This window comes from Streptococcus mitis subsp. hohhotensis (genome assembly GCF_000722775.1).
GTDB lineage: Bacteria > Bacillota > Bacilli > Lactobacillales > Streptococcaceae > Streptococcus > Streptococcus carlssonii.
Genome location: NZ_JPFZ01000009.1, coordinates 1 through 57,186 on the forward strand (window position 1 = coordinate 1; position 57,186 = coordinate 57,186).

At 40.2% G+C, this 57,186-nt stretch carries 52 protein-coding genes, 13 tRNA genes, 5 pseudogenes, 1 riboswitch and 2 other annotated features (1 of these 73 only partly in view); of the genes and pseudogenes, 47 read left to right on the forward strand and 23 right to left on the reverse strand.

Going from position 1 to position 57,186, the window contains the following annotated elements; all coding sequences use genetic code 11:
- Positions 1-31 precede the first annotated feature (31 nt).
- The 11 genes from SK608_RS02635 to SK608_RS02685 all read left to right on the forward strand — a co-directional run bounded on the left by SK608_RS02635 (position 32) and on the right by SK608_RS02685 (position 1,010).
- Positions 32-117: transfer RNA gene (locus tag SK608_RS02635), tRNA-Leu, on the forward strand.
- A gap of 9 nt (positions 118-126) precedes the next feature.
- Positions 127-200, forward strand: a tRNA-Arg gene (locus tag SK608_RS02640).
- Between the two features lie 15 nt (positions 201-215).
- A tRNA-Pro gene (locus SK608_RS02645) sits at positions 216-289 on the forward strand.
- Between the two features lie 5 nt (positions 290-294).
- Positions 295-368, forward strand: a tRNA-Met gene (locus tag SK608_RS02650).
- Positions 369-381: 13 nt separating this feature from the next.
- Positions 382-455: transfer RNA gene (locus SK608_RS02655), tRNA-Ile, on the forward strand.
- Positions 456-467: 12 nt separating this feature from the next.
- Positions 468-557: transfer RNA gene (locus tag SK608_RS02660), tRNA-Ser, on the forward strand.
- Positions 558-567: 10 nt separating this feature from the next.
- Positions 568-641: transfer RNA gene (locus SK608_RS02665), tRNA-Met, on the forward strand.
- A 3-nt stretch (positions 642-644) separates the two neighbouring features.
- Positions 645-717, forward strand: a tRNA-Phe gene (locus SK608_RS02670).
- Positions 718-737: 20 nt separating this feature from the next.
- Positions 738-808 (forward strand) — tRNA-Gly (locus tag SK608_RS02675).
- A gap of 34 nt (positions 809-842) precedes the next feature.
- Positions 843-916: transfer RNA gene (locus tag SK608_RS02680), tRNA-Ile, on the forward strand.
- A 6-nt stretch (positions 917-922) separates the two neighbouring features.
- Positions 923-1,010 (forward strand) — tRNA-Ser (locus SK608_RS02685).
- 187 nt (positions 1,011-1,197) lie between these two features.
- Here SK608_RS02685 and birA read toward each other — a convergent pair.
- Together birA and SK608_RS02695 are read right to left on the reverse strand one after the other, a co-directional pair.
- Entirely contained in the window at positions 1,198-2,133 is a 936-nt protein-coding gene (gene birA / locus SK608_RS02690) for a bifunctional biotin--[acetyl-CoA-carboxylase] ligase/biotin operon repressor BirA (RefSeq protein ID WP_033676392.1), read from the reverse strand.
- Complete coding sequence (locus SK608_RS02695) at positions 2,130-2,990, reverse strand: AraC family transcriptional regulator (RefSeq protein ID WP_033676396.1); 861 nt, start codon at positions 2,988-2,990, stop codon at positions 2,130-2,132. The genes birA and SK608_RS02695 overlap by 4 nt, the downstream gene beginning before the upstream one ends.
- Positions 2,991-3,097: 107 nt before the next feature.
- On the opposite strand from SK608_RS02695, the gene SK608_RS02700 reads away from it, so the two are divergent.
- The 10 genes and pseudogenes from SK608_RS02700 (at position 3,098) to SK608_RS02740 (ending at position 14,376) form a co-directional block, all read left to right on the forward strand.
- On the forward strand, positions 3,098-5,260 hold the full coding sequence (locus SK608_RS02700; RefSeq protein ID WP_033676398.1) for an alpha-galactosidase: 2,163 nt from the start codon (positions 3,098-3,100) through the stop codon (positions 5,258-5,260).
- Positions 5,261-5,294: 34 nt separating this feature from the next.
- Positions 5,295-6,545 (forward strand): extracellular solute-binding protein, encoded by a 1,251-nt coding sequence (locus tag SK608_RS02705; RefSeq protein WP_033676401.1) that lies wholly within the window; start codon positions 5,295-5,297, stop codon positions 6,543-6,545.
- Positions 6,546-6,563: 18 nt separating this feature from the next.
- Entirely contained in the window at positions 6,564-7,436 is an 873-nt protein-coding gene (locus tag SK608_RS02710; protein ID WP_001007715.1) for a carbohydrate ABC transporter permease, read from the forward strand.
- 16 nt (positions 7,437-7,452) lie between these two features.
- Positions 7,453-8,286 carry a carbohydrate ABC transporter permease gene (locus SK608_RS02715; RefSeq protein ID WP_033676402.1) on the forward strand — a complete coding sequence of 278 codons (834 nt, stop codon included), beginning with the start codon at positions 7,453-7,455 and terminating at the stop codon, positions 8,284-8,286.
- 248 nt (positions 8,287-8,534) lie between these two features.
- Entirely contained in the window at positions 8,535-9,977 is a 1,443-nt protein-coding gene (gene gtfA / locus SK608_RS02720) for a sucrose phosphorylase (RefSeq protein WP_033676404.1), read from the forward strand.
- Positions 9,978-10,114: 137 nt separating this feature from the next.
- On the forward strand, positions 10,115-11,308 hold the full coding sequence (locus tag SK608_RS02725; RefSeq protein WP_033676406.1) for an O-antigen ligase family protein: 1,194 nt from the start codon (positions 10,115-10,117) through the stop codon (positions 11,306-11,308).
- Positions 11,309-11,451: 143 nt separating this feature from the next.
- On the forward strand, positions 11,452-11,895 hold the full coding sequence (locus SK608_RS02730) for a MarR family winged helix-turn-helix transcriptional regulator (RefSeq protein WP_033676408.1): 444 nt from the start codon (positions 11,452-11,454) through the stop codon (positions 11,893-11,895).
- A 34-nt stretch (positions 11,896-11,929) separates the two neighbouring features.
- Positions 11,930-12,121: pseudogene (locus tag SK608_RS11415) on the forward strand (nuclear transport factor 2 family protein); the annotation flags it as partial.
- Positions 12,122-12,134: 13 nt separating this feature from the next.
- Positions 12,135-12,863 (forward strand): ATP-binding cassette domain-containing protein, encoded by a 729-nt coding sequence (locus tag SK608_RS02735; RefSeq protein WP_033676410.1) that lies wholly within the window; start codon positions 12,135-12,137, stop codon positions 12,861-12,863.
- Entirely contained in the window at positions 12,856-14,376 is a 1,521-nt protein-coding gene (locus SK608_RS02740; protein ID WP_033676412.1) for an ABC transporter permease/substrate-binding protein, read from the forward strand. The genes SK608_RS02735 and SK608_RS02740 overlap by 8 nt, the downstream gene beginning before the upstream one ends.
- 137 nt (positions 14,377-14,513) lie before the next feature.
- Here SK608_RS02740 and SK608_RS02745 read toward each other — a convergent pair whose 3' ends face one another.
- Complete coding sequence (locus SK608_RS02745; protein WP_033676414.1) at positions 14,514-15,050, reverse strand: TetR/AcrR family transcriptional regulator; 537 nt, start codon at positions 15,048-15,050, stop codon at positions 14,514-14,516.
- Positions 15,051-15,182: 132 nt separating this feature from the next.
- Here SK608_RS02745 and SK608_RS02750 point away from each other — a divergent pair, with 132 nt between their 5' ends.
- A complete protein-coding gene (locus SK608_RS02750) occupies positions 15,183-16,040 on the forward strand; it encodes a cation diffusion facilitator family transporter (RefSeq protein ID WP_033676416.1) in 858 nt (285 codons plus the stop codon).
- Positions 16,041-16,101: 61 nt separating this feature from the next.
- On the opposite strand, the gene galR is transcribed toward SK608_RS02750, so the two are convergent.
- Complete coding sequence (galR, locus tag SK608_RS02755) at positions 16,102-17,106, reverse strand: DNA-binding transcriptional regulator GalR (RefSeq protein WP_033676418.1); 1,005 nt, start codon at positions 17,104-17,106, stop codon at positions 16,102-16,104.
- A gap of 163 nt (positions 17,107-17,269) precedes the next feature.
- On the opposite strand from galR, the gene SK608_RS02760 reads away from it, so the two are divergent.
- From SK608_RS02760 to SK608_RS02770, 3 genes are all read left to right on the forward strand, one after another.
- Positions 17,270-18,448 (forward strand): galactokinase, encoded by a 1,179-nt coding sequence (locus SK608_RS02760; protein WP_033676420.1) that lies wholly within the window; start codon positions 17,270-17,272, stop codon positions 18,446-18,448.
- Positions 18,449-18,466: 18 nt separating this feature from the next.
- On the forward strand, positions 18,467-19,948 hold the full coding sequence (locus SK608_RS02765) for a UDP-glucose--hexose-1-phosphate uridylyltransferase (protein ID WP_033676421.1): 1,482 nt from the start codon (positions 18,467-18,469) through the stop codon (positions 19,946-19,948).
- Between the two features lie 69 nt (positions 19,949-20,017).
- Entirely contained in the window at positions 20,018-20,422 is a 405-nt protein-coding gene (locus tag SK608_RS02770) for a PaaI family thioesterase (RefSeq protein ID WP_000651198.1), read from the forward strand.
- Between the two features lie 32 nt (positions 20,423-20,454).
- Here SK608_RS02770 and SK608_RS02775 read toward each other — a convergent pair whose 3' ends face one another.
- From SK608_RS02775 to SK608_RS02790, 4 genes are all read right to left on the reverse strand, one after another.
- Positions 20,455-21,717: a nucleobase:cation symporter-2 family protein gene (locus SK608_RS02775; protein ID WP_033676423.1), complete on the reverse strand. Its 1,263-nt coding sequence runs from the start codon at positions 21,715-21,717 to the stop codon at positions 20,455-20,457.
- Complete coding sequence (locus tag SK608_RS02780; protein ID WP_033676426.1) at positions 21,717-22,298, reverse strand: xanthine phosphoribosyltransferase; 582 nt, start codon at positions 22,296-22,298, stop codon at positions 21,717-21,719. The genes SK608_RS02775 and SK608_RS02780 overlap by 1 nt, the downstream gene beginning before the upstream one ends.
- 131 nt (positions 22,299-22,429) lie before the next feature.
- A riboswitch (purine riboswitch) is annotated at positions 22,430-22,525 on the reverse strand.
- 321 nt (positions 22,526-22,846) lie between these two features.
- Complete coding sequence (locus SK608_RS02785; protein ID WP_033676428.1) at positions 22,847-23,233, reverse strand: bleomycin resistance protein; 387 nt, start codon at positions 23,231-23,233, stop codon at positions 22,847-22,849.
- 11 nt (positions 23,234-23,244) lie between these two features.
- Positions 23,245-24,072, reverse strand: a complete 828-nt coding sequence (locus SK608_RS02790; RefSeq protein WP_033676430.1) for an exodeoxyribonuclease III — start codon at positions 24,070-24,072, stop codon at positions 23,245-23,247.
- Positions 24,073-24,291: 219 nt separating this feature from the next.
- On the opposite strand from SK608_RS02790, the gene SK608_RS02795 reads away from it, so the two are divergent.
- From SK608_RS02795 to trpA, 17 genes are all read left to right on the forward strand, one after another.
- Complete coding sequence (locus SK608_RS02795; protein WP_033676432.1) at positions 24,292-25,191, forward strand: CPBP family intramembrane glutamic endopeptidase; 900 nt, start codon at positions 24,292-24,294, stop codon at positions 25,189-25,191.
- The gene (locus SK608_RS02800) at positions 25,175-25,462 is read left to right on the forward strand and encodes an autorepressor SdpR family transcription factor (RefSeq protein WP_000006509.1); all 288 of its coding nucleotides are present in this window, start codon (positions 25,175-25,177) and stop codon (positions 25,460-25,462) included. The genes SK608_RS02795 and SK608_RS02800 overlap by 17 nt, the downstream gene beginning before the upstream one ends.
- On the forward strand, positions 25,443-26,084 hold the full coding sequence (locus SK608_RS02805; protein ID WP_082242398.1) for an SdpI family protein: 642 nt from the start codon (positions 25,443-25,445) through the stop codon (positions 26,082-26,084). The genes SK608_RS02800 and SK608_RS02805 overlap by 20 nt, the downstream gene beginning before the upstream one ends.
- Before the next feature lie 126 nt (positions 26,085-26,210).
- Positions 26,211-26,666, forward strand: coding sequence for a DUF3290 family protein (locus SK608_RS02810; RefSeq protein WP_000675343.1), 456 nt, complete (start codon positions 26,211-26,213; stop codon positions 26,664-26,666).
- The gene (locus SK608_RS02815; protein WP_000174458.1) at positions 26,663-27,298 is read left to right on the forward strand and encodes a DUF421 domain-containing protein; all 636 of its coding nucleotides are present in this window, start codon (positions 26,663-26,665) and stop codon (positions 27,296-27,298) included. Before SK608_RS02810 ends, SK608_RS02815 begins: the two co-directional genes overlap by 4 nt.
- Positions 27,299-27,352: 54 nt before the next feature.
- On the forward strand, positions 27,353-29,098 hold the full coding sequence (locus tag SK608_RS02820; protein WP_033676434.1) for an ABC transporter ATP-binding protein: 1,746 nt from the start codon (positions 27,353-27,355) through the stop codon (positions 29,096-29,098).
- Positions 29,088-30,830: an ABC transporter ATP-binding protein gene (locus SK608_RS02825; RefSeq protein ID WP_033676437.1), complete on the forward strand. Its 1,743-nt coding sequence runs from the start codon at positions 29,088-29,090 to the stop codon at positions 30,828-30,830. Before SK608_RS02820 ends, SK608_RS02825 begins: the two co-directional genes overlap by 11 nt.
- 119 nt (positions 30,831-30,949) lie before the next feature.
- A complete protein-coding gene (locus SK608_RS02830) occupies positions 30,950-31,642 on the forward strand; it encodes a sugar transferase (RefSeq protein WP_033676439.1) in 693 nt (230 codons plus the stop codon).
- Positions 31,643-31,684: 42 nt separating this feature from the next.
- Positions 31,685-32,914 (forward strand): DegT/DnrJ/EryC1/StrS family aminotransferase, encoded by a 1,230-nt coding sequence (locus tag SK608_RS02835; protein ID WP_033676440.1) that lies wholly within the window; start codon positions 31,685-31,687, stop codon positions 32,912-32,914.
- Positions 32,915-32,954: 40 nt separating this feature from the next.
- Positions 32,955-33,180 (forward strand) — a binding site (T-box leader).
- A gap of 66 nt (positions 33,181-33,246) precedes the next feature.
- A complete protein-coding gene (gene trpB, locus SK608_RS02840) occupies positions 33,247-34,425 on the forward strand; it encodes a tryptophan synthase subunit beta (protein WP_033676443.1) in 1,179 nt (392 codons plus the stop codon).
- Positions 34,421-34,647: a binding site (T-box leader), on the forward strand. (Overlaps the previous gene by 5 nt.)
- Before the next feature lie 371 nt (positions 34,648-35,018).
- Complete coding sequence (gene trpE, locus SK608_RS02850; protein ID WP_033676445.1) at positions 35,019-36,380, forward strand: anthranilate synthase component I; 1,362 nt, start codon at positions 35,019-35,021, stop codon at positions 36,378-36,380.
- Positions 36,377-36,943: an aminodeoxychorismate/anthranilate synthase component II gene (locus SK608_RS02855; RefSeq protein ID WP_033676448.1), complete on the forward strand. Its 567-nt coding sequence runs from the start codon at positions 36,377-36,379 to the stop codon at positions 36,941-36,943. Before trpE ends, SK608_RS02855 begins: the two co-directional genes overlap by 4 nt.
- Positions 36,944-36,953: 10 nt before the next feature.
- Positions 36,954-37,958: an anthranilate phosphoribosyltransferase gene (gene trpD, locus SK608_RS02860; RefSeq protein ID WP_033676450.1), complete on the forward strand. Its 1,005-nt coding sequence runs from the start codon at positions 36,954-36,956 to the stop codon at positions 37,956-37,958.
- The gene (gene trpC, locus SK608_RS02865) at positions 37,955-38,722 is read left to right on the forward strand and encodes an indole-3-glycerol phosphate synthase TrpC (protein WP_033676452.1); all 768 of its coding nucleotides are present in this window, start codon (positions 37,955-37,957) and stop codon (positions 38,720-38,722) included. Before trpD ends, trpC begins: the two co-directional genes overlap by 4 nt.
- Positions 38,709-39,308, forward strand: coding sequence for a phosphoribosylanthranilate isomerase (locus SK608_RS02870; RefSeq protein WP_033676454.1), 600 nt, complete (start codon positions 38,709-38,711; stop codon positions 39,306-39,308). The genes trpC and SK608_RS02870 overlap by 14 nt, the downstream gene beginning before the upstream one ends.
- Positions 39,286-40,509 (forward strand): tryptophan synthase subunit beta, encoded by a 1,224-nt coding sequence (gene trpB, locus SK608_RS02875; protein WP_033676456.1) that lies wholly within the window; start codon positions 39,286-39,288, stop codon positions 40,507-40,509. The genes SK608_RS02870 and trpB (SK608_RS02875) overlap by 23 nt, the downstream gene beginning before the upstream one ends.
- A complete protein-coding gene (gene trpA, locus SK608_RS02880) occupies positions 40,502-41,278 on the forward strand; it encodes a tryptophan synthase subunit alpha (protein WP_033676459.1) in 777 nt (258 codons plus the stop codon). The genes trpB (SK608_RS02875) and trpA overlap by 8 nt, the downstream gene beginning before the upstream one ends.
- Here trpA and SK608_RS02885 read toward each other — a convergent pair.
- Positions 41,250-41,855, reverse strand: a complete 606-nt coding sequence (locus SK608_RS02885) for a prepilin peptidase (protein ID WP_050489911.1) — start codon at positions 41,853-41,855, stop codon at positions 41,250-41,252. The genes trpA and SK608_RS02885 overlap by 29 nt on opposite strands.
- 122 nt (positions 41,856-41,977) lie before the next feature.
- On the opposite strand from SK608_RS02885, the gene SK608_RS02890 reads away from it, so the two are divergent.
- Positions 41,978-42,433, forward strand: a complete 456-nt coding sequence (locus tag SK608_RS02890) for a GNAT family N-acetyltransferase (RefSeq protein ID WP_033676464.1) — start codon at positions 41,978-41,980, stop codon at positions 42,431-42,433.
- 15 nt (positions 42,434-42,448) lie between these two features.
- A pseudogene (locus tag SK608_RS02895) lies at positions 42,449-42,745 on the forward strand (transposase); the annotation flags it as partial.
- Positions 42,746-42,854: 109 nt separating this feature from the next.
- Here the strand turns inward: SK608_RS02895 and SK608_RS02900 are convergent.
- The 5 genes and pseudogenes from SK608_RS02900 to SK608_RS02920 all read right to left on the reverse strand — a co-directional run bounded on the left by SK608_RS02900 (position 42,855) and on the right by SK608_RS02920 (position 44,801).
- Positions 42,855-43,058 carry a CsbD family protein gene (locus SK608_RS02900; protein ID WP_033676468.1) on the reverse strand — a complete coding sequence of 68 codons (204 nt, stop codon included), beginning with the start codon at positions 43,056-43,058 and terminating at the stop codon, positions 42,855-42,857.
- Between the two features lie 30 nt (positions 43,059-43,088).
- On the reverse strand, positions 43,089-43,697 hold the full coding sequence (locus SK608_RS02905) for an Asp23/Gls24 family envelope stress response protein (RefSeq protein WP_033676470.1): 609 nt from the start codon (positions 43,695-43,697) through the stop codon (positions 43,089-43,091).
- A gap of 30 nt (positions 43,698-43,727) precedes the next feature.
- Positions 43,728-43,898 (reverse strand): DUF2273 domain-containing protein, encoded by a 171-nt coding sequence (locus SK608_RS02910; protein ID WP_000455064.1) that lies wholly within the window; start codon positions 43,896-43,898, stop codon positions 43,728-43,730.
- An 11-nt stretch (positions 43,899-43,909) separates the two neighbouring features.
- Positions 43,910-44,482 (reverse strand): alkaline shock response membrane anchor protein AmaP, encoded by a 573-nt coding sequence (gene amaP / locus SK608_RS02915; RefSeq protein WP_033676473.1) that lies wholly within the window; start codon positions 44,480-44,482, stop codon positions 43,910-43,912.
- Between the two features lie 83 nt (positions 44,483-44,565).
- Positions 44,566-44,801 (reverse strand): annotated as a pseudogene (locus SK608_RS02920) (GlsB/YeaQ/YmgE family stress response membrane protein).
- Between the two features lie 375 nt (positions 44,802-45,176).
- Here SK608_RS02920 and mgaSpn point away from each other — a divergent pair.
- Positions 45,177-46,655 (forward strand): annotated as a pseudogene (gene mgaSpn / locus SK608_RS02925) (virulence factor transcriptional regulator MgaSpn).
- A gap of 136 nt (positions 46,656-46,791) precedes the next feature.
- Here the strand turns inward: mgaSpn and SK608_RS02930 are convergent.
- The 5 genes from SK608_RS02930 to SK608_RS02950 form a co-directional block, all read right to left on the reverse strand.
- Entirely contained in the window at positions 46,792-47,667 is an 876-nt protein-coding gene (locus SK608_RS02930; protein ID WP_033676475.1) for an SDR family NAD(P)-dependent oxidoreductase, read from the reverse strand.
- 1 nt (position 47,668) lies between these two features.
- Positions 47,669-48,505: an alpha/beta fold hydrolase gene (locus SK608_RS02935; RefSeq protein ID WP_033676476.1), complete on the reverse strand. Its 837-nt coding sequence runs from the start codon at positions 48,503-48,505 to the stop codon at positions 47,669-47,671.
- Positions 48,506-48,518: 13 nt separating this feature from the next.
- Positions 48,519-49,523 (reverse strand): NADP-dependent oxidoreductase, encoded by a 1,005-nt coding sequence (locus SK608_RS02940; RefSeq protein ID WP_033676478.1) that lies wholly within the window; start codon positions 49,521-49,523, stop codon positions 48,519-48,521.
- Positions 49,524-49,614: 91 nt separating this feature from the next.
- Positions 49,615-50,046 (reverse strand): Rrf2 family transcriptional regulator, encoded by a 432-nt coding sequence (locus tag SK608_RS02945; RefSeq protein ID WP_033676481.1) that lies wholly within the window; start codon positions 50,044-50,046, stop codon positions 49,615-49,617.
- Positions 50,047-50,576: 530 nt separating this feature from the next.
- Positions 50,577-51,722 (reverse strand): low temperature requirement protein A, encoded by a 1,146-nt coding sequence (locus SK608_RS02950; RefSeq protein ID WP_033676483.1) that lies wholly within the window; start codon positions 51,720-51,722, stop codon positions 50,577-50,579.
- 802 nt (positions 51,723-52,524) lie between these two features.
- On the opposite strand from SK608_RS02950, the pseudogene SK608_RS02960 reads away from it, so the two are divergent.
- Positions 52,525-53,813: pseudogene (locus tag SK608_RS02960) on the forward strand (DUF308 domain-containing protein).
- Positions 53,814-53,822: 9 nt separating this feature from the next.
- Positions 53,823-54,911, forward strand: coding sequence for an AI-2E family transporter (locus SK608_RS02965; protein ID WP_033676486.1), 1,089 nt, complete (start codon positions 53,823-53,825; stop codon positions 54,909-54,911).
- 140 nt (positions 54,912-55,051) lie between these two features.
- On the opposite strand, the gene SK608_RS02970 is transcribed toward SK608_RS02965, so the two are convergent.
- From SK608_RS02970 to SK608_RS02985, 4 genes are all read right to left on the reverse strand, one after another.
- Positions 55,052-55,124: transfer RNA gene (locus tag SK608_RS02970), tRNA-Lys, on the reverse strand.
- Between the two features lie 62 nt (positions 55,125-55,186).
- Positions 55,187-55,702 carry a DUF308 domain-containing protein gene (locus SK608_RS02975; RefSeq protein WP_000672738.1) on the reverse strand — a complete coding sequence of 172 codons (516 nt, stop codon included), beginning with the start codon at positions 55,700-55,702 and terminating at the stop codon, positions 55,187-55,189.
- A 344-nt stretch (positions 55,703-56,046) separates the two neighbouring features.
- Positions 56,047-56,119 (reverse strand) — tRNA-Lys (locus SK608_RS02980).
- Between the two features lie 263 nt (positions 56,120-56,382).
- On the reverse strand, positions 56,383-57,186 hold the 3' portion of the coding sequence (locus tag SK608_RS02985) for a replication-associated recombination protein A (protein WP_033676488.1). The gene runs 468 nt beyond the window's last position; only the last 804 of its 1,272 coding nucleotides appear in the window; the start codon falls outside the window, past its right edge; its stop codon occupies positions 56,383-56,385.

The window sequence follows — 57,186 nt, forward strand, 5'->3', positions numbered from 1 at the left end:
CGGGTTCGAATCCCGTCGTTCGCTTAGAGAGGCCGGGGTGGCGGAACTGGCAGACGCACAGGACTTAAAATCCTGCGATTGGTAACGATCGTACCGGTTCGATTCCGGTCCTCGGCATAATATAGAGCACCCTTAGCTCAACTGGATAGAGTACCTGACTACGAATCAGGCGGTTAGAGGTTCGACTCCTCTAGGGTGCATTTTTCTATTTAACTCGGGAAGTAGCTCAGCTTGGTAGAGTACTTGGTTTGGGACCAAGGTGTCGCAGGTTCGAATCCTGTCTTCCCGATATATGGCGGTGTAGCTCAGCTGGCTAGAGCGTCCGGTTCATACCCGGGAGGTCGGGGGTTCGATCCCCTTCGCCGCTATAATGATCTTGTTGGACCTTTAGCTCAGCTGGTTAGAGCTCTCGGCTCATAACCGAGTGGTCGTAGGTTCAAGTCCTACAAGGTCCATTTGAATATTATGGAGGATTACCCAAGTCCGGCTGAAGGGAACGGTCTTGAAAACCGTCAGGCGTGTAAAAGCGTGCGTGGGTTCGAATCCCACATCCTCCTTTTGTATTAACGCGGGATGGAGCAGCTCGGTAGCTCGTCGGGCTCATAACCCGAAGGTCGTAGGTTCAAATCCTGCTCCCGCAATAAGGCTCGGTAGCTCAGTTGGTAGAGCAATGGATTGAAGCTCCATGTGTCGGCGGTTCGATTCCGTCTCGCGCCATTTTTACTTATAGTATGTATGCGGGTGTAGTTTAGTGGTAAAACTACAGCCTTCCAAGCTGTTGTCGCGAGTTCGATTCTCGTCACCCGCTTTGAACTTTGTTCAAATTACCAAGTTTTTAACTTGGGCGCGTAGCTCAGGTGGTTAGAGCGCACGCCTGATAAGCGTGAGGTCGGTGGTTCGAGTCCACTCGTGCCCATTAATTGGAGAATTACTCAAGAGGCTGAAGAGGACGGTTTGCTAAATCGTTAGGTCGGGTAACTGGCGCAAGGGTTCGAATCCCTTATTCTCCGTTTTAATGAGGGTTTATAACTCTCTTTTTTTGTATTTTTAAGAATAGTAGAATAAAAACTTCAGATTTGTAAAACTTAATTGGATTACTTATCTGAAGTTTTTTTGCGCTCTTTGTCAACTGTAGTGGGCTGCAGAAAAGCTAAAATCTTTATATATTGTCGTTTTTATGGTTGTGCTTATTTATTACTACTTCCAACTCTTGAGTGAAATTTCTCCGCTATTGAGCCAGATTTCTTTTCCGTTATCACATTGTACTAAAAGTTTTCCATTTTCAGAGATATCTTTAGCAAGTCCCTTGTAGTCTTTTTTGTCCAGTGTGAAAGCAACTTCTTTTCCAAGCACGAATGACTGTTTTTTATATAGGTATAATAACTCATCTGCTGGTGTTTCGAAGAAAGCACGCCAGATTTCTATGATTAATTCATTCCTTGTTATTGGAGCTGTAGTTTTAAATAAGCTAGCAGCTTTTTCTTTTAATTCTTGTGGGAAATCATTAATAGTAAAGTTGATTCCTACTCCAATAATGATATCTGTGACTAAGCCTGTTTCTACAGAGGTCATTGCTTCAGTGAGAATTCCTCCAATTTTATGATTTTTGAGGTAGATATCATTGACCCATTTTATGTCGACATCTATTAAAGTTAGGTTCTTAATGGCTTTGTAGATAGCTCCTGCTACAAGTAGTGTGTAGGATGGTAATTTGTCATAGGGAAGATTTGGTTTGAGATGGAGTGTCATATAAATGCCACCTTGTGGGGAGTAGAAAGAACGTTGAAAACGGCCACGGCCAGCTGTTTGATAGGAAGCTAGATAGAGGGTGTTTGCTTCATTTCCTAAATCAATTGCTTCTTTTGCATCGAGTTGTGTTGATCTTGTTTCGGGTTTAAAACTGATTTTAATTGGAAGATTTTGTTCTAGAAGTTCTGGAAGAATAAGGTCTCCATTCACCAGTTTATAGCCTTTGTTTTTGATACTATCAATTTCAATGCCTTCTTGTTCTAAACGCTTGATGGCTTTCCAAATTGATGTTCTAGTCAGTGATAGTTCTTCTGCAATCTTTTCTCCGCTGATATAATCGGTTTCTTTAGCTAGAATTTGGTAGACGGCTTGGTAGGATTTCATAGTGTTTCCTTTCTCACTAGTTGGTGTTGGGAATATTCTTTTCTTGTATGACTTGGAGTCTGATTAAAGTATTGTTTATAAGCTTTTGAAAAATGGAGTGGATCTGAAAAACCTACTGAATATGCAATTACTTTGATAGACTCTTGGGTATTTTCGAGAAGTTGTTTAGCTCGGTGCATTCGAACGTAGAGTAGGTATTCTTTGGGTGATAAGGTATTAAATTCTTTGAATACGCTTGATAAGTAGCTTCTGTGAACGGATAGTTCTTTCGCTAAATCTTGAATTGTAAGTGATTGAGGATAGTGGCTATCAATTAATCTTTTGCATTCAAGATAGAGTTGGTGGGTTGATGAAATATTCTTTTTTTTCTGATTGGGAGCAATAGTTCCCAGATGAAACATCAGTTCATGGAGCTGTCCCATGATATGGAGTTGAGCTAATTCATTTGATTTTGTAATCTGAGCGAAGCGGACAATATCTGAGATGAGTTTTGAAGTTGTTTGTGTTTGACAAGTTTCAGATTGGATGAGATAGGATTGATCAGAAATTTGAGAAAGAGCAAAATAGTCAGGAGCTTTCCCTCCAGTGATTCCTAACCAGTAGTAGGCCCAAGGTTCTTCACTATCTGCTTGATAAAAGGTTAGTTCATCTGGTTTTAATAGAAAGAAATCTCCTTCTTTTAAATCAACAATTTTACCCTTGTAATGAAATTTTCCTTGTCCTTTAGTAATGTAATGTAGAACGTATGTATCTCGAATTGCTGGACCAAAAGAGTAATTAGGTGTGCATTCCTCATATCCATAAAAGCTTAAGGAAAGGTCAATTGTTCCAGTCTGGTATTCTGAAAAAACTAGCATGTGCTACCTCCTACCTAACATTTTACCATATTCTTGAGACATTTTTCCATTTTAGAAAGCGATTTCAGATGATAAAATATAGTCAATAAAGTGATGAGGTGAAGTAAATGGGTGTTAGGATAGAGAATAATCTATTTTATGTTGAGAGTAAAAATCTAAGTTTGATCATTGAAAATCGAAATGGCTACTTACTATTGAAACATTTAGGAAAGACTATTAAGAACTATAAAGGTTCCAATAGTGTTTATGAACGAGATCATGCCTTTTCAGGAAATCCAACAGCTACTAATCGAACCTTTAGCTTAGATACACAACGTCAAATTTTTGGACAACATGGTTTGGGTGACTTTAGAAAACCAACTTTACAGGTTCAGCATGATGCAACTGAAGTAACAGACTTTCGATTTGTAGAAGCAAAGATTTTAAAAGGTCAGAATGGTCCACAGGGCTTACCTTCTCCACACAGCGTGGATGATACAGAGACTCTTGTCTTAATGTTAGAAGATTCTAAGGCTCAACTTAGTCTGACTTTGTATTATACTGCTTTTGATAATGATGCGACAATTGCTAGTTACAGCAAATTGGAGAATAATAGTAATCAGGAAGTTATCATCCATAAGGACTTTTCTTTTATGGCTGATTTCCCTGCTGCAGCTTACGAAATCGTAACTCTTCAGGGAGCTTATGCTCGTGAAAAGACTGTCAGACGTCAACAGGTAGAACAAGGAATCTTTTCGATTAGTTCGAACCGTGGAGCTTCTGGGCATGCTCAAACACCAGCTCTTCTCTTATGTGATCAAGGAGTCACAGAGGATGCTGGAAATGTGTTTGCTATTCAACTAATGTATAGTGGAAACTTTGAAGCTTTTGCTCAAAAGAATCAATTGAATGAAGTTCGGGTGGCTATTGGCATAAATCCGGAAAATTTTTCTTGGAAGTTAGACCCTGAGGAATACTTTGAAACACCGGTAGCTTTAGTGACTTATTCAGATAAGGGATTAACTGGTGTTAGTCATGAAAGTCATAATTTTGTACTGAAGCACATTATGCCAAGTAAATTTTCTAAAAAAGAGCGTCCAATCCTAATCAATAACTGGGAAGCTACCTACTTTGACTTTCAGAGAGAAAAGCTGTTAGAGCTAGCTGATGAAGCTAAGAAAGTTGGCATTGAACTTTTTGTATTAGATGATGGTTGGTTTGGCAATCGATTTGATGATAATCGTGCTTTAGGTGATTGGGTTGTTAATGAGAAAAAACTGGGTGGAAGTCTAGAAAGTCTGATTTCAGTTATCCATGAAAGAGGTTTGCAGTTTGGGCTTTGGTTAGAACCCGAGATGATTTCTGTAGATAGTGATTTGTATCGTAAACATCCTGACTGGGCTATTCAGGTTCCTGGCTATGAGCATACTTATTCTCGGAATCAATTAGTACTTAATCTTGCCAATCCTCAGGTAGTAGAATACTTGAAAAATGTATTAGATCAACTCCTATCTTATCATGAGATTGATTACATTAAATGGGATATGAATCGTAATATGACTAACCTAGGAAATGGCTTTACTTATCTAGAGACACAGATGCAATCTCATCAGTACATGTTGGGGCTTTACGAACTCGTTTCTTATCTGACAGAGAAGCACAGCCATATTCTCTTTGAGTCCTGCTCTGGTGGTGGTGGACGAAATGATCTGGGTATGGTGCGCTATTTCCCACAAGTCTGGGCTAGTGATAATACTGATGCTATTGCACGTTTACCAATTCAATACGGTTCATCCTATCTCTATCCAACCATTTCTATGGGGGCTCATGTTTCAGCAGTACCGAATCATCAGATGGGACGAATGACACCATTAGAAACACGTGGCCATGTAGCAATGATGGGAAATTTGGGATATGAGCTTGATTTGACAAGTTTATCAGATGAAGAGAAAACTGAGATTGCTAATCAGGTGAACTTGTATAAAGAATTACGACCAGTAGTTCAGTTAGGACAACAGTATAGGTTAATCAATCCCGAGTCTGCATCCAATGAAGCAGCTGTACAATTTAATTACAAAAATCAAACGATTGTAACCTACGTTCGCGTTTTGTCAGTTGTAGAGACCATGGAAACAACTTTAAAATTAAAAGATTTGGATGAAGAGGGACTGTATGAATTACGGGAAAATGGAGAAGTTTACTCAGGTGCAGAACTCATGTATGCAGGTTTAACTGTTATCTTATCCCAGGGAGATTTTTTGAGTAAACAGTATATTTTTAGAAGACTATAATAAAGGTGTATAATTTTATAAAGGAGGCTTTCCAATGAAATGGTATAAGAAAGCAGGTTTTCTTTTAGTAGCTGGGGTTAGTTTACTAGGCCTAGCAGCTTGTGGTCAGAATAGTCAATCGACTGATGGAAAGGTAACGATTGAATTTTTTAACCAGAAGACCGAAATGGCGGATACTTTGCAAAAAATTGTAGATCATTTTGAAAAGGATCATCCTACTATTGATGTAAAACTGACGACTGTTCCGGCAGCTGGAATTGTTCTAAAGACTCGGATTTTATCAGGAGATGTTCCAGATATTGTTAATATCTATCCTCAAAATATGGATTTTCAGGAGTGGGCAAAAGCAGGTTATTTTGCAGATATGACAGGGAAATCTTATCTTGAGAACATTAAGAATGACTATGCAGAAAAGTATGCAATCAATAACAAGATTTATAATGTGCCTTTAACTGCTAACCTTTATGGAATTTATTACAATAAAACAAAGTTTAAAGAATTAGGACTTGAGGAACCGAAGACTTTTAAAGAGTTTCAAGAGATTGTTAAAAAGATAAAAGATAGTGGGAATTCTCCGTTTGCAGTTGCAGGCAATGAGGGATGGACATTAAACGGTTATCACCAACTTTCTCTCATTACTATTACAGGCAGTGGAGACGCAGCTAATAACTATCTTCGCTTTTCAAAACCAAATGCTATTTCTGTAGATGATACTATTTTAAAATCAGATGCAGAACGACTAGATTTGTTGGCAGACAATGCTCAAGATGGATGGCGTGGTGCTTCTTATAATGATGCGGTGGTAGCATTCTCGAATGAAAAAGCCTTGATGATGCCACAAGGATCATGGGCATTAGCGGCAATTAATCAACAGGATCCAAAATTTGATGTGGGGATGTTTGCCTTCCCAGGAGAAGAAGTAGGAAAAGAAGTCACTGTTGGTGCAGGGGACATGGCATTATCAACTTCAGCTACTACCAAACATCCTAAAGAAACCGAAGAATTTATCAGCTATATGACTAGTCCAAAAGCTATGCAGGCATATTATGATGTGGATGGATCACCAGTTGCTGTAAAAGGTGTACAGGAAAAAGAAGATTCAGCACTTGCAGAGATTTCTAAACTAGCATTTACGGATAAACATTATGTTTGGTTGGGCCAACACTGGAATTCTGAAGAAGATTTTTTCAATCTAAGTGCAGGTTACTTGATGGATAAAAATCTGAAAAATATGGCAAACAATCTCAATGCTTTCTTTAATCCAATGAAGGCAGATTTGGACTAGAATAGGAGTTAAGATGATATGGCTATTCGAAAAATTTTAAATAAATACTGGGGTTGGACTTTTTTGCTCATCCCGCTTGCATTACAAGCTATCTTCTTTTACTTTCCGATGGTACAAGGTGCTTTCTATAGTTTGACTAACTGGACTGGATTGACCTATAATTATAAATTTGTTGGTCTGAATAACTACAAATTGCTGATGATTGATGGGAAGTTCTTCACAGCCATTGCTTTTACTTTGATTTTAACCCTGGCATTGATTATTGGAGAGATTACAATTGGGATGGTTGTGGCTCGAGCCTTAAATTCTAAGATGAAAGGGCAGACTTTCTTTAGGGCTTGGTTCTTTTTCCCCGCTGTTTTGTCTGGTTTGACAGTTTCCTTGATTTTTAAACAATTCTTCAACTATGGTCTTCCAACGATTGGAAAAATTTTAGGGATTAGTTTTTTACAAGAAAGTCTATTAGGAACACCAATTGGAGCGGTAGTGGCAACTATTTTTGTTCTTCTATGGCAAGGAGTAGCAATGCCAATTATTCTCTTTCTTGCTGGTCTTCAGAGTATTCCAAGTGATATTTTGGAGGCGGCATCAATTGATGGTGCAACAAGCAAACAAACTTTTTGGAAGATTGAATTACCATATTTGCTACCAACGATTTCTATGGTTTTTATCCTAGCTCTTAAGTCTGGTTTGACTGCCTTTGACCAAATTTTTGCCTTGACGAGTGGTGGTCCAAATAATGCTACAACGTCTCTTGGTCTTTTAGTCTACAACTATGCCTTCAAGAGTAATCAATATGGATATGCGAATGCAATTGCCTTGATTTTATTCTTAATTATTGGAATTGTTTCTCTGATCCAAATCAAACTATCAAAGAAATTTGAAATCTAATAGGGGAGTCTTACACATGAAAAAAGAAGAAAAATTGAATCAGTTTTGGAAGTATGTCCTCTTGATAGTAGGTGGTATTCTCATACTTGTTCCTTTGTTGGTAACGGTTTTTAGTTCCTTCAAGATAACCAAGGATATCATGAATCATTTCTTTGGTTTGCCCAATCCTTTTACATTAAGCAATTATGAACGATTGATTTCGGATGGGATTGGAGGCTATTTCTGGAATTCAGCTGTTATTACGGTGTTATCATTGATTGTAGTAGCCTTCTTTATACCAGCTGCAGCCTATTCCATTGCTCGAAATATGTCCAAGAAAAAAGCCTTTGCAATTATGTATTCGCTCTTGATTTTAGGGATATTTGTTCCATTTCAGGTGATTATGATTCCTATCACAGTTATGATGAGCAAACTCGGCCTGGCAAATATGTGGGGGTTGGTACTACTTTATCTAACTTATGCAATTCCACAGACTCTCTTCTTGTATGTTGGTTATATTAAAATCAGTGTACCAGATAGTTTAGATGAAGCTGCAGAAATTGATGGGGCTGATCGATTTACAACTTACCGTCGAATTATCTTTCCAATGCTGAAGCCCATGCATGCTACAACCTTGATTATCAATGCATTATGGTTCTGGAATGACTTTATGTTGCCATTGTTGATTTTGAATAAGGATTCCAAGCTGTGGACTTTGCCTCTCTTCCAGTACAACTACCAAGGTCAGTATTTTAATGACTATGGGCCAAGTTTTGCATCCTATATTGTGGGAATTGTAACAATTACTGTCGTCTACCTCATCTTCCAAAAACATATTATTTCAGGAATGAGCAACGGCGCGGTGAAATAAGATACAAAGGGACGATTCAGCTTGCTGAAAATTTCTGTAGAAAAATAGGAAATTGACGTAGTGTGCTTGCACACAAGAAGATTTATCTTTTTTCCTAAGAAATTAGTCCCGTGTTCAATTCCGTATACGAAGGGACGATTCAGCTTGTTGATTTCAATCGTACCCTATGAAGCAATTCTTAAAATACATAAACTCATAAAAGCCAAGTCATATGAGACTTGGCTTCAATTAGAAAAAGGAGAGTAATGATGCCAATTCAGAATAAAACTATGTTGATTACCTATTCAGATAGTCTTGGAAATAATCTTAAAGACTTATATGAGAATTTGGAAGAGCATTTTGGATATGCTATTGGGGGAGTTCACCTTCTACCATTTTTCCCATCAACAGGCGATCGTGGATTTGCGCCAGTTGACTATGACGAAGTGGATTCAGCTTTTGGTGATTGGGAGGACGTTAAGCGTTTAGGTGAGAAATATTATCTTATGTTTGACTTTATGATTAATCATATTTCTCGTCAATCCAAGTACTATAAGGACTATCAAGAAAAACATGAAGTCAGTGAATTTAAAGATCTCTTTTTAAACTGGGATAAGTTTTGGCCAGAAAACCGTCCGACACAGTCTGATGTAGATTTAATTTACAAGCGTAAGGATCGTGCACCAAAGCAAGAGATTGTGTTTGAAGATGGTTCAGTGGAACATTTGTGGAATACCTTTGGTGAGGAGCAGATTGATCTTGATGTGACCAAAGAAGTAACGATGGAATTTATCCGTAAGACCATTCAGCACTTGGCAAGTAATGGGTGTGATTTGATTCGTCTAGATGCCTTTGCTTATGCAGTGAAGAAATTGGATACTAATGATTTCTTTGTAGAACCAGATATTTGGGATTTATTGGACAAAGTTCGAGATATCGCTGCTGAGTATGGGACAGAGCTTTTACCTGAGATTCATGAACACTATTCGATTCAGTTTAAAATAGCAGACCATGATTACTATGTTTATGATTTTGCTCTTCCAATGGTGACACTTTATACTCTTTACAGTTCCAGAACAGAGCGTTTGGCTAAGTGGTTAAAGATGAGCCCGATGAAGCAATTTACGACGCTGGACACCCATGATGGGATTGGAGTGGTGGATGTCAAGGATATCCTGACTGATGAGGAAATCGACTATGCTTCAAATGAGCTCTATAAGGTTGGAGCTAATGTCAAACGTAAGTACTCCAGTGCCGAGTATAACAATTTAGATATCTACCAAATTAATTCAACCTACTATTCTGCGCTTGGAGACGATGATGTCAAGTATTTCCTTGCACGCTTAATTCAAGCTTTTGCCCCAGGTATTCCTCAGGTTTACTATGTAGGTTTATTAGCAGGCAAGAATGATTTGAAATTATTAGAAGAAACTAAAGAAGGTCGAAATATTAATCGTCATTACTATAGCAATGAGGAAATAGCAGAAGAAGTCCAACGTCCTGTAGTGAAGGCCCTTCTCAATCTATTTTCTTTCCGTAATCGTTCAGAAGCATTTGATTTAGAAGGAACTATTGACGTTGAAACACCAACATCCCACAGCATTGTAATCAAACGTCAAAATAAAGATAAGTCCGTAACAGCAGTAGCAGAAATTGATTTGCAAAATCAGACTTATCGGGTAATTGAGAACGGAATTGAAGTAACATTTTGAAGCCTTGATATGGTTGATAAAATAGGGTTTTTATTTTAGAAAACGTTTCCTTTGTTTTCAAATTGCTAAAAAAGTGGTACAATAAAGGGTAGCTTACTATTATCTGAATCAATTGATTTGGAGAGAAAGGATTCATTTTGAAATCAATAGGCTTTATTGAAAAGCTGAAAGGGTTGTCTAGTAAAGAGCTGATTTTATTGGGAATTATCCTGAGTATCTTTTTACCCTTTTATCTTTTTGTAGTTGTATTCTGTTTATATATTATTAGTTTGATTTTTACAGGAGACATGAAAAGTATTCTTCAGAAAATGGGGGAGCATCCGATGCTGCTTCTTTTTCTTGGCTATAGTACTGTTATATCCGTTTTTGCACAAAATTGGATGGGAGTTGTGGCTTCGGTAGGAATTTTTCTATTTACTGTTTTCTTTTTGCATTATCAGTCGATTTTATCACATAAATTCTTTCGATTGATTTTGCAGCTCGTCTTGTTTGGTAGCGTCTTGTCAGCTGCTTTTGCGAGTTTAGAACATTTCCAAATTGTGAAGAAATTCAACTATGCTTTTCTTTCACCCAATATGCAGGTGTGGCATCAGAATCGTGCAGAAGTGACCTTCTTTAATCCTAATTATTATGGAATTATTTGTTGTTTCTGTATCATGATTGCCTTCTATCTGTTTACAACGACCAAGTTGAATTGGTTGAAAGTATTCTGTGTGATTGCAGGCTTTGTGAATCTCTTTGGATTGAACTTTACTCAAAATCGAACTGCCTTTCCTGCTATTATCGCTGGAGCAATCATCTATCTCTTTACGACCATTAAAAACTGGAAGGCCTTTTGGCTTAGTATTGGGGTCTTTGCGATTGGCTTGAGCTTCCTCTTTTCCAGTGATTTGGGAGTTCGGATGGGGACTTTAGATTCTTCTATGGAAGAACGCATTTCTATCTGGGATGCTGGGATGGCCTTGTTTAAGCAAAATCCTTTTTGGGGTGAGGGGCCATTGACCTATATGCACTCGTATCCTCGGATAAATGCTCCTTATCATGAACATGCTCACAGCCTTTATATTGATACGATTCTGAGTTACGGAATTGTAGGGACTATTTTATTAGTTTTGTCTTCTGTTGCTCCTGTTCGCTTGATGATGGATATGAGTCAGGAGTCGGGGAAACGCCCGATTATCGGTCTTTATCTGTCTTTCCTTACAGTGGTTGCTGTACACGGAATCTTTGACTTGGCCCTCTTCTGGATTCAGTCAGGTTTCATTTTCTTGCTAGTTATGTGCAGTGTTCCATTGGAGCATCGAACGTTGGTATCGGACATAACGGATTAAGTTTATAAGATTAGAATCTTCTACCTTGGGTGGGAGATTTTTTACTTGGAAAAATTATTTCTAAATCGAAATAGTTGACAGTTAGAATAATGAGTGTTACAATTGCTTTATTCGTTTCGATATCGAAATAAATTGGAGGTGTCATGAAAGATAGTCATTTGGTAGCTCATCATATTCGTTTGTTGAATGGGCGGATTTTTCAAAAGTTACTGAGCCAAGATCCTGAAGCTCTTTATCGAAGTGAACAGGGGAAGATTTTAGCAGTTTTATGGAATAGTGAAACTGGCTGCGCAACTGCGACAGATATTGCGCTTGCGACTGGGCTTGCTAATAATACTCTGACAACGATGATTAAAAAACTAGAGGAACAAAATCTTGTAACTGTTAGTCCATGCGGAGAAGACAAGCGTAAGAAGTATTTAGTTTTAACAGATTTGGGGCAGTCCCAGAAAGAAGTGGGGCATCGTGTCAGTCAGAAATTGGATACGATCTTTTACAAAGGGTTTTCAGAGGAAGAAATTCGTCAGTTTGAAGCCTTTCAAGAAAGAATTTTGGCTAATCTGAAAGAGGAGGAAAATGAGGCTTAAAATGGAGCAAATTAGCTGTTTATAAGTAAAGGCCACTTTTGACTTTGTTTTCCAGCTCTTAGGACAAGGAAACTATGTGGTTAGCTATGGTCAGAATCGGATTGGTTGAGTTGCCTATGCCCAGTACGATATCTTCCGTCTAGAAAACGGGAAAATTGTGGAGCATTGGGACAATAAGGAAGTCATGCCTAAGGTAGAAGACTTGACCAATCGAGGGAAGTTTTAAATGAGGACAAAGAATGATTGAATACAAAAATGTAGCTTTACGTTACACAGAAAAAGATGTCTTGAGAGATGTTAATTTACGGATTGAGAATGGGGAATTTATGGTTTTAGTTGGGCCATCTGGGTCCGGTAAGACGACCATGATCAAGATGATTAACCGTCTTTTGGAACCAACTGATGGAAATATTTACATGGATGGCAAGCGCATAAAAGACTATGACGAGCGTGAGCTTCGTCTCTCTACTGGTTATGTTTTACAGGCCATTGCTCTCTTTCCAAATCTAACGGTTGCGGAAAATATTGCCCTGATTCCTGAGATGAAAGGATGGACTAAGGAAGAAATTGCTCAGAAAACAGAAGAGCTTTTGGCAAAGGTTGGTTTACCAGTAGCTGAGTATGGGCATCGTTTGCCTAGTGAATTATCTGGTGGGGAGCAACAGCGTGTTGGAATTGTACGGGCTATGATTGGTCAGCCTAAGATTCTCCTCATGGATGAGCCTTTTTCGGCTCTTGATGCTATTTCGAGAAAACAGTTGCAGGTTCTGACTAAAGAATTGCATAAAGAGTTTGGGATGACAACGATTTTTGTGACCCATGATACGGATGAGGCCTTGAAGTTGGCGGACCGTATTGCTGTTTTACAGGATGGAGAAATTCGCCAGGTGGCGAATCCTGAGACTATTTTAAAAGCTCCTGCCACAGAATTTGTAGCAGACTTGTTTGGAGGTAGTGTTCATGACTAATTTAATTGCAACTTTTCAGGATCGTTTTAGTGATTGGTTGACAGCTCTATCTCAACATTTGCAGTTGTCACTTTTAACCTTGTTACTAGCTATTTTTATCGCGATTCCTTTGGCTGTTTATCTTCGCTATCATGAGAAATTGGCCGACTGGGTCTTGCAGATTGCAGGGATTTTCCAGACTATCCCGTCTCTTGCCTTATTGGGACTCTTTATTCCTTTGATGGGAATTGGGACTTTACCGGCATTGACAGCTTTAGTGATTTATGCGATTTTTCCGATTTTGCAAAATACCATTACTGGGCTGAAAGGAATTGATCCGAGTCTGCAAGAGGCTGGGATTGCCTTTGGGATGACTAGGTGGGAGCGTCTCAAGAAGTTTGAAATTCCACTTGCCATGCCTGTTATGATGTCTGGAATTCGGACGGCGGCTGTCTTGATTATCGGTACGGCAACCTTGGCTGCCTTGATTGGGGCGGGAGGACTGGGGTCCTTCATCCTTTTGGGAATTGACCGTAATAATGCCAGTCTGATTTTGATTGGAGCCCTTTCTTCTGCAGTGCTTGCCATTGCCTTTAACTTCCTACTAAAAGTGATGGAAAAAGCAAAATTGCGGACGATTTTTTCTGGTTTTGCCTTGGTGACAATATTGCTTGGTTTGTCTTATAGTCCAGCCCTCTTGGCTCAAAATGAGAAAGAAAACTTGGTTATTGCTGGGAAATTGGGACCGGAACCAGAAATTTTGGCCAATATGTATAAACTCCTTATTGAAGAAAATACCAGCATGACTGCGACTGTTAAACCAAATTTTGGGAAAACAAGCTTTCTTTATGAAGCTCTGAAAAAAGGCGATATTGACATCTATCCTGAATTTACAGGAACGGTGACTGAAAGTTTGCTGCAACCATCACCGAAAGTGAGTCATGAGCCAGATCAGGTTTATCAGGTGGCGCGTGATGGTATTGCCAAACAGGATCATCTAGCTTATCTCAAACCAATGTCTTATCAAAATACCTATGCTGTAGCTGTTCCGAAAAAGATTGCTCAAGAATATGGCTTGAAGACCATTTCGGACTTGAAAAAAGTGGAAGGGCAGTTGAAGGCAGGCTTTACACTTGAGTTTAATGACCGTGAAGATGGAAATAAGGGCTTGCAATCAATGTATGGTCTCAATCTCAATGTGGCGACCATGGAGCCAGCTCTTCGCTATCAGGCAATTCAGTCAGGTGATATTCAAATCACGGACGCCTATTCAACCGATGCAGAGTTGGCGCGTTATGATTTGCAGGTCTTGGAAGATGATAAGCAACTCTTCCCACCTTATCAAGGGGCTCCACTGATGAAAGAAGCTCTTCTCAAGAAACATCCAGAGTTGGAAACAGTTCTCAATAAATTGGCTGGTAAAATTACTGAAAGCCAGATGAGCCAGCTCAACTACCAAGTCGGTGTTGAAGGCAAGTCAGCAGAACAAGTAGCCAAGGAGTTTCTACAAGAACAAGGTTTGTTGAAGAAATAGTTTGAAAATGTCAAACTCAACTTTGTTAAACGACCATATAGAAGAACGCTCAGACAATGTTGTCTGGGCTTTTTTGATTGTTGAAAAGATAAAAACTCAGTAGCCTAGAAATAAGGCAACTGAGCTCTACTCTGTATTCAATTTTTAGGAATGAGAAGGTCTAGATAAAACTGGACAACTTCCTGGTATGTAAAGTCTTGTCCTTTTTTGAGCCACCAGGTCAATGTCTCGATAAAGTTGGACACGACCAAGTGTTGGAGGTAAGAAGTAGGCAGATTAGTGTGGGCTTCTTTTAACTCATCAGCCAACATGGGATAGACATGGTGTTCTAGCTCTTTATGGAGTTGACGGAGGAAGTAGTCATTTTTGGAAAATAGCAGACTGGTGATATGGTCTTGGTTTTTCTGAAAATGAAGAAAGAGGTGGGCGAGGTAGTCCTCAGTTGAAATGGGTTGCTCTCTTTCAAAGAGATGATGAAAGAGGTAGCGGCAAAGCTCGTCCAGAAGTAGTTCCTTGCTCTCATAGTGACAGTAAAAGGTGGAACGTCCAACATCTGCGAGTTCAATGATATCCTGAACTGTAGTGGATTCGTAGCCCTTATCGTTCAAAAGTTGTAGAAAAGCTTGAAAGATGGCTTTTTTTGTTTTGCTGATACGGCGGTCAATCTTAGTCATATAGACACTTGAGGCAAATTGTTCAGAACTGAATAAAGCTGACCTTTTGCTTCTATCCTTTCTTTGAGTTTTAGTGGATAATGATAATGAACAAGGTGTTCATAAATCTATTATAACAAAGGAATGAGAAAGATGAAGGCAAAATATACTGTTTGGATAGCTTTTTTCTTAAATTTAAGCTATGCTATTGTTGAGTTTATCGCAGGAGGAATATTTGGTTCGAGTGCCGTTCTCGCTGATTCTGTTCATGACTTGGGGGATGCTATAGCCATTGGCATATCAGCCCTTCTAGAAACAATCTCCAATCGTGAAGAAGATAGGCATTATACCTTGGGTTACAAGCGATTTAGTCTTTTAGGGGCCCTGGTGACTGCTGTGATTCTTATCACAGGATCCATCCTAGTGATTTTGGAAAATATAGCGAAAATCTTTCATCCACAATCGGTCAATGATGAGGGGATTTTCTGGTTAGGAATTATTGCGATTACTATCAATGTGCTAGCGAGTCTCGTCATTCGCAAAGGACAAACCAAGAACGAATCCATTCTCAGCCTGCACTTTCTGGAAGATACCTTGGGTTGGGTGGCTGTCATCCTGATGGCCATTGTTCTTCGATTTACCGATTGGTATATCTTGGATCCGCTCTTGTCTATTGCTATTTCCTTCTTTGTTCTGTCAAAAGCCCTTCCACGTTTTTGGAGCACGCTCAAGATATTCCTCGATGCAGTGCCAGAAGGAGTAGATATCCAGAAGATCAAGACGGATTTAGCAGAATTGGATCATGTCGCTAGTATCAATCAGCTTAATCTCTGGACTATGGATGGTTTGGAAAAAAATGCCATTGTCCATGTTTGTTTAAAAGAGATGGAGCATATGGAAACTTGTAAAGAATCTATTCGAATTTTCCTCAAAGATTGTGGCTTTCAAAATATTACCATTGAAGTTGATGTTGATCTAGAAAGTCACCAAGCACATAAGCGAAAGGTGTGAGTTGGAGCGGAATCATAGAGATTATTAGAGAAACAGCCTTGCTAGCGGTCGTTTTGTAATTCTAATCATTCTTTGTACTCTCTCTCAGAGTCAGTCTGGTTCCCAGCATGGTTAGACTAGGGATTTTCCGACCGTGGAGTACTTCCTTGTTAAGAATATCCATACCTGCTCGGCCCATTTCTTCGGTATAGACGGTGATGCTGGAGAGGGGAGGATAGACTTGCTTTGTCAGGCTGGTGTCGTTAAAGGAAATAAGACTGACGCGGTCTGGCAGGGTGATTCCAGCTTCTTGGAGGGCACGGAGGGCACCGATAGCTAAACTATCGCTAGCTGCAAAAAAGGCAGGTGGCAGTTGGTCTCCCAAACTCTGAATAGCCTCTTTCATTAAGTCATAGCCAGACTGGGCAGTAAAGCTTCCTTGAAAGACTAATTCATCATGATAGATTCCCTTCGCTTGACTGTAGTTTCTGAAATTTTCCAGCCGCTTGTCCTCAATGATTTCTTCTTGGTCGGTTGTTTCTTCAAGACCTGTTAGAATCCCAATGCGATTCACCCCTTGGCTGAGAAAATAATCGACAACCTGTTTCATAGCAGTGTAAAAGTCCGTGATAATGCAGGTATGTCCTAGCGAAAGAGTATCACTGTCTAGAAAGACAAGAGGCTTTTGGTATTCTTCAAAGGCAGAAATCTGAGCTCGACTAAACTTTCCGATGCAGAGAATCCCGATGACTTCCTCGCTTAGGGTAAAAGGATGGTCATTAAAATAGCGCAAGATATCGTAGTCCAACTCTTGGGCTCTTTTTTCTATGCCTAGGCGAATCTGGTAGTAGTAGAGGTCGTCCAGCTCCCCTTGTTCACTGACCCATTGGATAATGGCAATCTTTTGCTTGGGCTTGTGGGACTCGCCTGTCTTGAGGTGCTTAGTATAGCCCAACTCTTCAGCAACAGTTAAAATACGGTGTCTGGTTTCTTCTGTAACAGATAGGCTCTGGTCGCGGTTGAGGACACGGGATACGGTCGCGATAGAGACAGAGGCTAGCTGTGCAATGTCTTTTAAGGTAGCCATAAATCCTCCTTGATTAGGTTAGTATATCATATTTTTCTGCTTTTTACCGATAGTTTAGTAAAAGTTTAGTAAAAAGGATTGACCTTGGAAAATCCCTTGGATACAATAGAAGAAAACGATTACACGTTAAGGCGGCTTAACGGACAGTAAAAGGAGAAATCATATGACACAACATCTTACTGCTGAAGCTCTTCGCAAAGACTTTCTTGCCGTTTTTGGTCAAGAAGCAGACCAAACTTTTTTTTCACCAGGTCGTATTAATTTGATTGGTGAACACACAGATTACAACGGTGGGCACGTTTTTCCAGCTGCTATTTCCTTGGGAACTTATGGGGCTGCTCGCAAACGTGATGACCAAGTCTTGCGTTTCTACTCAGCTAACTTTGAGGACAAGGGTATTATCGAAGTGCCTCTCGCTGACCTCAAGTTTGAAAAAGAGCATAACTGGACCAATTATCCAAAAGGAGTTCTTCATTTCTTGCAAGAAGCTGGGCATGTGATTGACAAAGGGTTTGATTTTTATGTTTATGGGAATATCCCAAATGGTGCTGGTTTGTCTTCTTCAGCATCTTTGGAACTTTTGACAGGGGTTGTGGCAGAGCATCTCTTTGATTTAAAATTAGAGCGTCTCGATTTGGTTAAAATCGGAAAACAAACAGAAAATAGCTTTATCGGAGTAAATTCTGGCATTATGGACCAGTTTGCTATCGGTATGGGGGCTGACCAACGTGCTATTTACCTAGATACTAACACTTTAGAGTATGATTTGGTGCCACTTGATTTGAAGGACAATGTTGTTGTTATCATGAACACTAATAAACGCCGTGAATTGGCGGACTCTAAATACAATGAACGTCGTGCTGAGTGTGAAAAAGCAGTGGAAGAATTGCAAGCAGCTTTAGATATTCAGACCTTGGGTGAATTGGATGAGTGGGCCTTTGACCAATACAGCTATCTGATTAAAGATGAAAATCGTTTGAAACGTGCTCGCCATGCTGTGCTTGAAAACCAACGTACCCTTAAAGCGCAAGCAGCCCTTCAAGCAGGAGATTTGGAAACATTTGGTTGTTTGATGAATGCGTCACACGTTTCCCTAGAGCATGACTATGAAGTAACTGGTTTGGAATTGGATACTCTTGTTCATACAGCTTGGGCACAAGAAGGAGTTCTCGGTGCTCGTATGACAGGGGCAGGTTTTGGCGGATGTGCCATTGCTTTGGTGCAAAAAGATGCTGTTGATGCCTTTAAGGAAGCTGTTGGCAAACACTACGAGGAAGTAGTTGGATACGCTCCAAGCTTCTATATCGCTGAAGTTGCAGGTGGCACTCGCGTCCTTGACTAGTCAAAAGGAGGCTCTATAGTGACCTTAGTAGATAAATTTGTAACACATGTCATTTCTGAAAGTTCATTTGAGGAAATGGATCGAATCTACCTGACTAATCGTGTCTTGGCACGAGTGGGAGATGGTGTTTTGGAAGTTGAGACCAATCTGGATAAATTGATTGACCTCAAGGACCAGCTGGTTGAGGAAGCTGTTCGATTAGAGAAAATTGAGGATAGTCAGACTGCGCGTGAAATCCTTGGTGCTGAACTGATGGACTTGGTGACTCCTTGTCCGAGTCAGGTCAATCGTGACTTCTGGGAAACCTATGTCCACTCTCCTGAGCAATCGATAGAGGATTTTTACCAACTCAGTCAGAAGAATGACTACATCAAACTCAAGGCCATTGCTAAAAATATTGCTTATCGTGTTCCATCTGATTACGGTGAACTTGAAATTACCATCAACCTCTCTAAGCCTGAAAAGGATCCGAAAGAGATTGCGGCAGCCAAGTTGGTGCAAGCTAGTAATTATCCTCAGTGTCAGCTTTGTCTAGAGAATGAGGGCTTCCATGGTCGAGTTAACCACCCAGCTCGCAGCAACCACCGGATTATCCGTTTTGAAATGGCTGGTCAGGAATGGGGCTTCCAGTATTCGCCCTATGCTTACTTTAATGAGCACTGTATTTTCTTAGACGGTCAGCATCGCCCCATGGCCATTAGTCGTCAGAGTTTTGAGCGTCTGCTAGCTATCGTAGAGCAGTTTCCAGGCTATTTTGCTGGCTCTAATGCCGACTTGCCGATTGTGGGGGGCTCTATTCTAACTCATGATCACTATCAGGGAGGCCGTCATGTATTTCCTATGGAATTGGCTCCCTTGCAAAAGACTTTCTCTTTTACTGGTTTTGAGCAGGTCAAGGCTGGAATTGTCAAGTGGCCCATGTCAGTGTTGCGTTTGACTTCGGATTCCAAAGAAGATTTGATCAACTTAGCTGACAAGATTTTGCAGGAATGGCGCCAGTATTCAGATCCTGCAGTGCAGATTTTGGCTGAGACTGATGGGACACCGCATCATACCATCACACCCATTGCCCGTAAACGCGATGGCCAGTTTGAGTTGGACTTAGTCTTGCGGGACAATCAGACTTCTGCAGAACATCCTGATGGCATCTATCATCCCCACAAGGATGTCCAACATATCAAGAAGGAAAATATCGGCTTGATTGAGGTCATGGGCTTGGCAATCTTGCCACCACGTCTGAAAGAAGAAGTGGAGCAAGTCGCTAGCTATCTCGTGGGAGAAGCTGTTACAGTTTCCGATTATCATCAGGAATGGGCAGACCAACTTAGAGCCCAATATCCAGCTCTAACAGATAAAGAAAAAGCCCTTGAAATCGTCAAGGACTCTGTGGGTAAAATTTTTGCACGTGTTTTGGAGGATGCAGGAGTTTACAAGCAAACGGAACAAGGACAGGCAGCCTTTATGAGCTTTGTAGAACAGGTCGGAATTTTGCCAGACTAGGAGCTTTCTCCTTGCACAGTCCTATAAAAAGTAGTATCATAGTGTCGTTTGAAATATCAGGAGGAAACGATGAAAGATTTTCATTTTGACGCTATATCTGCCTTTGAAAATTACGAAATTGAAAAAATGAGAGATGGTCACGTTGTGGTGACGACGAAAGTGGTGGACTCGTCGCTCAACTATTATGGCAATGCCCATGGTGGCTATCTCTTTACCCTTTGTGACCAGATTAGTGGTTTGGTGGTTATCTCGCTGGGGCTTGATGGGGTGACACTCCAATCCTCTATCAACTACCTCAAGGCTGGAAAACTCGACGATGTGTTGACCATTAAAGGAGAATGCGTCCATCAAGGTCGTACAACCTGTGTAGTGGATGTCGATATCACCAATCAAGAAGGCAGAAACGTCTGCAAAGCAACCTTTACCATGTTTGTCACAGGCCAGCGGTCAGAAGACAGACAGGTAAGGATATAGAGAAACAAAAAAGAGGTTCACACCTCTTTTTCTCATTTCTTTTTATGATTTAATACTGCATTGAGGACAATGGCGAGTAGGCTGGCTACGACGATTCCGTTTGAGAAGAACATTTGGAAGGCTGTTGGCATGTTGACAAAGAGATTACTGTTGTTGAGTCCGACACCTGCAGCGATTGATACAGCTGCTATAAGGAAGTTGTGTTCATTGTTAGCAAAGTCAACACGGGAGAGGATTTGCATCCCTTGAATCGATACAAAACCAAACATCACCAGCATGGCACCACCGAGGACAGGGCTCGGAATGATTTGGGCAAGGGCGCCAAACTTAGGAAGGAGTCCAAGGAGAACCAGGAAACCAGCCGCGTAGTAGATTGGAAGACGAGTCTTGATACCTGATAATTTAACCAAACCAACGTTTTGTGAAAATCCTGTGTAAGGGAAGGTGTTAAAGATTCCTCCGAGAAGTACGGCCAAACCTTCTGCGCGGTAACCGTTGCGCAGGCGTGTGCTGTCGATCGGATCTTTTGTGATATCAGACAAGGCTAGGTAAACACCGGTTGACTCAACCATAGATACCGTTGCGATGATACACATCATGACAATCGATGAGATTTCAAAGGTTGGCATCCCAAAGTAGAGGGGAGTTGGGACATGGACAAGTGGTGCTGCCGCAACAGGAGAGAAATCAACCAAGCCCATGCTAGCAGCAATGGCAGTTCCAACAACCAGACCAATCAAAATAGAGATAGACTTGATAAATCCTTTGGTAAAGATGTTAATCAAGAGGATAATCACAACGGTAATAGCTGCAAGCAGAAGACTTTGACCAGTTGGCTCTGGAACGTTATTTCCCATATTTCCAATAGCTACAGGAATCAAGGTTAAACCAATCGTGGTAATAACAGATCCTGTTACGATAGATGGGAAGAGATTGGCCACTTTTGAGAAGATGCCTGAAACAAGAACCACGTAAATACCTGATGCGATGAGGGCACCAAACATAGCACCACTACCATGGCTTTGTCCAATCATAATCAAGGGAGCTACCGACTGGAAGGCAACTCCAAGAACGACTGGGAGTCCAATCCCAAAGTATTTGTTGAGTTGGAGTTGGAGGAAGGTTGCCACCCCACACATGAAGATATCTGTGGAAATCAGGTAGGTCAACTGCTCAACTGAATAGCCAAGGGCTGTCGCAATCATGATGGGAACCAGGATGGATCCTGAGTACATAGCTAGTAAGTGTTGCAAGCCAAGAACGGCTGCTTGCGAATGTTTTTCTTGAGTTTGCATTAGAGATCTGCCTCCTTAAAAATAACTTGACCATTTTCAAAACGGTCCAAACGAGCGAGTGATAAGACAGGATAGCCTGCTTTTTCAAGCAAATCACGGCCATCTTGGAAAGATTTTTCAATCACAATACCGATAGCTTCGACTGTGGCACCAGCTTGTTCGATGATTTGAATCAAGCCTTTGGCAGCTTGGCCGTTAGCAAGGAAATCGTCGATAATCAAAACCTTGTCCTCTGGTGAGAGGAATTTTCCAGCGATAGAAACGGTGCTGGTTACCTGCTTGGTAAAGGAGTAAACTTCGGCAGTTAAGATTCCTTCGTTCATAGTGATGTTTTTAGCTTTTTTAGCGAAAATCATGGGAACGTTTAAGGCTTCAGCTGTAAAAACGGCTGGGGCAATACCAGACGCTTCAATGGTTACGACCTTGGTAATACCAGTAGAAGCAAATTTTTCCGCAAAAACCTTACCAATCTCTCGCATCAAGCTAAAGTCAACTTGGTGGGTTAAAAAGGAATCCACCTTGAGGATGTTATCACCCAAGATACGCCCATCCTTGAGGATGCGCTCTTCTAATAATTTCATAAGACCTCCTAAAGTCTAAAAGCCAATCCATTTGCTTGTTTCTGATCCTTAACTAGAAAAAACTAATAGAAAAAAGGACCTACTTAATCTCTAAGCAAGTCCCCAAAATAGGCATGGCAAAAAAGACCATCCCCTCAAGCTAACTTACTTATTGTTAGGTGTTCCGGCACCTTGTAGAAACGTCGTGCCAATTCACGACATAAACAAGTAAAATGATATTTAATTTTAAATAGGCTTGAGCCAATGTTTTTATTTTACACTAAATAACTTTAGAAATCAAATGTTTTATTAGTGTTTTGGTTTTAAAAACGAACAAAATGAAGAAAAATAGACAAATTTTCAATTGTAAGCTAACATTTGTACTCAATGAAAATCAAAGAGCAAAGTAGGAAGCTAGCCGCAGGCTGTACTTGAGTACGGTAAGGCGACGCTGACGTGGTTTGAATTTGATTTTCGAAGAGTATTAGAAGATTTTTTCATCATAAAAGACATATTATCAAGTTTCTTCAAGACCTGACAATATGCCTTTTTCTTCAGTCTTTATGTTTCTATTCGCTAAATCTTAAAAAATAGCCATCTGGATCCAAAACTGCAAATTCATGAGGATATATAAAGCTATCTCCTACTCGAAATTCTCTTTTTGTCAGGGGACGATGGATAGGATAGTCAGCTTCCAGCAGTTTTTGGTGGAGCTGAGGAACATCTGCAATGCCAAAGGAAATATTGACACCGCACCCGAAAGGATAGGTCAGCTGAGCTAATTCTTCTGCGCTGCCTTCTTCTAGCATAAGTTGGCAGTCTTCAAGCGAGAGGAAGAGAAATTTCTCCTCTGGACGCTCGTATTCGACAGAGAATCCTAGCAGGTCGCAGTAGAAGTGGCGTGATTTTTCGATGTCAGATACTACAAATTCAGGAATGACAGCTTGATAGTCCATTCGCTTTCTCCTTAGAGTTCAATCTCCATGACAATGGGTGTGTGGTCTTGGCGAGCACCTGAGTCAATCATATCAGATTTAGTGACCTTGTCAGCCACGCGGTTGCTTGTCAGCCAGTAGTCGATTCTCCAGCCTGTATTGTTGATTTTAGAAGTCTTGCTGCGCTGTGCCCACCAAGTGTAGCGTTCTGGAACATCGCCGTGAACATGACGGAAAGTATCGGTAAATCCAGTTGCCAAGAGGTTGGTAAATCCAGCACGTTCCTCGTCTGTAAATCCTGGTGAACGGCGGTTGCTGGCAGGATTTGCAAGGTCGATTTCATTGTGGGCTACATTGTAGTCACCGGTTGCAAGGACTGGTTTTTCTTTGTCTAATTCAGCCAAGTACTCAGCATATTTGACATCCCAGACTTGGCGTTCTTCCAAGCGTTTGAGACCATCGCCAGCGTTTGGAGTGTAAACTTGCGTTACGAAAAAATCATCAAATTCTAGCGTGATGATACGGCCTTCCAAGTCCATGGTAGAAGGGGCACCGATTTCTGGGAAGCTGATAGTTGGTGTGAGTTCTTTCTTGTAGAGGAACATGGTACCAGCATAGCCTTTACGGGCAGGTTCTTGAGAAGAGCGCCACGTGTTTTCGTAGCCTGGGAAGAGTTCTTCTAAAATTTCCAAGTGTTTCTTTGTAGGCCCTTTGGCAGAAAGCTTGGTTTCTTGGATAGCAATGACATCAGCATTTTCAGCGACCAAGGTTTGTAGGACTTCTTGGGACAATTTAGCACGAGCTGTGTCACTCGTTAGGGCAGCATTGAGGGAATCAATATTCCATGAGATAAGTTTCATAAAGTTACCTTTTTCATTCAGATTATAGATTTTATTATACCAAAAAAAGGTCTATTTCCCCAACGTATGGTTTGAAAACTACTCTTTAGACTTTATCCTGAGAAAATAAAAATTTCCTAAACTATTTAGAAAAAAATCTAAATAGATCTTGTGTTTAGAATGGAAAGGTGTATAATGTTATTTAGAAAAACATCTAAATAGAAAGTGAAGTGTACAAATATGTCAAATAAGAGAACAAGCCTTCTCTTTGTAGTCTTGGCTTATGCCCTTGCTTGGATAATATGGTTGGCACTATGGCTAAGTGGTGTTGGTCTAAATTCTCCATGGAGTCAACTTGCTAGTATTGTAGCCATGTGGATGCCTGCACTTGCAGTCTTTATTTTAGGGAAAATCACGAATCAACCTAGTGGAATCAAATTTAAATTAGTTGTGAATCTCAAGAGGAACTGGCGCTTTTACTTACTAGCTATCTGGTTACCAGCAGTCATCAGTTTTTTAGGAGCGGGACTTTATTTTCTTGTATTCCCTAGCAATTTCAGCCTTGGTTTTGAATCTATTCAAGCCATCTTACAAGAAAAAGGTGTCTCTCAATCAGCCATTCCCTTATCTTTCTTGGCCTTGATTCAAATCTTAGCTAGTTTGACCTACGCTCCTTTTCTTAATAGTTTCTTTGCATTGGGGGAGGAAATTGGTTGGCGTGGCTATCTTTACCCAGCTCTAAGAGGACGCTTTTCAATAGTCCAGACTCATGTCTTGCTTGCTCTCATTTGGAGTCTATGGCATTTACCAATCAATTTACAAGGCTATAATTATGGAATATCTTATTTTGCTTATCCTGTTTTGGGAGTTGTCGCCATGTTTCTATTTTGTTTTAGCCTAGGAATATTGTTAAGCTGGTTGTTGGAAAAGACAGGCTCTATCTGGGCTTCAGCCCTATTTCATGGGGCAATCAATGCAACTGCAGGTCTTGGGTTACTCTTCCAATTACCAGGAGAAAAAGTTTCAAGCCTCTTGATTTTAGGCCCATCACCGACCGGAATGCTATCAGTTCTACCTTGCTTATTCCTAGCCCTACTAATATTACAAAGGGAAAGGAGTCATTATGAGTTTTGCAAATAGTTTTAAAGCTTTATCTCATCCAGTTAGGAGAGAGATTTTAAATTTACTCAAAGCAGGTAGATTATCTGCAGGAGAAATTGCCAGTCAATTCGAGTTGACAGGTGCAACTATTTCACACCATCTCACGATTTTGAAAGCAGCGGATTTGATTCATGAAATGAAAGAAAAAAACTTTATTTATTATGAGTTAAATACATCGGTTTTAGAGGATATAATGGTTTGGCTAGCAGATCTGAAAGGAGATCATTTTGATGAAGATAAAAATCAATAAGAAATTGGTATTATTTACGAGCATTCTCATCCTACTACCTTCCCTTGTAGGTTGTGTTTTCTGGAATCAATTACCAGAGGAGATACCCACTCATTTTAATCTACTGGGGCAAGCGGATGGCTACAATCATAAAATGTCTGCTATCTTTGGATTACCTACTCTCATGCTTTTGATGCATTGGTTGCTTCTATTTTTAATGATTAAGGATCCTAAATCTAGCAATATCAGTTCAAAAATACAAGTTTTGATTTACTGGATTATTCCCTTTGTATCTTGTCTATTAATGATTTCTATCTTCGGAGAATCTTTGGGTTATTCCATGATGAGTGGGCTACTAGCTCAGATTTTTATGGGAGTCGTGATGATCGTAATTGGAAATTATCTACCAAAAACACACCGAAATTATATAATCGGTATTCGACTACCGTGGACCTTGGAGAATGATGAAAACTGGAGAAAAACGCATCGTCTAGCTGGAAAAATTTGGGTATTAGGAGGATTGTTATTGTTTCTAAATTCCTTTGTTCAACTATATGTTTACTGGGTGTTTTTCTTGACACTTCTACTTGTGGTGTTGATGCCTGGTGTTTATTCATATCAATTATCAAAATCAGAATCTTGAAATAGCTACTGGAGTCATTAGTTTGAGAAGTTGGTCTGATAAGTCCATTTCCCCAACGTATGGCTTGAAAAATCACTCTCTTTCGTTTATAATTAAGAATGATTTTATGAAAGGGAGTGAAAATAAATGAAATTTTACTCATATGACTATGTACTTAGCCAAATCAGTCAGCAAAATGGAATGATGATTGGCTTTGGGATTGTGCTCCTAGCTATCACAGGATTTTTTGCTTTTAAAGCCTATCGAGATAAAAAGGGGACTAAGTTTCGGGAATTGGTCATGATTTTGGCCTTGACCTTGGTGGCCATGCTTTTGGTGACAATCTCAAAATACCAGACCAATCAAGCCTCTAACAACCAATTTCAAACTTCACTTCATTTCATAGAGGTTGTTTCCAAAGACTTGGGAGTGGATAAATCAGAAGTTTATGTCAATACTTCTGCAGCCACTGATGGAGCACTTATCAAGGTAGGTTCAAATTTCTATCGTGCCATGAACGGGAGCCAACCAGACAAGTATCTTTTAGAGAAATTAGAATTGCATCAAACAGACGCTATTGAATTGGTGGAGGTAAACAAATGACACTCAATTATATGGAAATTTTAATCAAACTGGCCTTGGGTCTTTTCTCGCTTGTTTTTGTTATCAATGTGACAGGAAAGGGAAATCTGGCGCCTAACTCTGCGACAGACCAAATTCAGAACTATGTTCTCGGTGGTATTATCGGTGGGGTGATTTACAATAGTTCTATTAGCATTCTCCAGTACGCAGTGATTTTGATGATGTGGACGATTTTGGTTTTGACCCTCAAGTGGCTTAGTAACAATGTTCATTTTGTCAAACGCTTGATTGATGGTAAGCCAACTCTCCTCATCAAAAATGGTCAGATTGACCCAGAAGCCTGTCGTTCAGTTGGTTTGTCTGCAGCGGAAGTAGCCCTCAAACTTCGTAGCCAAGGAATTTTCCAGATGAAGCAGGTCAAACGAGCTGTGCAGGAGCAAAATGGCCAACTCATCGTGGTCCAAATGGGAGATGAAAATCCTAAGTATCCAGTTGTGACTGACGGTGTGATACAAGTCGATGTTTTGGAGTCGATTGGTCGTAACGAAGAGTGGTTGCTTGATAACCTCAGCAAGCAAGGGCATGACAATGTAGCCAATATCTTTATCGCTGAGTATGACAAGGGTGCGGTCACAGTCGTAACCTATGAATAAGAAAAACCTGGGGTCTTGGCCTCAGGTTTCTATTTGCAATCAGAAAGGGATGTTATGTCCATTATTCAAAAACTTTGGTGGTTTTTCAAGTTAGAAAAACGCCGTTATTTAGTCGGGATTGTGGCTCTGGTCTTGGTTTCCGTCCTCAACCTCATTCCCCCAATGGTTATGGGGAGGGTCATTGATGCCATCACATCGGGGCAATTAACCCAGCAGGACCTCCTTCTTGCCCTATTTTACTTGCTTCTTTCAGCCTTTGGGATGTACTATCTGCGCTATGTTTGGCGTATGTATATCCTTGGGACTTCCTACCGTTTGGGACAGATTATGCGCTCTCGCTTATTTGAACATTTCACAAAAATGTCTCCAGCTTTTTATCAAACCTACCGGACGGGGGACCTGATGGCACACGCAACCAATGATATCAATGCCCTAACGCGTCTGGCAGGGGGTGGTGTTATGTCTGCCGTGGATGCCTCTATCACGGCTTTAGTGACCTTGATGACCATGCTCTTTAGCATTTCATGGCAAATGACCTTGGTTGCCATTCTACCCCTGCCTTTCATGGCTTATGCGACCAGTCGTCTAGGGAGAAAGACCCACAAGGCTTTTGGCGAATCACAGGCTGCCTTTTCTGAACTCAATAACAAGGTGCAGGAGTCTGTATCAGGTATCAAAGTGACCAAGTCTTTCGGTTACCAGGCGGACGAGCTCAAGTCCTTTCAGACAGTCAATGAATTGACCTTCCAAAAGAACCTGCAAACCATGAAATACGATAGTCTCTTTGACCCTATGGTTCTCTTATTTGTTGGTTCCTCCTATGTTTTAACGCTCTTGGTAGGCTCCTTGATGGTTCAGAAAGGGCAAATTACGGTTGGTAATCTGGTCACTTTTATCAGTTATTTGGATATGCTGGTTTGGCCTCTTATGGCCATCGGCTTCCTCTTTAATATTACTCAGCGAGGGAAAGTTTCCTACCAGCGGATTGAGGAACTTTTGTCTCAGGAATCACCTGTACAAGACCCTGAGTTTCCTCTAGACAGTATTGAAAATGGGCGCTTGCAGTATGCCATTGATAGTTTTGCATTTGAAAATGAGGAAACACTGACAAATGTTCACTTTAGTTTGGAAAAAGGGCAAACATTGGGATTAGTTGGTCAGACAGGCTCTGGGAAAACGTCCTTGATTAAACTCCTCTTGCGTGAATACGATGTGGATAAGGGAGCCATTTATCTAAACGGTCACGATATTCGTGACTACCGTTTGACAGACCTTCGTAGTCTCATGGGCTACGTCCCTCAGGACCAGTTTCTCTTTGCGACTTCAATTTTAGATAATATCCGCTTTGGCAATCCTAACTTGCCCCTTTCAGCGGTCGAGGAAGCGACGAAGCTAGCTCAAGTTTACCAAGACATTGTAGACATGCCTCAAGGATTTGATACGTTGATTGGTGAAAAAGGAGTCAGTCTTTCTGGTGGTCAAAAGCAGCGTCTGGCCATGAGTCGGGCGATGATTTTAGACCCTGATATCTTGATTTTGGATGATTCTTTGTCGGCCGTGGATGCCAAGACAGAGTATGCGATTATCGACAACCTCAAGGAGACGCGAAAGGACAAGACAACCATTATTACGGCTCATCGCCTGAGTGCAGTTGTCCATGCAGATTTGATTTTAGTCCTGCAAAATGGTCAAATCATCGAACGAGGCAGACACGAAGACTTGCTAGCTTTGGATGGCTGGTATGCTCAAACCTACCAGTCTCAGCAGCTGGAAATGAAAGGAGAAGAAGATGCAGAATAAACAAGAACAATGGACTGTATTGAAGCGCTTGATGTCTTATCTCAAGCCTTACGGCCTCCTGACCTTTTTGGCACTCAGCTTTCTCCTAGCGACGACGGTCATCAAAAGTGTCATTCCCCTTGTGGCTTCCCACTTTATCGACCAGTATCTCAGCAATTTTAACCAGCTCGCTGTGACCGTTTTGCTGGTCTACTATGGCCTTTATATCCTACAAACTCTGGTTCAGTATGTCGGAAATCTTCTCTTTGCACGGGTGTCCTACAGTATTGTCAGAGATATTCGTCGCGATGCCTTTGCCAATATGGAGAAGCTGGGCATGTCTTACTTTGACAAGACGCCAGCAGGCTCTATTGTCTCTCGTTTGACAAATGACACCGAGACTATTAGTGATATGTTTTCAGGGATTTTATCCAGCTTTATTTCAGCAGTTTTCATCTTTCTGACAACCCTTTATACCATGTTGGTGTTGGATTTTCGTTTGACAGCATTAGTCTTGCTCTTTCTCCCCTTGATTTTCCTTTTGGTCAGTCTCTATCGGAAAAAATCAGTGAAAATCATTGAGAAAACCAGAAGTCTCTTGTCAGATATCAATAGCAAGCTGGCTGAAAACATCGAGGGAATCAGAATAATCCAGGCCTTTAATCAAGAGAAGCGCCTACAGTCAGAGTTTGATGAAATCAACCAAGAACACTTGGTCTATGCCAACCGTTCTGTAGCCTTGGATGCCCTCTTTTTGCGCCCTGCCATGAGTTTGCTGAAACTTCTAGGCTATGCTGTCTTGATGGCCTATTTTGGCTATCGTGGACTTTATCTGGGAATAACGGCAGGAACCATGTATGCCTTTATCCAGTACATCAATCGTCTCTTTGATCCCTTGATTGAAGTGACGCAAAACTTTTCAACCCTGCAAACGTCTATGGTTTCTGCAGGTCGTGTCTTTGCCTTGATTGACGAGAGGACCTATGAGCCTCATCAAAAAAATGGGCAGGCTAAAGTCAAAGAAGGCAATATCCAGTTTGAACATGTGTGCTTCTCATATGATGGCAAACATCCGATTCTGGATGACATTTCTTTCTCTGTTAATAAGGGTGAAACCATAGCTTTTGTAGGGCATACAGGTTCTGGGAAATCTTCGATTATCAATGTCCTCATGCGCTTTTATGAATTCCAGTCAGGGCGAGTTCTCTTGGATGATGTGGATATCAGGAACTACAGTCAGGAAGAGCTGAGAAAAAACATCGGTCTGGTCTTGCAGGATCCCTTCCTCTATCATGGGACCATTAAGTCCAATATCGCCATGTACCAAGAGATCAGTGATGACCAGGTCCAGGCTGCAGCAGCCTTCGTGGATGCAGATTCCTTTATTCAAGAACTTCCTCAGGGTTATGATTCCCCTGTTTCTGAGCGTGGTTCGAGCTTCTCTACTGGTCAGCGTCAGCTTCTTGCTTTTGCTAGAACAGTCGCCAGTCAGCCTAAAATTCTGATTTTGGATGAAGCGACAGCCAATATTGACTCTGAAACAGAAAGTCTGGTTCAAGCTTCTCTGGCTAAGATGAGACAGGGGCGAACAACCATTGCCATTGCTCACCGTCTTTCTACTATCCAAGACGCCAACTGTATCTACGTATTGGACAAGGGGCGCATTATCGAGAGTGGAACCCATGAGGAACTCTTGGCTTTGGGTGGAACCTACCACAAGATGTATAGCTTGCAGGCCGGGGTCATGTCCTAATACTTTTTAGTATAAGAAGGAAATCCTTCAAATTACAGATTTCTTTCACCGCCTTTTCCATTTTGTGGTATAATGAAAAATGTTGACAAATAGTATAATAAAAACAAAGGAGAAACAGCATGCTGAAATGGGAAGACTTGCCCGTGGAAATGAAATCAAGCGAGGTTGAGTCTTACTACCAGCTTGTCTCTAAAAGGAAGGGTTCGCTGATTTTCAAGCGTTGTTTGGACTGGGTTTTGGCCTTGGTTGTACTGGTTCTGACCTCTCCCATCTTTCTCATCTTGAGCATTTGGATCAAGTTGGATAGCAAGGGGCCAGTTATTTACAAGCAAGAGCGCGTGACCCAGTATAACCGTCGGTTCAAGATTTGGAAGTTCCGTACCATGGTGACGGATGCGGATAAAAAAGGAAGTCTGGTGACTTCTGCTAACGATAGTCGTATAACCAAGGTTGGTAATTTCATCCGCCGTGTGCGTTTGGACGAACTGCCTCAGTTGGTCAATGTTCTTAAAGGTGAGATGTCCTTTGTAGGGACGCGTCCTGAAGTGCCTCGTTACACAGAGCAGTATAGCCCTGAAATGATGGCAACCTTGCTTTTACCAGCAGGGATTACCTCTCCAGCCAGCATCAACTACAAGGATGAGGACACTATTATCAGTCAAATGACGGAGAAAGGTCTGTCGGTTGACCAAGCCTATGTCGAACACGTCCTTCCTGAAAAGATGCGCTATAACCTTTCTTATCTCCGAGAATTTAGTTTCCTTGGAGACATCAAAATCATGTTTCAAACCGTGTTTGAAGTGCTAAAATAAAGTAGTCATAAGAAAATGAGTACAGACAAAAGGAGCAAATCAATGCCAAATTACAATATTCCATTTTCACCACCCGATATCACCGAAGCTGAAATTGCTGAAGTAGCGGATACCCTGCGTTCTGGTTGGATTACAACAGGTCCTAAGACAAAAGAACTGGAGCGTCGCTTGTCTCAATACACACAGACGCCCAAGACTGTCTGTCTTAACTCTGCGACTGCCGCGCTTGAGTTGATTTTACGTGTGCTTGAAGTGGGTCCTGGAGATGAAGTCATCGTTCCAGCTATGACTTATACAGCTTCATGTAGTGTCATCACTCACGTAGGGGCGACCCCTGTCATGGTGGATATCCAAGCAGATACTTTTGAAATGGACTATGACTTGCTTGAGCAAGCTATCACTGAAAAGACTAAAGTGATTATCCCAGTAGAACTTGCAGGGATTGTTTGCGATTATGACCGTTTGTTCCAAGTTGTGGAGAAGAAACGCGACCTTTTTGCTGCTTCAAGCAAGTGGCAACAGGCCTTTAACCGTATCGTGATTGTCTCTGATAGTGCCCACGCTTTGGGATCAACTTACAAGGGTCAACCGGCTGGTTCTATCGCTGACTTTACTTCCTTCTCATTCCACGCCGTTAAGAACTTTACAACTGCAGAAGGTGGAAGTGCCACTTGGAAAGCCAATCCAGCGATTGATGACGAAGAAATGTACAAGGAATTCCAAATTCTTTCCCTTCACGGACAAACTAAGGATGCCCTTGCTAAGATGCAACTGGGCTCATGGGAATACGATATCGTTACACCAGCCTACAAGTGCAACATGACTGATATCATGGCTTCACTTGGTTTGGTACAATTGGACCGCTATCCTGGTTTACTACAACGTCGTAAGGACATTGTGGACCGCTATGATCGAGGTTTTGCAGGTTCTCGCATTCGTCCATTGGCACACAAGACTGATAGTGTCGAATCTTCACGCCACCTCTACATCACCCATGTAGAAGGAGCAAGCCTAGAAGAACGCAACCTCATCATCCAAGAATTGGCCAAAGCAGGAATTGCAAGTAACGTACACTATAAACCGCTTCCACTCTTAACAGCCTATAAGAATCTTGGCTTTGATATGGCGAATTATCCTAAGGCCTATGCCTTCTTTGAAAATGAAATTACGCTCCCTCTTCACACTAAATTAAGCGATGAAGAAGTGGACTATATCATTGAGACTTTCAAAACAGTTTCTGAAAAAGTGCTAGCTTTATCAAAAAAATCGTAAAAAAGTCTTGACAAAGAAAAAACAAAGTATTAAAATAAGTTCAACAAATCAGAAAAGTAACTATTTTTGATCTTCAGGGAGCCTGTGGTGATTGTGAACAGGTGGTTGGAAGTAGTGAAAGTGGGCTGATTTTAAAAATGAATTTGAAACAATGAAAATTCGGTGCGCACACCTTACAGTGCAACTTGTTGTTAGACAAGACAGAGATGTAAAGGGGAATAGTCCCTTTATAATTGAGGTGGCACCGCGTTACCAACGCCCTCACATGGAAGTATATTCTGTGTGTGGGCTTTTTTCATATCTTGAAATCAATACAGAAAGAGGAAAATTTTATGACAACTAAAGGTTATTTTGGACAATTTGGTGGTAGTTTCGTACCGGAGCCGATTCAGGCTTTGTTGGATGAGTTGGAAGTGACTTTTGAAAAATACAAGGATGATCCAGAGTTTTTGGCAGAATTTCGTCATTACTTGAAGGACTATTCAGGTCGTGAAACACCGCTCTATTTTGCGGAAAGTTTGACAGAACACCTAGGTGGAGCTAAGATTTATCTCAAACGTGAAGATCTTAACCACCTTGGTTCTCACAAGCTCAACAATGTTTTAGGACAAATTCTTTTGGCCAAACGTATGGGCAAAAAACGAGTGATTGCAGAAACAGGAGCTGGTCAGCACGGTGTTGCGACAGCAGCGGCTGCAGCCAAGTTTGGGATGGCCTGTGATGTCTACATGGGAGCAGAGGATGTGGAACGTCAACGTCTCAATGTTTTCCGTATGGAGATGATGGGAGCAACTGTTCACGCAGTTGAAACGGGGACACGAACTCTCAAGGATGCGGTCGATGCAGCCTTTGGAGCATGGATGAATGACCTTGAAGCCTTCTATGTTCTGGGATCTGCTGTAGGTCCTCACCCATATCCTACAATTGTCCACGAGTTCCAAAAGGTCATCAGTGAAGAATCTCGCCGTCAAATCTTAGAAAAAGAAGGTCGTTTACCAGACTACGTTATTGCCTGTGTAGGTGGTGGCTCTAATGCCATCGGTGCTTTTTCTCAGTATGTGGCTGATGAAGAAGTTAAATTGGTTGGGGTTGAAGCTGCTGGTCACGGACTTGATACAGACAAGCACGCAGCTACTATGACAAAAGGTAGTATCGGAATTGTTGATGGTATGAAGACTTATGCAGTCTTTAAGGAAGATGGAGAACTAGCTCCAGTTTACTCTATCTCAGCTGGATTGGACTATCCAGGGGTTGGCCCAGAACACGCCTACTTCAAAGATTCAGGTCGCGTAGAATATGTTGCAGCGACGGATGAAGAAGCTGTTCAGGCTCTCCTCCTTCTCAGCAAGACTGAAGGAATTATCCCGGCGATTGAAAGTTCGCACGCTATCGCAGAAGCAGTTAAACGTGCACCGAAACTAAGTAAAGACGACATTATCATCATCAATGTCTCTGGTCGTGGAGACAAGGATGTAGCTGCAATTGCGGACTACCTAGAAGCTAAAAAATAATAGATGGAAAAATTACAGTCTTTTCTCTCACAGAGAGCTTGTGGTTGCTGGAAACAAGCAGAGAAAGCTGTAAGGTTGGGGCCATCTGAAACGAGAGAAGAAAACATAATTCTCAAGGGAGTGCCCTTTATCGCACAGCCTGTTACAGAATCTTTCTAAGACAGGAATGAGAGATAGGAGAAATCCTATAATTGAGGTGGCACCGCGAATTTCGTCCTCACGCAAGTTATTTTGCGTGGGGATTTTTATATATTTACCGCAGATATTGCGATTAATTTTTTAAATATTTTCAATAAATAGGTCGTTATAGAATATTTACGAACGAAGTGAGTTTCTAAAAGCTATTTCCCGCCATAGTGGTATCCTAGAGAAGCAAAGATGCTTCTCTAGGACGGAATTTTTGAGAGTAAAATAGTTCGGGGAACTATTTTAGCCTGAGCCTAGAAATGAATGAGCGAGGAGCTCAAAAATTAGGTCTTTCATTTAATGGATTTCTAAAATCATCCACTGGATAATTTTACCTCCCGTCCGCACTATTTAAGGGAAATAGAAAAAGATAAAAAATTAAAAAAAGGAACTGAAAGGGAAATACAATGGAACGAATCATTCATGGAGATGTCTTATCACCAATCTTGGCTTATATGCGCCTACAGGGGCAACACAAGGTTATTTTAGAAAGTATTCCGAGAGACAAGGAAACAGCTCGTTTTTCTATCTTAGCCTATAATCCAGTTTTTGAGATTAAGTTTGAAAATGGAGTTCTTTATCAAAATGGTCAAGAGATTGATCAGGATCCCTTAGATTTCCTTTATGAAGTGACTCATAAGAGCCAGCACCATTCAGATCTACCTTTTGGTGGTGGGGCAATTGGTTTTGTTGGTTACGATATGATTTCGCTTTATGAAGAAATTGGTCAAATCCCTGAGGATACAATTGGAACGCCAGACATGCATTTCTTCGTCTATGAGAGTTACATGGTCTTTGACCACAAGAAGGAGAAAATCCATGTCATCGAGGATACTCTCTATAGTGAGCGAAGTCAAGAAGACTTGGAAGAAGCCTTGAATCAAGTGCTTGAGGAATTACGCATTCCTGCTCCAAATGAATTTGAAGACTTGGATCTATCTCCGTTAGACTTCAAACCCCATATCGCTCCTCAGAAGTTTGAGGAAATGGTGGAAACAGCTCGTGACTTGATTCGTAATGGCGATATGTTCCAATGCGTGCTCAGTCAGCGCTTCTCAGCAGAAGTTACTGGAAATCCATTTGACTTCTACAGAAATCTCCGCGTGACTAATCCTTCTAATTACCTTTATTTCTATGACTTTGGGGATTATCAAATCATCGGTGCCAGTCCAGAAAGTTTGGTTTCTGTCAAAAATGGCATCGTGACAACCAATCCGATTGCAGGGACACGACCAAGAGGAGCTACGGATGAAGAAGACAAGGCTTTGGCGACAGACCTACTTTCGGATGAGAAGGAAACAGCAGAACATAGGATGTTGGTAGACTTGGGACGTAACGATATTGGCCGCATTTCTGAAACGGCCAGTGTCCAAGTCACTAAGTATATGGAAGTGGAGCTCTTCCGTTATGTCATGCATTTGACCAGTGTGGTCAAGGGGCGTTTGCTTCCAGAACTCACTGCCATGGATGCCTTGAAAGCAACACTTCCAGCTGGAACAGTGTCAGGAGCACCTAAGATTCGAGCGATGAGACGCATCTATGAACTGGAAACAGAAAAACGGGGCGTATACGCAGGAGCAATCGGCTACTTGTCTGCGACGGGTGATATGGATTTTGCCATTGCCATCCGAACTATGATTCTCAAAAATCAAACAGCCTATGTGCAGGCTGGGGCAGGGATTGTCTATGACTCCATCGCCCAAAACGAATACCAAGAAACCATTAACAAAGCTAAATCTATGACTAGAATTGGAGAACTAAGACCATGATTTTATTGATTGACAACTATGATTCTTTTACCTATAACTTGGCGCAGTACATTGGGAATTTTGCAGAAGTGCAGGTTTTGAGAAATGATGATCCCAAGCTGTATGAAGAAGCTGAAAAAGCAGATGGTCTGGTCTTTTCTCCTGGTCCTGGTTGGCCAGTTGATGCTGGAAAGATGGAAGACATGATTCGTGATTTTGCTGGCAAGAAGCCGATTTTAGGGATTTGTTTGGGTCACCAAGCCATTGCAGAAGTCTTTGGTGGTAAGTTAGGTTTGGCTCCCAAAGTCATGCATGGGAAACAGAGCAATATCCGCTTTGAAGCGCCATCTGTTTTGTATCAAGGCATTGAGGATGGACGTGCGGTCATGCGTTACCACAGTATTTTAATTGAGGAAATGCCAGAAGAATTTGAAGTGACAGCTCGTTCGACTGATGACCAAGCCATCATGGGGATTCAACACAAAAACCTACCGATTTATGGCTTCCAGTACCATCCAGAGAGTATCGGAACGCCAGATGGCTTGTCTTCTATTCGGAATTTTATCGAGAAGGTTGTAAAGTGAGGAAACTAGGATGAAAGAGATTATTGAAAAACTAGCAAAATTTGAAAATTTATCAGGTGTGGAAATGACGGATGTCATTGAGCGTATCGTAACTGGGCGTGTAACGGAAGCGCAGATTGCTTCTCTCCTTTTGGCTCTTAAGATGAAGGGGGAAACACCTGAAGAACGCACAGCCATTGCCCAAGTCATGAGAGGGCATGCCCAACATATTCCAACTGAAATTCATGATGCCATGGACAACTGTGGTACAGGTGGGGACAAGTCTTTCAGCTTTAACATCTCCACAACTGCAGCCTTTGTCTTGGCTGGTGGTGGTGTTCACATGGCCAAACATGGTAACCGCTCGATTTCTTCTAAATCTGGTTCTGCAGATGTCCTAGAAGCCTTGGGCATCAACCTAGACCTCAAACCAGCTGAACTAGGTAAGGTCTTTGATAAAACTGGCATCGTCTTTCTCTTTGCTAAAAATATGCACCCAGCAATGAAATACATCATGCCAGCTCGTTTGGAATTGGGAATTCCAACGATCATGAACTTGACTGGTCCACTGATTCACCCAATGGCTTTGGAAACACAGCTTCTTGGAATTAGTCGTCCAGAACTTCTAGAAAGTACAGCTCAGGTTTTGAAAAACATGGGTCGTAAACGTGCCATCGTGGTTGCTGGGCCAGAAGGATTGGATGAAGCTGGTTTGAATGGAACAACCAAGATTGCACTTCTTGAGAATGGCGAAATCACCTTGTCAAGCTTTACTCCAGAGGATTTGGGGATGGAGCGCTACGCTATCGAAGATATCCGTGGTGGCAATGCTCAGGAAAATGCAGAAATTTTGCTCAGCGTTCTTAAAAATGAACCAAGTCCATTCTTGGAAACGACAGTTTTAAATGCTGGTCTTGGTTTCTATGCTAATGGTAAGGTAGATAATATCAAGGATGGAGTTGCCTTAGCTCGTCAAGTCATTGCTAGTGGCAAGGCTCTTGAAAAACTCAGACTGTTACAGGAGTACCAAAAATGAGTCAGGAATTTTTAGCACGAATCTTGGAGCAAAAGGCGCGTGAGGTTGAGCAGATGGAGCTGGAGGAAATCCAGCCCCTGCGCCAGACCTATCGCTTGGCTGACTTTTTGAAAAATCATCAAGACCGCTTGCAGGTAATCGCTGAAGTCAAGAAAGCTAGCCCTAGTCTGGGAGATATCAATCTCGATGTGGATATTGTGCAACAGGCCCAGACTTATGAAGCGAACGGCGCAGTGATGATTTCGGTTTTGACAGATGAGGTTTTCTTTAAAGGACATTTGGATTATCTGCGGGAGATTTCCAGTCAGGTAAACATTCCGACACTCAACAAGGACTTTATCATCGATGAAAAGCAAATCATCCGTGCCCGCAATGCAGGTGCAACAGTCATCCTGCTCATTGTGGCAGCCTTGTCCGAAGAACGCCTCAAGGAACTGTATGACTATGCGACAGAACTTGGTCTGGAAGTCTTGGTGGAAACTCACAATCTAGCTGAACTAGAGGTGGCCCACAGACTTGGCGCCCAGATTATCGGGGTCAATAACCGCAACTTGACCACCTTTGAAGTTGACTTGCAGACCAGTGTAGATTTGGCTAAACATTTCAAGGATGCTTGCTTCTACATTTCCGAATCTGCTATTTTCACAGGGCAGGATGCGGAACGAGTAGCGCCATACTTTAACGGAATTTTAGTAGGGACAGCTCTCATGCAGGCAGAAGATGTAGCTCAGAGAATCAAGGAGTTGCAGATTGACAAAGGTTAAAATTTGTGGACTATCGACCAAAGAAGCGGTGGAAACAGCCGTTTCAGCAGGAGCAGACTACATCGGTTTTGTCTTTGCACCTAGTAAAAGACAGGTGACCTTGGATCAGGCTGCTGAGTTGGCAAAGCTCATTCCTGCAGATGTGAAAAAGGTTGGTGTATTTGTTTCACCAAGTCGGGCAGAACTGCTAGAAGTCATTGACAAAGTTGGCTTGGACTTGGTTCAAGTTCACGGTCAGGTGGCAGATGATTTATTTGAGAATTTGCCTTGTGCTAGCATTCAGGCTGTGCAGGTGGATGGAGAGGGTCATGTGCCCAATTCTCAGGCAGACTATCTCCTCTTTGATGCTCCTGTGGCAGGGAGTGGCCAGACCTTTGACTGGGCTCAACTGGATACGATTGGACTAACTCAGCCTTTCTTTATCGCAGGTGGGCTTAATGAAGATAATGTTGTAAAAGCAATTCAACACTTTACTCCCTATGCAGTAGATGTATCAAGCGGAGTGGAGACAGATGGACAAAAAGATCATGAAAAGATTAGAAGATTTATAGAGAGGGCAAAGAATGGCATATCAAGAACCAAATAAAGATGGATTTTACGGAAAATTCGGCGGACGTTTCGTCCCAGAAACATTGATGACAGCAGTTTTGGAGTTGGAGAAGGCTTATCGTGAAAGTCAGGCAGATCCAAGTTTCCAAGAGGAATTAAACCAACTCTTACGCCAGTATGTGGGACGTGAAACTCCGCTTTACTATGCAAAAAATTTGACTCAGCATATCGGCGGAGCCAAGATTTATCTTAAACGTGAAGACCTCAACCATACAGGTGCCCATAAGATTAACAATGCCTTGGGACAAGTTTTGCTTGCTAAACGCATGGGTAAAAAGAAAATTATCGCTGAAACAGGTGCTGGTCAGCACGGTGTGGCCACTGCAACTGCTGCAGCCCTCTTTAACATGGAATGTACCATCTACATGGGTGAGGAAGATGTTAAACGCCAAGCCCTCAATGTCTTCCGTATGGAGCTTTTGGGAGCTAAGGTTGAGGCAGTGACAGACGGTTCGCGCGTGCTCAAGGATGCGGTCAATGCAGCCCTTCGTTCATGGGTAGCAAATATCGATGATACCCACTATATCCTTGGTTCTGCCTTGGGACCTCATCCATTCCCAGAAATCGTTCGTGACTTCCAAAGCGTTATTGGTCGAGAAGCTAAACAACAGTACCGTGACTTGACAGGTCAAGATCTGCCAGATGCCCTAGTGGCCTGTGTTGGTGGTGGTTCTAATGCTATCGGGCTCTTCCATCCCTTTGTAGAAGATGAGTCAGTAGCCATGTATGGAGCTGAAGCGGCTGGACTTGGTGTGGATACGGAGCACCATGCAGCTACCTTGACCAAGGGTCGTCCGGGTGTTCTTCACGGTTCTCTCATGGATGTGCTCCAAGATGCCCATGGTCAAATTCTTGAAGCCTTCTCTATCTCAGCAGGTTTGGACTATCCTGGTATCGGTCCTGAACATTCTCACTACCACGATATCAAACGTGCCAGCTATGTTCCTGTGACTGACGAGGAAGCCTTGGAAGGATTCCAACTCTTGTCTCGTGTGGAAGGGATTATCCCAGCCTTGGAATCTAGCCATGCCATCGCCTTTGCGGTGAAATTGGCCAAAGAACTTGGACCAGACAAATCCATGATTGTCTGTCTATCAGGTCGTGGGGACAAGGATGTGGTTCAAGTCAAGGACCGCTTAGAAGCAGATGCAGTAAAGAAGGGAGAAGCTCATGCCTAAGACACTAACAGAAAAATTGAATGCTATAAAAGCAACTGGAAAAGGAATTTTCGTTCCCTATATCATGGCTGGTGACCATGAAAAAGGTTTGGATGGACTCGCTGAAACAATCCACTTTTTAGAAGATTTGGGTGTCTCTGCCATTGAAGTGGGCATTCCCTTTTCAGATCCAGTTGCAGATGGACCCGTGATCGAAGAAGCAGGCTTGCGCAGTCTAGCTAGCGGAACTTCTACCCAGGCTTTGGTTGAAACCTTGAAAACCATTCAAACAGAAGTTCCGCTTGTCATTATGACCTACTTCAACCCTCTCTTTCAGTACGGTGTGGAGAACTTTGTCAAAGATTTGGCAGATACAGCAGTTAAGGGCTTGATTATTCCAGATCTGCCTCATGAGCATGCTAACTTTGTGGAGCCTTATTTGGCAGATACAGACATTGCCTTGATTCCCCTAGTTAGTTTGACTACAGGAATTGAGCGCCAAAAAGAGTTGATCAAGGGGGCAGAAGGCTTCGTCTATGCCGTTGCCATCAATGGGGTGACAGGAAAATCAGGAAATTACCGTGCAGATTTGGACAAGCACTTGGCACAATTGCATCAAGTGGCCGACATCCCCGTCTTGACAGGTTTTGGCGTATCTAGTCAAGCCGATGTAGAACGCTTCAATGCGGTGTCAGATGGCGTTATCGTCGGTTCAAAAATCGTAAAAGCTCTCCACCAAGGAGAGCCGATTCAGGACTTTATCAAACAAGCAGTAGCTTACCAAAAATAATCACACAAGCAGCGAGTAAGAGGAAAGGCACGAAAGGAAGTCTTTCCTTTTTCTTTTGCAGGAGAAAGGCCAGAATGCCCGTCGCAGAAGCAAACTGAATCAAGATCAGTAATTCGGTCGGGCTAAAGACGAGAGCGCAAGAAGCAAGAAAGAGAAAATCCCCTGCGCCCATGCGGATATCGATAAAATGAGCCAAAATTCCAAGAACAAGGAAGAAGACCATGACCAGATTCCAACCAGAGGAAGCCATGAGGATTAGGTGGAAAGTCATCCAGACCAGTAAGGGATATTCCTGATGGCGAAAGTCGTAGATACCCAAGGTCAAGCCAGCAGTGATTAGGATGACTTGACCCAAGGAAAGTAATTCCCAAGAGTAAAGCAGAAAGATGAGTCCTAAGCCTAGTTCAAAGAGGACATACCAGACAGGATAAGTAGCCTTGCAGTAGCGACAGCAAAAGCGATTGAAGACCTGCGAGAGAATCGGAATCAAATCTAAGGGACGCAAGCGAGTCTGACAGGAATCGCAGTGACTAGCAGGTTGGATAATGGATTGCTCTGGAAAACGGTCAATGACCAAACCAAGAAAGGAAGCGAGAATACTCCCGACAAGAAAAAATAAAAATCAATCATACTTATCTATTCGTAAAAAATGGGAGAAGTAGTATAATGTAGAAACATAGATAAGATGGGGAGGAAAATATGACAATTCGTTTTGAAGAAAATGTGAGCACAGAAAACGCTCAGCTCGTATGCCAATGGTCCAACTCCCTTGGCAAATCCTTTCAAGAGCAATGGATGGGAACAATGATTCCTTTTCCCTTGACAATTCAAGTTTTGCAAGATTTGGAAGGAATCTTTTCAATCTTTGAAGGACAAGAGTTTGTGGGGCTTATCCAGAAAATCAGGCAAGAAGACAAGAATCTTCATATCGGGAGATTTTTTATCAATCCCCAGAAACAGGGGCAAGGATTTGGTAGCCGGGCTTTAAGGAAATTTGTTAGCTTGGCCTTTGAAAATGCAGATATAGATAGTATTTCTCTAAATGTCTACGAGGCAAATCAAAGAGCTCAGAATCTTTACCAAAAAGAAGGATTTGAAATCGTTCAAATGGTTGAAGAACCTGTACGGAAATATATTATGAAGAAGGGGAGATAAAAAGGAAAAAGCCTTGAAATCAATGTTGACTGCGATGATGAACCTGAATCAGCCCCTCAAAAGGGTCTGTATATGAATGAACGTTACCAGTGTTTAAAAACTAAAGAATATCAGGCACTTTTATCTTCCAAGGGTAGACAAATTTTCGCTAAACGTAAGATTGATATGAAATCTGTCTTTGGGCAGATAAAGGTTTGTTTGGGTTATAAGAGATGTTATCTGAGAGGTAAACGTAAAGTGAGAATTGACATGGGATTCGTACTCACGGTCAACAACCTGCTGAAATATAATAAGAGAAAGAGGCAAAATTAAAAAGCTAGAGTTCCGCAATTGGAAATCTCTAGCTTTTTGTTTTCTGAGAATCATCTTGACTCAGACTCTTTTGACTAATGTTACTAAAAAGATAAAGTAACTTTTAGCCTTATTTATTGTCGCCACTCAATATGTTTTTAACACCATTGATAGCGCCTTCTACAGCGTCTTTGGCATCTTCAGCAACTTCTTTTACTTTAGAAACAACTTTTTCAGCTGTTCCTTCTTTTTCCATTTTTTCATCACCGATGGCTTTCCCAACACCTTCTTTAATAGAACCTTTAGCTTGATTTAATTTTTCTTCTACTGACATGATAATTTCTCCTGTTATATTTATTTTATATTAGTTTACACGAGTTTTTTCGTGAGATACTACACCAGTTGCTGCACCTTTAACAGCTTCTACACCTTCGCTAACTTTTTCTTGAACAGTTGAGAAACCAGATCCAAGACCAGATTTAGCTTTTTCGAATTGTTCTGAAGCGAATTCTCCTGTTGATTCAGCAACGTCAGATACGCGATCTTGAAGGCTTACTGAGTCTGCTTCATGTTGTTCTTTAGTTTTGATGTCGACAACGTTTACGTTGATTTCAACAACTTCCAAGTCAGTCATTTTAGCAACTTCTGAAGATACGATTTCTCTGATTTCTGAATATAAAGCTGGAACATTTTTTTGGTACTCAACAATAACGTTTAAGTCAACTGCAACTTGTGTTTTACCAACTTCTACGTTAACACCACTTGTTACGTCATCGCTGTTAATGATTTTTTCTTTAAGATTTGAGAAGAAACCACCGTCGATTCCCAAAAGACCTGAAACGTTTTCTAGTGACAGACCAATGATTTTTTGGATAACTTTATCTTCGTAAGTAAGTTCCCCTTTGATTTCGTGAGCTACAGCAGTAGCATCTTTCTTTTCTACGTTAGTGTTAATGTTTTTTTCGTTTGACATATGAAACTCCTTTAATTAAATTAGTAATTTTTATTTATCTATATAGTTTTTTTCGATATATAATCCAGCTGCAACTCCCAGTGCTCCTAAAATCAATACAAATATTGTTTTGAAGAAGCCAAAGGAGATAATCAAACAAGCGAGAAATACGCCTATGAGACCTGCGATTATTGGATATCGATATTGTTTAAGCCATTCCATTTTTTACTTCCTTACTTCACACGACTAACAGTCTTTTTGTTTTGAGGTTTTGGTTTAGGCTGGTAGTCTTTTACTAGAACTTCTAGTTTAACCTGACGCTCAATACCAAAAAACTGCTTCAATCCATTAGTTATTTCATTTTGAATTAGTTGGCATCTGTCAGCGATGTTGTCCGAAGGAAGAATTTTACCTTCTACATGAACGAAACATTTATTTTTTCGTAAATTTACATGAACAGTTGGGTTCTTGATCAATCCATGATCACTTACCAAACTTCTAACAAAACCTTCGATTGCAGAATTCTTTAATTTTAATGTATCGTTTTTAGTTTCAAGTTGAATTTCCAAATAACGTTTAGGATAAAACAACACAACTAACATCGATAACAAAACTAAAGTTGATAGAGCCACTATCCCCCAGAATATATATCTAGCAAGATAGAATTCAACGAAATGATTCTGTCTCCAGCTAAATAGCTGAATGCCTAGATCACTAACTTGATGATAATCTATCAAAACAGGAAGGAAAATTGTCAAGATTAAAATACAGAAAATAATGAAACATATTTTCTTTGCTTTTGACATATACAATCCTTTCGATTTAACATTTAAACTATTTTTCTCGTCATTGATTTAAAAATAGTTTGCTAACTTTACTGGCGAAAAGTTTACTTTCTACCTGTAAAGAATGATACTACAGTAACAACAATTGCTGCTCCTGCAATAGATGGGATCAAAGCCATTCCAGCGATGGATGGGCCCCAACTACCTAAAAGGGATTGTCCTACAGATGACCCGACTAAACCAGCGAATACATTTGCGACGATTCCCATAGGACTACTTTTTTAGTGATTCTACCTGCTACAAGTCCAATAAGACCTCCAGCAATGATTGACCACAATATTGCTTACCCTCCTTTTTTATTTTAATATCAAAAAATAAATCAATTCCTTTGATTATTGCTATTATATAATTTTGATATAAAATAATCAATTATTTTGATTATTATGTAATTTTAATATAAAAAAATCAAATTCTTTGATTGTTGCTATTATATAATTTTTAAAATTAAAAATATAATCTTTCGACTTGAATTTGATTCTGTATTCACGCCCTCAATAGACGGTAAAATAAGAAAATTGTTTATATATTGTTTCTGTAGTGTTATTATACGAAATAAAAGATTTTAGGAAAAGTCGTTATAGCATGCTATACCTATTCATTGTGGTATAATTGCAAGAGGTTTAATCCGATAATTTATAAAGATAGAAAGACATTCATGAGAGATTTATTATCTAAAAAAAGTCATAGGCAATTAGAATTATTAGAATTATTATTTGAACATAAACGATGGTTTCATCGTTCTGAACTAGCAGAGTTACTAAATTGTACAGAACGTGCAGTCAAAGATGATCTATCCCATGTTAGATCTGCTTTTCCTGACTTGATTTTTCATTCTTCTACTAATGGTATACGCATTATTAATACCGATGATAGTGATATTGAAATGGTTTACCATAATTTCTTTAAGCATTCAACTCATTTTTCGATTTTAGAATTTATCTTTTTTAATGAAGGCTGTCAAGCTGAGAGTATTTGTAAAGAATTTTATATCAGTTCATCTTCGCTCTATCGTATTATTAGCCAAATCAATAAAGTGATTAAAAAGCAATTTCAATTTGAAATTAGTCTGACCCCTGTTCAAATCATTGGAAATGAGAGAGACATTCGTTACTTTTTTGCACAATATTTTTCAGAAAAATATTATTTCCTAGAATGGCCATTTGAAAATTTTTCATCAGAGCCCCTATCTCAATTGTTAGAATTGGTTTATAAGGAAACAAGCTTTCCAATGAATTTGTCAACGCATAGAATGCTAAAGCTGCTCCTGGTTATTAATTTATATCGAATAAAGTTTGGTCATTTTATGGAAATAGAGAAAGATTCTTTTAACGACCAAAGTTTGGATTTTTTAATGCAGGCAGAAGGAATAGAGGGTGCTGCTCAGAGTTTTGAATCAGAATACAATATCTCTTTAGATGAGGAAGTTGTTTGCCAATTATTTGTGTCTTACTTTCAAAAAATGTTTTTCATAGATGAAAGTTTCTTTATGAAATGCGTAAAAAAGGATAGTTATGTTGAAAAATCTTACCATCTATTGAGTGATTTTATTGATCAGATTTCAGTCAAGTATCAGATTGAGACTGAGAATAAGGATAATCTGATTTGGCATCTGCATAATACCACACATCTGTATCGTCAAGAGTTGTCTACTGAGTTTATTTTATTTGATCAAAAAGGGAATACAATCAGGAATTTTCAAAATATTTTTCCTAAATTTGTTTCAGATGTAAAAAAAGAGCTTTCTCATTATTTAGAGACTCTTGAGGTTTGTTCTAGTTCAATGATGGTTAATCATCTATCTTATACCTTCATCACTCATACTAAACATTTGGTGCTTAATCTACTACAAAATCAGCCAAAGCTGAAGGTTCTGGTTATGAGTAATTTTGATCAGTATCATGCAAAATCTGTTGCAGAGACACTTTCTTATTATTGCAGCAACAATTTTGAACTTGAAGTTTGGACTGAATTAGAATTATAAAAGGAATCTTTAGAAGAATCGCCTTATGATATCATCATTTCTAATTTTATTATTCCTCCGATTGAAAATAAGAGACTCATCTATTCAAATAATATAAACACGGTCTCACTCATATCTTTGTTAAATGCCATGATGTTTATTCGATTAGATTAGTGAGTGAAAGAAGATTCCATCCATCTCTAGGGTAGATTTCCTATAGATAGGTGGAGTCTTTTTGAATATTAAAAAAGCTTCATATGATTTATCATGAGAATTGAAAAATACTCATTATAGTCGAGTCATAATAAAGTTAAGATATTGTGGACTTATTTTGAAACAACTCAATTTTATCATTGCAGTAAGTGATTAAATCTTGAGCTTTTTCAAGTGTATAGCCTTTTTCAGATACAGATTTTACTTTCTTCTCATCAAAGTAGTAGCCAGTCAAACCAGTGATTTCTTCTGATAATGTAAGATAGTAGCCTGTTTCAATCCCCTCATCTAGATTTTTTGAAAATGACTTCATCAAACGTCCGAAGAGAGACTTTTTCGTCTTTTCATCACTGGAATCATTCCCTAAGTTTGTTGAAATCAAGCCTGGATGGTAGGCATTGATGGTGATGCTTGAACCTTTTAGCAAGAATTCTCTGGCTAGATAACGTGTCATCCAAATGGTGTAAAGTTTGGAATTATTGTAGGCCAATCCGGGATTGTAGTTGTTCTCAAATCCAAAGTCTAAATCCTTGACCTTGGCAAAATGATGCATATAGGAAGAAGTATTAATGATACGGCCGTCAGCCGTTTTTTCTAACAAGGGACTTAGCTCAGTTGTTAAAATATAGGGAACCAGAACAGATAACATAAAGGTCAACTCGACATTTTCAGCACTCGCTTTTCGTTCTTTTCCAGCATAAAGGCCTGCATTGTTAAACAAGACATCAATACTTTTAAAGTCTTTCTTGATTTCCTCTACAAATCGATAAACGTCGTCTAATTTTGAAAAATCTGAAAGGTAGTTAGAAACTCTGCCTCTCAAGGAAACTGTCCGAACCTCTTGAAGCGCCAGCTCAAGTTTTTGAGGATTTCGACCATGGAGGATGACATGATGCCCTTCACTGGCCAATTTCTTTGCCAGATGTTTACCGATACCGTCAGTAGCACCTGTAATCAGAATCGTTTTGACCATATTAGTCCTCCAAGAAAGCTATTAGTTCTGTTGAAAATTCGTCTGCATATTGGAAAATCGAACCGTGGCCAGCATTTGGATAGATAATCAGCTTACTATTTTCGATTTTTGCATGCATATCGTAAGAATTTTCCGTTGGAACCTGCATATCCTTGCCCCCGTTGACGATTAAGGTTGCTTGGGTGATAAATGTTAGGTCGTCCTGAGAATCTTTCCCCCAACGTTTAATAGCTTTGAGTTGAGTTAGGAATCCTGATAGGTTCATGTCTTTATCCGCAAATTCCTTTGTTCTCATCCCCATTCGTCCTAGGACTTTCAAAGCTTCAATTTTCCCTTGTTCATCATGATTATAGAAGATATAGCGTTTAGGATCGATGCGCTCGAGTCCCGCTTTAAACATATAGTTAAAGGTTTTCCCTGTGACCTTATCGACCTCTTTTCCACCTCGAGGTCCTGTTCCAGCCAAGATTAAACGATTGACTAGAGGAGGATTGATTCGGATGATTTCTTGGGCAATCATTCCTCCCATAGAAAGGCCAAGAAGATTGATTTTATCGTAACCAAGCGCTTTTACAAAGTCAATTGTCTGCTTAGCCATTCCAGGAATCGTCGAAGCAACTTTGCCCTGACTAGCTCCGACTCCAGGAAGATCGACTACAATGACATGGTGTTTTTCAGCAATAAGGTCTAAGAGTTTAGGATCCCAGTTGTCGAGGGTTGCTGCCAAATGGACCAGCATCAGAAGAGGTAGTTTTGATTTGCCTTTACTGAGTTCGCGATAAGCGATTTTGTTCCCGTCGACTGTAATGTATTGATTTTTTGTAGTAATATATGACATTGTGTTTTCCTTTTTATTTCTTAAAGCTGAGGACTGTTTTTCCACGTGAGCGACCATTAGCGACTTTGTCTAATGCGCTATTTACCTCTTCAAATGGGTAAACTGTATCGATAGAGGGTTTGATTTCTAATTTACTAAAGAGGTCAGCTACCTCTTGTAATTGAGCACCATTGCTTTCTACAAAGATAAAATGGTAGTGGATGCCATATTTTTCCGCCATTTTATCAAATTTGCGACCTGCTAAGCCAAGAATAATCTGTTTCCATTTTGGTAGATTCATGTGTTTGGCAAAGGCACCGTTTGGCATGGCACGAAGTGAAACAAGATGACCACCTTTTTTCATGATAGACATTTGTTTTTCAGTCTCAGCGCCCCCAAGAGTATCGAGAACATAATCAACCTGGCTAACAGTTTTTGTATAATCCTCTGTTTTGTAATCGATAAAGCGGTCTGCTCCTAGCTTCAATACACGCTCAGCACTATCTCCAGCCCCATTGGTGATGACTTTCAAACCTTTGGCCTTGGCAATCGGAATGGCCATGCCACCGACACCTCCAGTACCACCAGAAATAAAGATCGTTTTTCCAGCTTGAGCGCCCATGAGGTCAAGAGCCTGCATGATAGTCAAGGCAGTAAGAGGAACAGCAGCAGCTTCCTCGTTTGATAGATAGTCTGGAACCTTGGCTAAGGCTTGGGTATCGACAGCTACGTATTCTGCAAAGGCACCGATATGATCAAGTGGCAGACGGCCAAAGACACGATCTCCTACCTGAAAGTTGTTAACTTTCTTGCCAATGCTTTCAACGATTCCAACGACCTCATTACCTGCAGTTTGAGGAAGTTTGTAAGGAACAATCATCTTAACCTCACCACGAGAGATCATGTTATCGAGAGGATTAACTCCAGCTGCGGATACTTTAACCAAGACTTGTTTGTCTGTGATACTTGGTTTAGCGATTTCTGTGATGCTCAGTGTGATATTCTTTTTGTTATAAGTAGTATGTTGTGCGGCTTTCATTGTCTTCTCTTTTCTTTTTTAATACGACAACATATACTTGTATCTAATACAAGTATATGTTATTTCCAGTAAAAACTGACTTGTTATCAAATCAGTTTCGGACTTGTTTGGCTTGTTTATATAGATTGTCAATGACATCTTCTAAAGTTTGATTTGCTAATTCCTTCTCTAATTGAGATTCGGCACTAGCGAAAAGCGGTGAAACTGCTCCTTGAATATGTTTTCCAACGGGACAATCGGGATTACTATTTTGATGAACAGGGAATAAACTAATGTGATTGATTTCTTGAGTAGCATAGTAGATCTCTAGTAAAGTCATTTTCTTTGGAGACTTATTGAGTTGATAGCCTGTTTTTCCTTGCTGGGAATGAATCAAATCTGCATTTTTCAATAAGGCAATCACCTTTCGAATGTAACTAGCGTTAGTCCCAACACTAATAGCTAGTGCTTGAGAACTTAAGGTTTCCTTGCTTTCACTAATCATGGTTAAGATATGCAAAGCAACTGAGAATTTTGTATCCATCTAAACTCCTCTTTTTACAAACTTGTATTAGATACAAGAACAAGTATAGCATAAATTAAAAGAAAAGCAAGACTTTTGTTTTAAATTTAAAAAAATTTTTTGAAGAGTGTTTTAAGATTAAAGATGTCTGGAAAGGAAGTTGATAAACAAATGTGGGACAAATCTGACTTAGACAAGCAAAAAAACCTTGTAAATCAAGGCTTTTCCTGTTGTATTTAGATGCCCCCTACATGGATTTGTAAGAACTTTTCATATTGAAAATAAACAAAAATGTTGAAATATAGCTGATTTTAGGGAAATACTTTTAGGTGTTTTCAATGTCAGGATTTAAAAATGGGGCAAAAGTGGGGCAAAAACGAATGACTCGTATTTGGTTTGAAAACCTATAATACCTAATGATTATGCTATTCTAGATATATAGTGTTGTTATAAATAAATGTCAGTGCGAGTTCAAATCGGAGGATAAAATGGAAAAACAAATTAATGAAAAAAAGCCTTGGTTTCCAAAGCTTTTTAATCTTATAAACTCATTAAAACAACTCCCAGTAAGGTGTGGAATGTTTTTTAGTCTGTGTCATATAAAAATAAATAGAATGAATAGCTATAGCTAGAGCTAAAATGGTTGTAATACTTACTACTATTATAGGATTAGAAGCAAAGATTAAAGAGAGAATCAAGGCAGCCAGATAGAGTGTCGCTTGGACACAGTAGTAACTTTTCGAATAGCGAAGATAGTGTTTGTTATAGGGCCCATTTGCTAGGACAGCAGCTTGGAAGAGGCCAATTCCGATATAAAAGAAGCTGGTTGCAAAGAGAAGATTAGTTTCAGGATTCAGAAGAAAACTCATCGAAACGGTCATCATAAGAAGTCCAATGAAAATAGGATAGTGACTGTAAATTAGAAATAGTCCCTTTTGATTAGATTTTTCATCAATAGCATGGTCGAATTGACCAAAATAAAACAAGAACAGAGAAAGCATAATAATGAAATAAAGAACCGAATAAATCGAGAAATTCTCGATTGTAAAGAAGTTAGCTAGCTCCATAATCATCTCTCCAAACGTAATAATGACAAGAAGGGAGATGCGCTCGATTAAATGGGGGAGATTTACCTGGTAATGATCATCTTTACTAATCGAGGTAATTGGCGTAATAAATGTTAGCAGAATACTAGCATAAAGGATATAGACTCCAATGTAAATAGGAAGAAGAGCTGCTAGATAGATTTCTAAACTTCGTAGACCTGTTATCCATAGAAAACCTTTGATACTTTCCCGATTAACATCATCGGTTGATTTTCTAAAAAATTCAACCAAATATTGAAAAAATAAGGTAAGGGTTAATGTACCAATAGCCAAACAGACATAATGAAAATATTGTTGCCAATCAGGTCCAATCATATTGGCTATAAAGAGTAAAATTCCCATTTTGATAAACATGATTACTATGTTAAATAAAGAGTTCTTTCCATAGCGATTGGTATAATCGGTTTGAATCATCCAGGAATCGATGAGAAGCAAGACAGACATGAAAAAATCAAGCAAAGAATTCCAAGTCAAAATACCGTTATGAAGATGGTGAATTAAAGCAGTTACTTTTGAAATCGCAAAAACAAAAACTAGATCATAAAATAGTTCTGAAAATTCTACACGTTTATGCTTAATAAGAGTTGTCATCTTAATACCTTTCTATTTTAGAAGTACAATTTATTATAACAGAAAATGGTAATAAAAAAAAGGAGATGCTTAAATAACTTCATGTGACGCGAATGAACTGCGCCACAAAAGTTAGGTTTTTTCTGTCTAACTTTTGGGGTGCAGTTCAGAAGGGGTGTTTTTTCTATCGTTTTTTAGTGCTAAGACTACACAAAAAAGCCTTGATTCCAAGGCTTTTTCCTGTTGATTTAGATGCCCCCTACAGGGATTTGGAAAGGACTTTCATATTGAGAGCAATTAAAAATATTGAAATATAAGTGATTTTAGGTATTTTCAATGTCATGATTTAAAAATGGGACAAAAGTGGGGCAAAAACCATACAGATTCTAAACTGTATGGTTCTTTTTTTATCTAACCAAGAAAGGTTAAAACTTATTAAAACAAATGCAATCAACTGTTGAAAACTTTTTAGTCCGTGTAATATAAAAACAAGTAAAAAGTTGAACTATAGGGAATATTGTGTCATAATAGGTAATAGATGAATAATTAATAGATTGGAAATAATGCTTTCTTACCTTAACAAGTTGAATTGGTTATACATTTTTTCGTCGCAATTGTGTCTATCTCTCGAGTTTAGCTAGTTTTTATAAGCTCTGGTTTCTAATCAATATAACAAATTTTAGAAGTGCATAAGACAAGATGGTGACATTACTACAGTCATTTCTAGTCACCATATGTTGCTGGCACAGGCTGTTTGTAGTGTTGGCTATTTACTAGTCAGTTTAATCGGAGTGTTTAATTTTTATTGTTGAAAGGTTTTTATATGGCGAAAATTCTATCTTTAGGTCTGACAGGTAAGAAATTACTTGCTCAGGGGTTCTTGTTTGTTCTGCTAGGTCTCATCTTGATGGTCACGGGGACTTGGTTGCCAGTAAAGGTTATTCGACTGGTTCTGTTTTTAGCTTGGATAGCAACGGTCTTAGATTTAGTATTACGTATTTTCAAAAAAAGTCAGTCAACGGACACCTTGGGAGTTGCACTGGTTAAATTGTTAGTGCTGGGATATTTGCTTGGCTCCAATCTTGCGACGGATGTGCCGATTTATATTTTGGCTCTTGTGATTGGAGTTTATCAGATTTTTCATGCTAGTATTAACCTTGTCACCTATGTTCTCTACCGCAAAAACAAAATTCGACCTCGTTTTCGTCTCTTACTAGATGGACTCGTACTAGTTTTTCTTGGTGGGACTAGTCTTTTGTCCTCTACAGGAAATTCTGTCTTTCAACTCTTTGTATTAGGGGCTTATTTTTCCTTTATGGTGTGTCCAATATCCGTGACGGTTTCTTATTTGAAGGGGAAATTGGGAAAAACCATCTCAAACGTCGCATTAGAATTAGCTTACCTATTGTCCTAGCCGCTCTCATCCCTGCAAGAACTTTAGCAAAAATTAACAAATTTATGCTGGAAAATGCTGATGAGGAAGAAGATATCCATCTTGGAATGGTGAAGTCTGGTAAGACAGCGGAGCTTGAAATTTTTGTTCATACAGCTGAGACCTCTCTGTTTTCGGCAATTGGTCATGTGGATATCTGCTATCAAGGCCGTGTTATTTCTTATGGCAACTATGATCCGTCTTCTGAGACCTTATTTGGCATGGTAGGAGATGGTGTCTTATATTTCTGTGATCGTGACAAGTACATTGACCTATGTAAACGTGAGAGTCAAAAAACGCTTTTTGGTTATGGGATAGATTTGACGCCTGAAATGGAAAAAGCAGTTCAGAAAAAGTTGGCTGAATTGAAACAACTGACGATTCCATGGGAGCCAAGTGCAGATAAAATCATGACAGGTGATGGTAAGGAAGACTACACCTACGCTTATAAAATCAGACATGAGACAGATGGGGAACTTTATAAATTTATCAAATCTAAGTTTAAATCCTACTTTGTCTTATCTACAAACTGTGTGCTCTTGGCTGATACCATAGTCGGTCAGGCTGGCACCGATATCCTCTCACCCAAAGGATTTATCGCTCCAGGAACTTACCAAGCCTACCTTAATCGAGAGTTTGAAAAACCAAATAGTATAGTCGTATCTAAACATGTTTATTAAGGAGAATTTATGAACTTAGTAAAAAAATACACCCCGTTAATACTTTTTATAGGGCTGGTTGCTCTTGTAATTCTGAATGCATCGAGCTTTATATCAGGAGCAATCTCTCTCTTTGATGTAATATCAACCTTGATTTATGGTGCTGTTATTGCTTTTGTGCTTAATGTTCCTATGAAAAAAATTGAACAGTACTTAGTTAAATTGAAGGTAAAGGCAGAGTTGCGTCGTCCGATTGCCATGGTACTTGTTTTCCTAGCTCTTATCTTAATCGTGATTGCTCTTTTGGTTTTGGTGCTGCCAACCCTAGCCCAGACTATTAGTCAGCTGGGAACAGTCCTTTCAACAGTCCTGACTCAACTTGGGAAATTGCTAGGCAGCTCGGAATTTGTAACCAAAGACATGTTGTCAACTATCGTATCAGGCATACAGGGACAATCTAGTTCTATTAGCCAAGCTTTGATAGGTTTTTTATCAGGTCTGACTAGTAATATCGGCAATATTTTTTCAAGTTTGATGAATGCCTTTTTGATTATAGTCTTCACCTTTTCATTTTTATCCAGTAAGGAACATTTGGCAGCGATGACGAGTCGACTTCTAAAAGTTTTTCTTCCAGAGAAGGTGGTGATAAAGTTGACTTACATTGGACAAGTAGCACTAGAGACTTATGACCAATTTTTGATGAGTCAGCTGATTGAAGCAGTTATCATAGGAGTTATGATAGCGGTTGGTTACAGCGTGTTTGGGATACCCTATGGAGTAATGACAGGTATCTTTGCAGGAGTGCTATCGTTCATTCCTTATGTAGGGCCTATGATTGCTTGTGTTGTGGGAGCGATTTTTATCTTCACAGTGAGTCCTACTCAAGCCTTACTTTCTCTTCTTCTATATCAAGTTATACAGCTGATTGAAGGAAACCTTATTTATCCTAGAGTTATAGGTCAGTCTATTGGTTTGCCAGCTATTTTCACGCTTGCGGCTGCTAGTATTGGAGGCAATCTCTTTGGCTTACTTGGGATGATATTCTTTACACCGATATTTGCTGTTATCTATCGATTGGTTAAGGAATTTGTCGTTGCAAAGGAAAATCAGCTAGATTAAGAAAAACTAAATTTAATAAGATATACTGAGAAGAGAGTGAGAGATTCTCTTCTCTTTTATTTTTAAATACTTTTCTACAAAAAGCTATTAGACGTTAAAAAAAGCCTTGGTTTCAAGGCTTATTTCTGTTGATTTAGATGTGCCCCCTGCAGGGCTCGAACCTGCGCCCCATAGATTAAGAGTCTACTGCTCTACCAACTGAGCTAAGGAGGCAACAGAAAAAGCTGAGAATGTAACTTCCCAGCTATTTTAATATGCCCAAAATGGCAACTAGATTATTTACGAAAGGCCTCAATAATGTAGGTGAAGCCAGTAACTAAAAATGAAAAGGCAATGACATAAACGACAAAGACACCTGTAGCCACTGGATTGAACAGAATCACTAGACCTAGTAAAAATACAAGCAAGGCTACCCACATGATATGGTTGCCAATAATAGGGAAAATCAATCCCAGACGATTGCCTTTAAAGAAAACTATAATGGCTTCTACAATTAACCAAATTCCTAAAATAGTTGGAATGACGACCGGCAGGGTCACAAAGCCATAAGCAACGAGGTAAAGAGCTAAGAGAAGACTAACAAACCCTTGGAAAAGATAAACAGGTGAGCGAAGCTCTTTTGGTGCAGAGAAATAGCCTAAAAGAGCTGCTATAGAAGAAACCAGTAAATCAAATGCAATCCACCAGCTGTAAGCAACAAGATTAGCTACTGGGTGTGTAAATAGGAAAAGTCCTAAAAGGACAAAAACAACTCCTGCAAGGAATAGCAGTAAACGATTAGAAAATTTCATTTCAATACCCCCTATATAGTATAGTCTGATAATAAAACTATTATACTTATTTTTATAGAAAATGTCAATAAAATAAATAAACAATTTGGAAGTTTCAGTCTGATTCATGAAAAGAAAATCAGTTTTTATCATTTTGAAAATAAAAAGAGAAGATAAAATTTGTCTTCTCTACATGAAAATATTGTATGGCATCAAAGCAAAAGTAACTGGCTTTACACTATTTGTAAAGATGTAATTTGATTCAAAAAGAAAAGATAGATTTAAAAGTGGGGCAAATGATGGAGTAAATCAGTTATAGACAAGCAAAAAAGCCTTGAAATCAAGGCTTTTCCTGTTGATTTAGATGCCCCCTACAGGGATCGAACCTGTGACCCACGGATTAAGAGTCCGCTGCTCTGCCAGCTGAGCTAAGGAGGCAAAGAAAAAAGCTGTATTGGTGCCGAAACTTCACGGTTTGTATTGAACCCGCGCAATTAAGCAGGTGGGCAACTCGCTCTAACTGAAGCTGTTTCCGTGTGAGACGGCCTACATGCTGTTAGAAGACTTTTGTTTCCCTAATAATACAAAAAATAGTCGGTCAACACTTAAGTGTGAAGTCGTACACCACAGCGTTTCTATGTTTATATAATACCACTTTTTCAAAAAAATCAAGAGGAAAGTGCAATTTTTTGAAAAGGATTTCAGATTTTTCGCAAACGGTCGATAGCTTCCTTTCTTTGAGCCAAAGCCCGTTCATATTTACCAGTATCTTCTGCTTGGAAATAGTGATGATTACGAATTTTTTCTGGTAGATAGTCTTGCTTGACCCAATTTCCAGGATAGTTGTGTGGATAGAGATAGTCTTGGGCATTCCCCAGTTCCTTGCTTCCACTGTAGTGCCCATCACGCAGGTGTCGCGGAATAGGCAAGTGCCCTGATGTTTTGAGGTCGGCAAGAGCCTTATTCATAGCTACATAGGCTGAGTTGGATTTTGGAGAAAGGGCCAAATCAATGACGACATTGGCAATGAGAATGCGGGCTTCTGGGAACCCAATCTTTTGGGCAGCATCCAGAGCAGTCACGGTGTGAATCTGAGCTTCAGGATTGGCTAAGCCGATATCTTCATAGGCGATAACAGTCAAGCGACGAGCGAGACTTGGCAAATCACCAGCCTCAATCAAGCGGGCAGCATAGTGAAGACTGGCATCAACATCTGAGCCACGGATAGACTTTTGCAGGGCTGAGAGAACATCATAGTGGCCATCCCCATCCTTATCCATAGTGATGTAACTCCGCTGCAGGCTATTTTCCATGATGTTTAGAGTGATATGGCGGATGCCCTCGTCATTCTCAGGGGTAGAAAGAACAGCCAAGTCTAGTGAGTTGAAGGCAGAGCGAAGGTCTCCGTTTGTAGAGGTAGCAATGAAATCCAGCGCATCCTCATCTAGTTCTACTGGAAAATCAAAACCACGCTCAGGGTTACTTAGAGCTATCTGCAGGGCCTC

Coding starts and splice junctions, on each gene's coding strand:
- SK608_RS02800 (WP_000006509.1), top strand. CDS start 25,175: ATGAGTTTTGCAAATAGTTTTAAAGCTTTATCTCATCCAGTTAGGAGA.
- trpC (WP_033676452.1), top strand. CDS start 37,955: ATGAGTCAGGAATTTTTAGCACGAATCTTGGAGCAAAAGGCGCGTGAG.
- SK608_RS02710 (WP_001007715.1), top strand. CDS start 6,564: ATGGCTATTCGAAAAATTTTAAATAAATACTGGGGTTGGACTTTTTTG.
- SK608_RS02900 (WP_033676468.1), bottom strand. CDS start 43,058: ATGTCAGTAGAAGAAAAATTAAATCAAGCTAAAGGTTCTATTAAAGAA.
- trpE (WP_033676445.1), top strand. CDS start 35,019: ATGGAACGAATCATTCATGGAGATGTCTTATCACCAATCTTGGCTTAT.
- SK608_RS02820 (WP_033676434.1), top strand. CDS start 27,353: ATGTCCATTATTCAAAAACTTTGGTGGTTTTTCAAGTTAGAAAAACGC.
- SK608_RS02965 (WP_033676486.1), top strand. CDS start 53,823: ATGAACTTAGTAAAAAAATACACCCCGTTAATACTTTTTATAGGGCTG.
- SK608_RS02780 (WP_033676426.1), bottom strand. CDS start 22,298: ATGAAATTATTAGAAGAGCGCATCCTCAAGGATGGGCGTATCTTGGGT.
- SK608_RS02910 (WP_000455064.1), bottom strand. CDS start 43,898: ATGGAATGGCTTAAACAATATCGATATCCAATAATCGCAGGTCTCATA.
- trpD (WP_033676450.1), top strand. CDS start 36,954: ATGAAAGAGATTATTGAAAAACTAGCAAAATTTGAAAATTTATCAGGT.
- SK608_RS02735 (WP_033676410.1), top strand. CDS start 12,135: ATGATTGAATACAAAAATGTAGCTTTACGTTACACAGAAAAAGATGTC.
- SK608_RS02750 (WP_033676416.1), top strand. CDS start 15,183: ATGAAGGCAAAATATACTGTTTGGATAGCTTTTTTCTTAAATTTAAGC.
- SK608_RS02795 (WP_033676432.1), top strand. CDS start 24,292: ATGTCAAATAAGAGAACAAGCCTTCTCTTTGTAGTCTTGGCTTATGCC.
- trpB (WP_033676456.1), top strand. CDS start 39,286: ATGGCATATCAAGAACCAAATAAAGATGGATTTTACGGAAAATTCGGC.
- SK608_RS02975 (WP_000672738.1), bottom strand. CDS start 55,702: ATGAAATTTTCTAATCGTTTACTGCTATTCCTTGCAGGAGTTGTTTTT.
- SK608_RS02715 (WP_033676402.1), top strand. CDS start 7,453: ATGAAAAAAGAAGAAAAATTGAATCAGTTTTGGAAGTATGTCCTCTTG.
- SK608_RS02830 (WP_033676439.1), top strand. CDS start 30,950: ATGCTGAAATGGGAAGACTTGCCCGTGGAAATGAAATCAAGCGAGGTT.
- SK608_RS02905 (WP_033676470.1), bottom strand. CDS start 43,697: ATGTCAAACGAAAAAAACATTAACACTAACGTAGAAAAGAAAGATGCT.
- SK608_RS02790 (WP_033676430.1), bottom strand. CDS start 24,072: ATGAAACTTATCTCATGGAATATTGATTCCCTCAATGCTGCCCTAACG.
- SK608_RS02815 (WP_000174458.1), top strand. CDS start 26,663: ATGACACTCAATTATATGGAAATTTTAATCAAACTGGCCTTGGGTCTT.
- birA (WP_033676392.1), bottom strand. CDS start 2,133: ATGAAATCCTACCAAGCCGTCTACCAAATTCTAGCTAAAGAAACCGAT.
- SK608_RS02940 (WP_033676478.1), bottom strand. CDS start 49,523: ATGAAAGCCGCACAACATACTACTTATAACAAAAAGAATATCACACTG.
- gtfA (WP_033676404.1), top strand. CDS start 8,535: ATGCCAATTCAGAATAAAACTATGTTGATTACCTATTCAGATAGTCTT.
- SK608_RS02935 (WP_033676476.1), bottom strand. CDS start 48,505: ATGTCATATATTACTACAAAAAATCAATACATTACAGTCGACGGGAAC.
- SK608_RS02770 (WP_000651198.1), top strand. CDS start 20,018: ATGAAAGATTTTCATTTTGACGCTATATCTGCCTTTGAAAATTACGAA.
- SK608_RS02775 (WP_033676423.1), bottom strand. CDS start 21,717: ATGCAAACTCAAGAAAAACATTCGCAAGCAGCCGTTCTTGGCTTGCAA.
- SK608_RS02745 (WP_033676414.1), bottom strand. CDS start 15,050: ATGACTAAGATTGACCGCCGTATCAGCAAAACAAAAAAAGCCATCTTT.
- galR (WP_033676418.1), bottom strand. CDS start 17,106: ATGGCTACCTTAAAAGACATTGCACAGCTAGCCTCTGTCTCTATCGCG.
- SK608_RS02835 (WP_033676440.1), top strand. CDS start 31,685: ATGCCAAATTACAATATTCCATTTTCACCACCCGATATCACCGAAGCT.
- trpB (WP_033676443.1), top strand. CDS start 33,247: ATGACAACTAAAGGTTATTTTGGACAATTTGGTGGTAGTTTCGTACCG.
- SK608_RS02805 (WP_082242398.1), top strand. CDS start 25,443: ATGAAGATAAAAATCAATAAGAAATTGGTATTATTTACGAGCATTCTC.
- SK608_RS02695 (WP_033676396.1), bottom strand. CDS start 2,990: ATGCTAGTTTTTTCAGAATACCAGACTGGAACAATTGACCTTTCCTTA.
- trpA (WP_033676459.1), top strand. CDS start 40,502: ATGCCTAAGACACTAACAGAAAAATTGAATGCTATAAAAGCAACTGGA.
- SK608_RS02810 (WP_000675343.1), top strand. CDS start 26,211: ATGAAATTTTACTCATATGACTATGTACTTAGCCAAATCAGTCAGCAA.
- SK608_RS02700 (WP_033676398.1), top strand. CDS start 3,098: ATGGGTGTTAGGATAGAGAATAATCTATTTTATGTTGAGAGTAAAAAT.
- amaP (WP_033676473.1), bottom strand. CDS start 44,482: ATGTCAAAAGCAAAGAAAATATGTTTCATTATTTTCTGTATTTTAATC.
- SK608_RS02825 (WP_033676437.1), top strand. CDS start 29,088: ATGCAGAATAAACAAGAACAATGGACTGTATTGAAGCGCTTGATGTCT.
- SK608_RS02950 (WP_033676483.1), bottom strand. CDS start 51,722: ATGACAACTCTTATTAAGCATAAACGTGTAGAATTTTCAGAACTATTT.
- SK608_RS02945 (WP_033676481.1), bottom strand. CDS start 50,046: ATGGATACAAAATTCTCAGTTGCTTTGCATATCTTAACCATGATTAGT.
- SK608_RS02785 (WP_033676428.1), bottom strand. CDS start 23,233: ATGGACTATCAAGCTGTCATTCCTGAATTTGTAGTATCTGACATCGAA.
- SK608_RS02930 (WP_033676475.1), bottom strand. CDS start 47,667: ATGGTCAAAACGATTCTGATTACAGGTGCTACTGACGGTATCGGTAAA.
- SK608_RS02705 (WP_033676401.1), top strand. CDS start 5,295: ATGAAATGGTATAAGAAAGCAGGTTTTCTTTTAGTAGCTGGGGTTAGT.
- SK608_RS02730 (WP_033676408.1), top strand. CDS start 11,452: ATGAAAGATAGTCATTTGGTAGCTCATCATATTCGTTTGTTGAATGGG.
- SK608_RS02740 (WP_033676412.1), top strand. CDS start 12,856: ATGACTAATTTAATTGCAACTTTTCAGGATCGTTTTAGTGATTGGTTG.
- SK608_RS02855 (WP_033676448.1), top strand. CDS start 36,377: ATGATTTTATTGATTGACAACTATGATTCTTTTACCTATAACTTGGCG.
- SK608_RS02760 (WP_033676420.1), top strand. CDS start 17,270: ATGACACAACATCTTACTGCTGAAGCTCTTCGCAAAGACTTTCTTGCC.
- SK608_RS02890 (WP_033676464.1), top strand. CDS start 41,978: ATGACAATTCGTTTTGAAGAAAATGTGAGCACAGAAAACGCTCAGCTC.